The following is a 55,246-nucleotide window of genomic DNA, read 5'->3' on the forward strand; positions in this document are numbered from 1 at the left end:
AGCGCGTCGATGCGGCTGTCTCTCCTAGTGTCGTGGGTCGAAAACGGTTGCGAGAAAGTTCGGAGTATTGCTCTTCAAGATGCCTACCGTGGGTGACTAGGCGTCATCGACGAGAACGCAAGAGGGTGCGGTTCAAAATCACTGTTTGGCGCGTGTTTCGTTACGCGACTCTTCGCCAGTTGAGACGGTTTCACCGCCACTAAGAAGAGTCCGCAATCTAGCCCGAGCTCGGGAGTATCTTGCGCGGGCAGCTGCGGGCCGAATACCCAGTATGCTCGCGGCCTCTTGCAGAGAAAATCCTTCCCACGCGACGAGCAACACTAAGTCTCTGTCCCCAGGCCTAATGGCGCTCAACGCACTCCTCAACTGCTCGGCAGCCGGGTTTATCTGCTCAGTCGTGGCCGACCAGATGACTAGCTCTTCGCGAAGACGGGCAGTGAGCGACATACGCCGAAGTGCGGTGCGGCGGTGGTTTAGCAGCACTCCGTGTGCAACCCCAAATGCCCAAGCCGCACGTTCATCTTCGTGCGATGGAAGGTCCTTTCGCCGGCGCCACAAGACGAGCAATGTCTCACCAAGGCAATCGCCGGCGTCGTCCAATTGGCTGACACGCCGAGCAAAAAAATTCAGAAGCCGCGGGGCAATCTGCCGAACGAATGGATCGAAATGTAACTCCGTGGACCACGCCCGATCGGTGGTCATTTGAAAATCCGTCCATAGTCGTCACAGGTGCGACCGTAGTACCGAACCATCAAGGCCCTATCACCCGCGGCAGCCGCATCTGCCTGTTGCTGAAGGTAGTCGACGACGCCTCCGCCATCACTTGACGCGATTGCGGGCCAGCGCACAGCTTCTTGGATCTCCGTTGTCGCAAGTTGCAATTCGGCCACGTTCCCGGTCAAGTCCGAATACAGCCAGTACCTATACCAAAGGCAACGGGCACCAGTCTCGAAGAACTGCTGGACAGTGCTGGCTTGCATTTGAGGTTGCGAATCATCACCGCCGAGCCCATCGAGCTGATCAGAAACTGGGTTAATCACGTCGTTCGCTGTCGCACCAGGTGGCAGGTCGATGTAAGAGGGGAATAGCTCCTTAATCGCCTCGGGAGCATCATCAGCGTGAATTGCGATCCATTCGCTATCGTCGCTTACCTCTGACCCCGTGCCCCCGAAAACCCCTGTATGCGCAGTCCATTCTGAGACAGCAGCGGCGCCCAAGGGTACTCCGACCGTGGCCGCGACGATGCTAAGGCCGACTGCAACCTTCCATCGGGGTGACCGGGACTTGCGCGAGGGAAATGACTTCCTCTGGTGACTCACTTCATGCGACCTGGTGTCCGTTACGAGCTGATCAACAGCCTGCGCAACTGAGGCATCGGTAGCCGGGCCTTCCCGCAACCGCTCGAGAAGTCGATCTAGAGGGTCGTATTCGTCGTTGTGTGACTTCATTTGGTTTCCTTCCCCTTGCCCTGTTCATGTCCGCCAGTGAGGGGCATGTGACAGCGAGCGGAAGATCCTTTTCGACGCGTAGTTACTGAGACGGTAGCTGAGGATCACCAATGACAAAATGTGCCCTTCGTTGAATTACCCGATGCCTGGGGCGCTCTTAGGCTGGCCACGTTCAGGGGGGAACTACCGACCCCGACACTTCGACAAGGATCGAGAGGGAGGAACGATGGGAGCAAAGACATCGCAGCTCGAGTTGGAAGCCAGGGGCTTGCAATCGGAGCGCGAGGGCACATTCACGGATGAAGGGAGAAACCCCCGAAATGCCAGGTTGGGTGTGAGCATATTCGCACTGGTCATCGGGGTCTTCGCGATGGTCTTCTCCGCGCCTATCGCCGCGAGCGCGGCCGACTACAGCATCAGCGGGTCTCAGCCCGTCAATTCTCAGCTCCATCCGACCTACTACGGCACTTCTCGATATCACACCTCTGGGTATGGGTCGGTGCGACTCGATTCAGCAAGTCCAGGGACGTGTGGGGGGGCCATGATTTTTGGCGTGTATCAGAACGGAGGACCCGAATCAGGTTGGGCAAGCACGTCATACGTGAGCGGATCCTTCGTCTCGATCCCGTGGGGAGGGGGATACACGATCCCCACGGGCTACTACAACATGAAGGTCGCCAACAACGGTGCCGGTTGTGGATACTCCGACGTCAGCTGGACCGCCACACTTCGGCTTTGAGAAGGGAGCGAGATCATGGGAAAGTCTAATCTGCGTCTTACCGCTGTAGCAGGTGCCTCCGTAGGTGCTTGCCTTCTAGTCGCTGCATTCGCCAGTAACGCGGCGACCGCAAGCATCAAGGTAGGCGACTCTGATCAGGGTCTAGTCTCTGCCAAGATTGCGCCGAACCTCTTCGATTCCGCGGTGGAGGACTTCTCGGAACCGCTGCCGGACGGTGTGTCGTGGCCGAAGGAGCTCCCGGACTATTTGCTCGAAGATGGCGTCCGAATGAGCTCAGATGTTCCGAGCGGGGTGATTTCCGTCTACTGGCTGTGTGCATGGGACAACGCGTATCTGGAGGCCGCCGATCAAGGCGACCTCGACGCGGCTGCCGCCGCGCTCGAGAAAGTCGATCTTTTCTCTAAGCTGCCGTTCTACACACAGCAAACTGAAGATCCAGACGGAGAGTGGCTAAAGGCCGTAGAACTAGCGAAGGGTGGGAATTCGGCTGCGCTGAGAGACTTCTACACGGGTGGATGCGGCTACTTCGCCGCTGAAAACCCGTAGGCGCCGGGGAGTGGGGCGGCTGCTTTGATGGCCGCCGCCTCCTCCCTTGGGGGTGGTAGCGCTCTTACACTGTTGACGCGGCGATCCCTGTCTCGGCTAGAGCGCGCTGAAGGCCTCCCGGGTCGGAATGATGAAGCACTCACTTGTCAGCACAGCGATTTGCGCTACCGGCCTAAACCGTCCCTTCTCGCAGACAAGAGCTGATCGCCGCCAGGTAAATCAGCCTTCTTCGGCGCGGTTCTTCTTGAGGAGCTCGACCAGCTTGGGGATTGCCTGGTCCGACTCCATGGTTTGGAAGTCGACTGCTGAGACGATGTTGAGAAAGTCCAACCGATATTGAGCTTCTTGCGGAATCGGTTTGGAGCGATGCTGGCTTAGCGCAAGTGCGACGTCGGTCCGGGCGATGAGAGCGTCTGTGCTCCAGTGACGTTCGGCCATGTCCGGAGTGTAGAGCTGCAGAGTAAACGGCAAGCGGCAGCGTGCATGGCTCCCTGCGCAATCGTCGAGTTAGTCGAGCCGGCATGTTTCTGAGGTGGCTGACGAGGCCAAGTCCGACCAGGCGACCAGACTGAATTCGGCGGCATGCTTTCGAGCGGAGCTATCTTGATTCGAGAGCGAACTTGAACTGCTTCTTGGTCGCTCGTTCTGTCAGGATCGCGCGGTAATCGCTGACAGGTCGGCCCGCGAATGTCTGTAATTCGGCCGTAGCAACTGACTCGATCTGATTTCGAGGCACATCCGGGAGCTTCTCGACGAGCCGATCGACCACCCCGCGGGTGACCTCTTCGTCACTCTGTTCCTTCGCCATGAAGCGATTCTGGATGCACCGGGTGGCAAACAAGCAGACGGCACGCGCCACTTCGAGCATCCAGGTAGGTATCGCCTGCGGTATGTGCGTTCCGGTTAGAGAAGGGGCGCAGGAATTTGAGTGTGAACCGGATGCGCCTTAGAAGTCAGCAGTCGTTGGATCGCCGTTCGTAGAACTGTTCGCTGCCTTCAGAGCCGCCACCGCGACATCTATCGATTCCACGATCGAGGCGTTCGTGGCGCCGGCCTCAGCTTGGGAGCGAACCCTTTGCAGCCCCTCGGAGGCCACAGCACTGGTGGTCTTTGCCTTCTGTGTGGTCACGAGAAGCAGTGCTCGAGACTGAAGTGCAGCCAGGAAGGTGCCGCCGGCGGAGCCGACAATGAGAGACAGCCCGGCGAGTTTGATCACGTCGTAGGTTGTGCTGGTGATCGATTTGCCTGCGGCGTCGACCGTGATTTTCATGTCAGGTGGGAAGACCCACAGTGCGGCCACCGCGGCGACTGCACCGACAATCACGCTCGCGAAAACGCCCAGATCGATGTGTCGCTTCCCGAGAGCCGTTGGAAGTTCTATGGAGCCAGTGCGCCGGTTGACAGTCAGGAGCAGCTCGTAGACGAGTCCGCCGAATGCACCGAACATTGCCGCCAGGCCAAGCAGCAGAGCGTAGGTGCCGCCGTTATCTGTGAGATGGATCATGGATGCCCCCAACCAGATCTCTCCGACCAATCGGTCGAGTGACGAAAAGGTACCGTCCGTACGGGTCTCGGGGGAACCCCTCATAAGAGGGGGTGGGTCGACCTCGTAGACCCAGTTCCCCGGATTGACGCCTACTTCTGATCCTGTTGGCAGCGAGCATCGTGACGATCACACGGCAGGGATCGCCGGCGCGGCGCTTCAATCGACCAGCCGCACATTCCTCCGCGGCCTTCTGGAGAATTAACCCGCTCGTCACACTGACCGTCACTTGTCGAGCGTCGTTACCTCTACTCTGGTGAAACTCAAAGAAGACTTACGGCCAGTTCGCTGAAGTGGCCGTTTCACGCGGTGGGGGTCGTTGTGATCGATTGCTTGGCAGCTACAGGATTTGACGGTGCAATGGCGATTGCCGCACTCGCCGTGATGCTTCTTGGTGGCGGAGTGGCACTTGCGCTCATTCGAAAAGGACACAAGAGGTCAGCGGCGCTTGGCATCATTCCTCTGCTTCTTGGGGCACTACTCTTGTCGGGCACGCCCACGCCTTCGTATGCCGCCTCATCGCCCGTGAGCCCGTGCCCGACCACGAATTCTCCAACTGCGTCTACCCCGTCGGAAGCGACTTCATCGCCAACACCTCCGGTCAATCTCACGGACACCGATGGCGACGGCCTTCCAGACGACATTGAGGAACGATTCGGATCAGATCCGACGAAGCCGGATACTGATTCAGACGGCCTGACGGACGCCGAGGAACTTCAGGTTGGAACGGACCCCACCGTGCGGGATACGGATGGCGACGGAATTCTGGATCCAGCTGACGATGAAGACGGCGATGCAGTTTCCAACCGCACGGAACTCAGGGATGGAACGCTGCCGGCCACTCCCGACAGCGATAGTGACAAACTCTCCGACGGGGATGAGAAGGCTCGCGGCACCGACCCGCTCAGCACAGACACGGACGCGGATGGCCTTTCCGACGGTGACGAGGTAGCCGTCGGCGCAGACCCGCTGGTTGCCGATTCGGACGGCGACGGTGTGGCGGATGGGGATAGCAGCTTCACGCTGAAAGTGGTGCCGGAGGGGGTACCAGCTGAGCTCGAAGCGACCGGAACCGCAGCGGCCGTGCTGAGCGCGGTCGTCCGAGAGCCGGGCGATGCCGAGTTCGATGATGTTGCTGGTGTGGTTGGGACACCTGTCGAGGTGGTCGCGGATGCGCCTCTTGATTCAGGAACGTTGACGCTGCAATTCGACCCGAGCACAGTTCCGAGTGGAGCGAACCTTGCGGTGATGCACTTCGACGAGGTGACCGGGACCTATGACCAACCCGTCGATCAGGTGATCGATTCCGCTGCCGGAGTCGCGACCGCCACCGCAACAACGTTCTCCCCATTCATCATTGTGGATTTGAACCAGTTCAACGAGATCTGGAAGAACGAAATCGTCGTGCCGCGCGAGGGCGACGGCGGTTCCGTCCAGCCCATCGCGTCGATCTTGGCGATCGACTCGTCCGGGTCGATGAGCAGCAATGACCCGCAAAATTTGCGACTCGACGCGGCGAAAATCTTCGTCGATTCGCTGCTGACCGTCGACAAGGCTAGCGTCGTCGACTTCGACGACTACGCGCGGGTTCTTCAGTCACTCACGACGGACTTTGTTGCGGTGAAGGCGGCGATTGATCTTATTGACTCATCCGGGGGCACCGATATTGGTGCTGCCATGCAGTCTGGACTTGACGAGCTCGACGCGAACGCTGCTTCGGATGACGGGCGTGTGGTGGTTCTCCTCACAGATGGGGACGGCTACTACGACGAAGCACTGACCCAGCGTGCTACTGCCTCCAAAACGACCGTCTACACCGTGGGGCTCGGTTCGTCGACGAACACTGCTCTTCTCCAGGGCATCGCAGACGCGACAGGGGGCAAGTTCTTCCTTGTTGAGAACGCGGACGGCCTGAAAGATGCGTACGACCGCATCGGTGGTGATCTGGGAAAGCCGGACACAGACAAGGACGGTCTGAGCGATGAGGCCGAGACGAATGGCTGGCGCACTCAACGAGGCAATGTCTACAAGACGAGTCCGACGCTCGCCGATACAGACGGTGATGGCCTGTCTGATGGCGAAGAGGCCGGAGCGCTCATCTCTACGAAGATTGGCTACACCGGGATCTCCAGCGCGCTCGTCAGGGACACCGACGGAGACACTGTTCTCGACGCGGATGAGGTCTTCCTCGGAATCAATCCACTTGAGCGCGATTCTGATTTCGACAAGCTGGCGGACAACGTCGAATTGGAGTTCGGTTCCGATCCAACAAGTTCGAACCCAGATCAGGATCTCTATCTCGACAAAGCCGAGTACGACAAGAAGCTCGATCCGCTCAGCTATGACCTGACCACGGGCGAAGCGATCGCGGCAACCTTGGCCGGCTTTGTATACGGAGATTGGTATGGCGGCGCGAAGGGGATCAGTCGACTTACCGACCCTCAGGTCCAATCTCTGGAGTACATTGCGGGCCAGCTTGCGAGCGGAGTTCTCCTCTTCGGTGACGTGCGAGACATCGTGTCGAACGCTATTGATGGTCGGGGCGTTGACGCCCTGATCTCTGCGGTCGGACTTGTCCCGTTCGTCGGTGATGCCGCGAAACTGGGTCGACAGCTCGTGAAATTTACGAAGCTTGGCCCGCTTGCCGGAAAGTCCGCCTTTAGGTTCATTGAGAAGCTGCCGACGAATCAAGTACAGAAAAAGTCACTGAGCGCCGCTGTTTTTGGCAGCGGCGCGAAAGTATTCCCAAAGGCCCTTGAAGGTGGGCCGGCGAATACGACCGTCTACTTTGGCTACATCAACGGAGCGCGGGTATACGCAGGAATAACGAACAACTTCGCGCGGCGCACCTCTCAATGGAGCGCTACATACAAATTGGAGGAAGTAGTTCCAAACCTCGCTTTGACCCGCGGTGAAGCCCGCGCCATCGAGGAGGCTCTAATCGTCCAGGGTGGGGGTTCGTTCCGCAACGTTATTCATAGCATCTCGCCCAACCATGCCTACTACAAAGAGGCGCTCGATTGGGGTCAGGATTGGCTGAGAGTGCACGGAGTAAAAGCGAACTAATCGCCATGATGTGTACAGCGATCGCCGAAAATGATAAGATATCCTCATTATGACAGAGTCCGCACCAGCCTTGTTCAAACAGCTTGAACCCTCGCGAAAGAGGCCGAAAGCAGGAGACATCTTCGTGATGCAAACCGACAGAGGGTACATCGCGGGGCGGGTCATCCGGTCAGATGCGCGGTTCTCTCGCAATGCTCCTGGTGTGAACCTGATCTACGTTTTCAGTCATATTTTCGACTCCACTGATGACGTCCTGCGAGCTGACCTGAGTCAGGTGGAGCTGCTGCTCCCGCCAATTCTTACGAACAATCAAGGGTGGCTTCGGGGGTACTTTAAGACGCTGACAAACGTTCCTCTAAGGGCTGAGGAGGCAAGCGTACGTCACGCGTTCATGCACAGGAGCACTGGAACGTTCTGGGACGAAGACCTAAATGAGCTACCGTCCGCGGTAGGGCCCGTCGGAGACTATGCATTAGATAGCCATCTCACGATCGAAGACTCGGTTTCTAGAGCCTTAGAGGTAGGTTCCGCAAACTAGCGTCGTTGACAGAACCCCACGCGACGCACTACCGAGCGGATAAGGCTGTGAGAGTTGCGCGGGTTAGATATCTCCAGCTACCTGAGCGGATCAATTCCAGAGCAACCTCGGATCGTCAGCACGGCGAGAATTGGCCACTACCGAGCGTCGTCCGCAGTCCACGCGTCTGGGTCGGGATCGAGCGCCCGGAAAATGCCTTCGATCTGCGGGTCATTGATGCCTAGAGCTCTCAGGCTCTCGATTCGGTGTCGAGCGAATCCGGTATGCCACTGCGAGGGGTCGGTGCCGTATTCGGCGAGGAATGCGTCTATAGCCTCGCGACGGTAGTAAAGTCGGCCGCGTCGCTTCTCGGCCGCCGGCCCGACTCCGACAGCACGAAAGGCGTGGAGAAACCTGGGCTCTACGGGCAACCCTATTCTTCGGCCGATGTACGCGGCCGCTTCGCGGGAGTTCATGTCTTCGGGTGTAATCAGCCCCATTACGCGATAGTAGTCACCGATCGCGTTCTCCGAATCGCGGTTTTGAAATAGTGGAGACGCCCGGGAACCAACCGAGACTAAGCACCGCTAGCGAGATCAATCTGTAAGTCGGGCGACTCAATTTTGACCGAGAACGTGGAATGCGCCGGATCGCCTTCGAATTCGTCGAGTACAACGAATTCCGCGCTCCTCGACGTCGCGCACCCAGAGGTACCCGTTGGTCACGAGCGATCCTTGGATCTCCGAACAAACGGCGACGATCATCCGAATTGAATTAGCGGCGGAGCAGCCTCCAAGAACTCAAAGTTCTCAAGAGGAGCTCCGCCGCATCACATCTGTCAGCCTCGGCTATTCCACCACGACTCGAATGTCTGTCACCGCATCGTCGGATCTGAAGTACAGCAGGGCGTTCACTGCAGCACTGAAGTAGTCCTCGAACCGTAGCTCGGTTCTGTGCCAGCCCAGCCGATCGGCGAGACGTATCTCTGAGCGCAGCACCATCGGTCGCAGGATCAGATTCGACAGATCGGCGGGGACATCCCGCTCGGAGGCCCCTGCAGGCGCCCCGAGAATGATGACATCGCCAACCAGCTCATCGACTTCTCGAGCGATGGGATCGAGCAACCACCAAAGAGCGGTGGCTCTCCGGTTGAAAGGCAAGCCGCGCAGCTTGCCTTCCTCGTTCGCGAAGATGGTCAACTTGGCCTTCTCGAGCCGGATCGGTTCGATGAACCCTCCGACCGCGGCCTGATACTGCGAGAGGCCCTCGAACGTTTGCTCGAACGGTGGGTTGAGCTCGTCGCTCGGGATGACGATTGCTTTTGGCATAGTGCTTCACTCCTTCATGGGGGTTATCTCCAGCCGGGCGGCGGGAGATTGACCCTCACGAAGACGCACTGATGTTTGCGCGACGAGGCAGCCTCCGAGAACTCGCGGTTCTCAGGAAGCGCCTCGCCGCTGCATTGCTACTCGCCCTCCTTCTTTGCCGCGCGACCTGCAGCCGGAGTGGCGGTCTGCCGGCCGGCACCGGCCTTAGGCGCATCGAAGATGGCAGAGATCGCATTGCGCTTGGTGGTGGCCTCGCGCTCGATTTCTGCGCGCACCTGTTCGGCACGCTGCTGCACCTTCGGATCGGCTTTGCTGGCCGCGATCCATGCCTCGATCGAGAGGCGGATCTCTTCGGTGACCGTGCGGTCGTTGAGTTGGGCGAGGATGTCGAGTTGCGCCCGCACGTCCTCGCCCAGGCGGACGGCCAGAGTTTTCATCTGGCCGTAGCCGGCGGGGGAGTAGCTGTCTGGTGTTGCTTCGCTCATGGTGAGCATCCCTTCCTTGACGGATGCGGCCGGCGAACTCTGAATGAGTTCCCCTCTGGGAGCCGCAAGCCATCAAGGAAGGCGCAGATGTGAAAGCTAGCGAGACAACGTGCCGAGCGCTGGAGGGTGCTCAAGGCACGCTCTGATTGAAGCTCGATTAGGGTAACGCGTCAACCGTCTGCTCGCTCCGAAGCGATAGCGAGAAGAGGGCGCCCGCTTCGAAGTCCGTTCAGATCCGCACGCACGGGCCGCCGGTGCGCAACAGCTCGTCCGGACACCGACAGCTCGCGCCCCCCCGGTCGCCGTGAAGATCGCTGCTGAGCAATCGAAGATCGGTATCGTCAGTTATAAGTTGCTCAACACAGGGGATAGGGGAGTTGACGCATATAGCTTGGGGGAGAAACCAGGCGCCATCTTCGCTGCGTCATTCGCGCGGTCTGCAAGTGTCGGATCGGCGACCATGACTGGAATTCCGCTGTCAGTTATCTACCCGCGGAAAGTCTTCTGAGTCGGCTAACACAGACGTCGCAAGCCTCATCATCTCAACTACTGAGGGCGCCACGATCGCTAGCAAGTGTGAGCGGTTTACATCATCGATCTCAAACCCGCAGTTGGCGGCATCCACTAGAGGATGTAGCACGTCAATTTGGGCGCGACTCGCTGCGAAGACCACGATCGGGTAGTTAGCCCAAGGCGCGTATTCCTGGTGGTGGCTTCGACAGCTCGCGGAAGTGACAATGCCAACAGCGTTGAGGGCATAGACGAGGCCGGCGACCCCAAGTTCAAGTCCGTTCACTCCATACCAGTTGTTCTCAACGATGAATGTCGGAGCTTCATCACTCGGAACGTCGGGAACTTCGAACTCAATGTCGGCGGCAAGATCGTCGAACTCTCGTTCTGTCGTTGAATGCAGGTCAACGTGCCTGATTGCCGATGCTTCTGCATCGATGACAGCATGAGCCTCAGACAGGTCGGTGCGGATCAGTTCGGTGTTCTGGAAATCCCCCGGGGCGCCTTCCTCATCAAGTTCCTCGGCGGTAGGCGTCCAGAATGAGGCGCTCTGTGGAACAGCAGAATCGATAGAAACCGCATAAGTAGGGATCATTACAGCAGTATGACCTCGGCGGGTGACGTCAGCCGACGAGAAGCAGTTCTGATGCGGGTATTGGCATGCTAATTTCGTCGGGGGCAGGGCCGGTGGCTTCGGACACTTCTATGGACGGGATCAGTGCTGTTGCAATCTCACGCATCAATGCGGGAGGAACAGCATTGCCAATCATGGTCGACAGATTTGCGCGTTTGGTCACGACAGAGAAGTCGAAGTAGTCCGGGAAACCTTGAATCCGTGCCGCCTCGTGTGCTGTAAGGGCGCGTCTCTGGGTGGGGTGCATGTACCGCCCCTGGCCGATACTTCCGAACCCACTTGTTATGGTCTGGGCGGGCTCCGTCCACTTAAGTCGTCCGTACATAGATTTGTAGCTGTGATCGTTTTGGTGGCAGTCAGGACGCTCCGAATTGGGCAGGTCGTAGAGCTTCTTGTCGAGTAGGTACTGCATGCGCTTCTTGTTGGTTTCACTGGCGACGGGCTCTACGTCGTAACCCTTCCGGCTAGCGAGGTTCTCAAGATCTTTAATTGCCCATTCGAGGTTGTGCGTGCCGTCTGGGACCTTTGCGACGAGCGCATCGAGCACCGCTTTCGGATCTACCGCCGTAATGCGGGAAGCAAGGAGTACGTGCCGCTTCCGCTTCTGGGCTACGCCAAGCGCGTGGAAGCTGATCGTGGCGGCTTCGACTTTGTAGCCGATTAGTCGCAGATGATCGACGGTCGTCTGCACGACACCCGCCGTGTCATATCGAACACTCGGCACGTTCTCAATGAGCACGAACTTCGGATTGAGCACCTCTGCCGCCCGAGCCATCCTGGCGTACAACTCATTCTTCGGGTCGTTGCGCCGGGTCTTATTGTTGAGGTTACTGTGCCCTTGGCACGGTGGTCCACCGAGCAAGAAGTCTGTTGACCCAACGAGCCTAAGTGTCTCAGCTTCCGCGACCGTGACCTCCGCGCCCAGCTTTCCGTCGAAATAGGCCTCGACGGAATCGGTAACCACGTGTGCATCCTCGAAGTTCGCTCCGTAGACGTCAGTCGCGGCCTTCTCGAAGTCGAGAGCCAGCCGTACGTCGAGCCCTCGTCCCGCAGCCTTCGCTGCTTGGCCCACGCCGAGGGTGAGCCCTCCGCAACCCGCGAAAAGGTCTACAACCTGGACTTTTGAGGCGCCCGAGGCGAAATCGGGGCGGTCGGTTCGGCGCAGGGAGGCCACTTCGGAGGGGGTGTGAGTCAAGGGCGGCACCCCTCCAACTGTAGACGGATTCAGCCAAAAACTCGAGCCGGGGAACCGACAGGTGAGAACCCCGGCATGTTGGGGATTAGACAGCTCCGAGCGCTCACTCTGGTCGAAGATGGCCCAGCAACGCCTTTAGCTCAGTTTCCGTGAATGCAGGTGCGGCGGTATCAATCGTGACCCTCGAAAGCCGTGCCAGCGTCGGATCCCTGAGCACCTCGTTCATTGCCTCCACCTTCTGTTGGAGGGCGCGATCAATCCGTTCGTCAATAGTGTCCAGGGATGAGAGCACCGTGACCTTGGCGGTGGTGCCTGGTTGCATGCCAACTCTGTGGGTGCGGTCCATCGCCTGTAAGAAGAGGCCGGCGTTGAAGGTGCGGTCAACGTGCAGCTGGGCCTGACTGACCTTATGAAGGCTGATGCCTTCCCCCAGTGTCTGAGGGGTCGCAATGAGTACGGTGCAGGCCGAGTCCTCGCGGAAGCGGCGCAGTTCCCGCTCGCGGTCAGTGTGTGCGCCGGGATCTGATCGTGGTGTTGCTCCTGTGACCACCGCAGTTCCGTACGGCTTGAGGAGCCGCTCCAACTCACGCACATTCCCGATGAAGTTCGTCCACACAAGCAGCTTGGTTCCGGCATTTGCGTGGTCAACAGCGTGCCGAGCGGCCGCGAGCAATTTTGCGGGTCGCGAGGCCGACGCGAGGTCGTCGAGGAGCGACGCCACGGTCGAGTCGATCGGTAACTCCTCAGGCCAGCGCAGGGCGTTCTTCTCCGGTGAGGCGGACAACAACATCGGGTTGGATGCACAAGCAATAAGACGGAGGATCGCCTTCGCTGCCAACTCTGGATGCGATGCAAGCGCTGCCGGGTCGCTCAGCAGTCCCTCCGCGACGGCTTCGTAAACTCGCATGTGGGCATCGTCGAGGCGGACTGGCTCGAGAACGACCTCAGCGTCTTCCAGTTCCAGGTCGTCCTTTGTGATCCGTACCCAGCTCCGATCTGCGTGGGGAGTGTGAGGACTTGCGAGGCGTGATCCCTGACCAGGCCACGCCAGGTCCAGCACGGCAGAAAGGTCATCCGGGCCGTTCGGCATGGGAGTGCCTGTAAGCACCAGCCGCGCATCCGCGAGGCTTGCTAAGTCGAGTGCTCCTCGTCCGTGCAGACCGTTAGCGCCACGCTTGGCGCGATGGGCCTCGTCGAAAACGACGAGGAAGCGGTGACCGTGCGCCCACCCGTCGATGACCGCGCGCACTCCGCCCATCGCCGCACGCTCGTAGTTCAGCACGACCACCTCGGTGTTCCTGCGTGGAGCAACCGCAGCGAGCTCTATAGATGGGCTTGCTCCAAGCATGAAGCAATCTCGCGCTTCCTCCGACCATGCTTCGTAAGCGCTCTGAGGCGAAATGACCAGCATGCGGTCGACGCGTCCAGCGGCACGCAGGAGTGCATAGACGGCGTAGGTCATCGTGGTCTTGCCGCTGCCGGGGACCGAGAAGTTTCCACCACCGCCCGCCGCATGCAGCCGAGCGACTGCGGTGCGCTGGGCAGGGAGGAGGCGCCGGGCAAACCCGGCGCCGGTCAGTTCCGCATCCAGCGTATCCAGATCGAACACGGTCTCCTCCGCGAGAAGGCTGTCGACCGCCGCTTTGATCGAAGAGGCGCGGGCGACCGAGCGCTGCGCTTCGTGACTCCACGTCCAGGACCACCGACCTGCCGGCCAGGGACGCCCCAGGATCTCGTCAAGTTCGCAGCTCTGGTCGGTGTTAACCGTCAGCTCGCGCTCACCGCTCGTCACCGCCCCGGCGTGCATCTGCAGATCCTGCTCTAACGCCCTCCAGGCCGAGCGGGACATCCCCGCGGGGGCAACGACGATCAGGTCGTTGCCCCGGCGGTATACCTCTCCACCGTTGGGTGACGAGGTGGTGTAGTCGTCGGTCACCGGGCAGCCCGGCTCGCCGCACGGGCGTAGGCCTTACCGACCTGGAAGAAGTCGACCAGGGACTGGATAACCGGCAGGATCTCGTCGACAACCGTCTCGTTGATCCCGATCTCTTCGTACACGGGGTCACCCCAGAGGTCCGGGGCGTATCCCTCGTCTTCCGTTGTATCTTCGTCCGGCTGCGTCAGTCCGAGGAGAGTTCCGGGGAGAATCGTGCGGAGCACCTCTGCATCCTGGCTGTTCTTGGCGATAGCGTCGACGAGAACCTGAACGAGGCGTGCGAACTCGGTCTGGGGGTTGTCAGGCGCAGTGCGGTCGTCACCGAGCCAGCGCTTGCGGAGATAGAAGTCGGTCAGGTCGACCTTCTCCTCGCGGTCGATCGGAATCGTCGGCTGCGCTGTGGTGATTAGCGCCGCGACGGCGTCCTGCAGCTCATCGATGCCCGCCTCGAACTGGGCCATCTTGCGGAGAAGAAGGCTGGGATCGGTGGCGCTGACCTGGGTCACCTGACCACCTGCGCCGAGTCCAGTGCGCGAAAGAGCCTCACGATTGGCGATGAGACCGGGGTTGGTCATCAGGGCCACACCGCCCAAAGCGGCGATTGCGCGCTGGGCGGGTCCGGACTGCTCCGGATCGTCTGCTGACGCGTTCGTAGCCCGCTCGGCGCGCGCCTGGTCAGCAAGCTCATCCAGGGGGGTGCTCAGGAGCGAAGGCCAGGTCACGGCACCAGGGTGCTCGCTGGTCTTCCAGAACCACGGGTGGCGGAAGGTCCCGAACAGCGCAGCCTGGAGAGTGCCCTCCCAGCCGGAGCCGTGCAGCCCGAGTGCTGCGATAGCCTGCGCCGCCGCCACCTTCGCGCGGTCGTCGGAGTGCACCCGCGTGCTGTTGAGCCGCAGGTGGTGGTTGACGATCTCAAGTGAGTCCGCCTTCGTCGCGGACTTCACGGTCGCGGGCAACGCCCCCTGAGCCGTGATGGTAGCCAACAGTTTTGTCACCGTCGAGAGGAGGTTGCCCGGGAGGCCATCGCTTGTCATAGCCGGACCGTTCCACTCCGCCAAGGTCTCGCCTAACCATTCCGAGCGCTCCTCGGTGCGGACGCGGTCATCCGTCTCAAGCTCATCGATCGCACCGATCGCGATCAGCCCAAGCACATCAGCGCCCTTCCACTGCTCCTTCGACTTTCCAGGCATGTGGTAGCCACGGATCAGCTCCTGGATGGTGTCCGAGACGGGGTTACGCAGGCCGGCCGTCACCACGGGGTCCGGGTTGACAGAAATGATGAGGTTGATCTCCATCGTGCGCAGCAACTGGAAGGCTACGGCCGCGGGCGTAGTAGCGGCGATCGTCTTGACCCATCCTTCGACGTCATTGCCCGGGAAGTAGGCGTTTGCAGCGGTCGACGGAAACTTGAGCGCCTCGGGCAGCACACGCAGGTCTTCAGGCGTCATATCGCGGAGGCGTGACGGGTCAGCGCGGAGCCAACGGTCGGTTGCGATGTTCCCAACGGTACGATTCGCGATGACGTCCATCGCGAGCAGCGCCGAGAAGAGTCGCTGGGCTCCTTCGGCCGCCTGCGCCACCCATGCCGAGTCGTCGCCAGAAACGAGATGGGTCAGGACGACGTCGGGCGGGTCCAATACACCGAACTGAACGATACTGTCGATCCGGTCCTTCTTGACGCCCTCAGCACTGGTGTAGTTGGCGAGCCCGAGCAAGCGGCGCTGCGCCGACACAATCTCGACCACAGTCTCGGCGCTATCGACCCGCATTACAGGCAACGCGAGTCCCGGGTGGTCTTCAGCCGCGGTGACGAGCCGAGCCGCACCGCCGCGCAGTTCGCCGCCCATGCGACGCAGCGCACGCCCGTTGAGCAGCCAAGGGAAGAGGAGCGGGGTGTTGACGACCAGGCGAACCTGTCGCAGGGTGCCATGCTCGGTGCGCTTTATCTGAATCGCACCAAGCGCAGCCATGTTCCGGTCGTCGTCAGCGTTGAGCGCCTCGACCTGCCGTAGGATGCCGAGGTCAACATCTTCAGGAGCGATGCCGTGCTCGACCGAGAATACGTCACGGAACCGGGCGCCGAAGCGGCTCAGCGGAGCACCGTCAGCTTCGTTGGGACGGTTAGCCTCCGGGCGAAACGCGACGGGCAGGAGTTTGCGTCCTTCAAGCCGCGAGGCCTGGGGCGCGAGATCCGCGTCGCCGAGAGGGCGAAGTGTTCCTGCCCCCGTCTTGGGGTTGGACTTGCTGTTACGTGCCACGGTCGGACCTCCAGGTCCATTCGGGCCCATGCTGGTCGACTGTCGGAAGACACGCTTAACGCGAAAACTTCCTCCATCCGAACCGGAACCAGATGTCTCGGGCACTTTTACGGCCTCATGTCGCCGCTCAAGAACCCGCTGTGACTTGGTACGGCACGAGCAGGGATTGATATGTAGCGCTGAGCCTAGCAGAGGCCACGGACGTAACGAAGGCTGGTGTTGCACCGATCTCGTCGGCGTAGCGTCAAGCCATGGACAAGAGCGAGTCATGGGCCACGTCTCCAGGTGTCGCGAAGTCGATGCGCGGGAATCGTCGTCGGGATACCTCACTTGAGCTACTCGTCCGAAGGGCGCTGCATGCTAAAGGGTTCCGCTATCGAGTCGACTACGCGCCGCTAAAGGAGCTTCGGTCTCGCGCAGATATTGTCTTTACTCGCGCAGGGGTGGCGGTATACCTCGACGGATGCTTCTGGCACGGCTGCCCAATCCACGGCACCACACCTGTCGCGAACGCTGACTACTGGATCCCAAAGTTAGAGCGAAACAAGGAGCGGGATGCCTACGCAACAAGGATCCTCGCTGAGGGTGGATGGACCGTGCTTCGGTTCTGGGAGCATGAGGATCCAGCGGAAGTTGTGAAACACATTGCTACAGTGCTTCAAGCGATTCCGTCGGGGGCCCAGCATCGCGCAGAATCTTAAGGCTTGTCAGCACGCCGTGACCCGGACCTGAATTCGCTCAAATCTAAGGAGTCGAAAATGTCGGGTCACCGGAGGTTGACGCGAGACAGATTCCTCCGAGCGCGGCCACGATTAGACCGGTCCAAGCAACACTTCTGAAATCGGTTGCGGTTTGATCGTCTCACCCTGTCGTCACACAATGGTCAAGAGCTGGTCTGCGTCGGTTGGTGCTTCGAGCACCCACTCCGGCGCTAGCGCGCGGAGATCTTGCTCAGATGCAAAGCCCCATAGGGCGGCAACTTCATGTACGCCAGCCCCGCGAGCGGCCTCGATATCCTTGGGCTGGTCTCCAATGTAGAAGGCACGGTCGGCGGCTACGTTCCACTTGGTAAGAAGCCTCGTGATCGCCGACGACTTGTCTTTCCCACCTTCGCTGTACGTGATGAACTCCGAAAAGAGCTCGCGAACTGCCTGCGGAATCATCCGATCCGCGCGCGAACTACTTTGGCTTGTGATCGCACCGACACGCCAGCCTTCGTCCAGCAGCCTAACGATCACGGATACGACCTCATCGAATACCGTCGTTTCACCTAAGTGCTTGAGCCAGGCGGCTTGGTACTCGTTTCTGTACACGGCGTAGTAGTTCGTTACACCAAGTGCTCGGAGCTTCTCCGGCGGGCTCCCAAACGCCTGCACCTCGTTGAGCTCAACCGGTCGACCTAGATGTCTAGTCGCTACCTCTGCGATCGCGGAACGCTCTGTAGTCATCGTTGAGACCACGACCCCGTCTAGGTCGAACAGCGCGGCCTTTGGCTCTGCACTTGGGCTATGCACGAGCTCGTCCATATTGAAGAATGTGCCCTGAACCTGCTTCTCGCCCCATAGTTCCCCCATCTTTCGTTCAACCGCGTCTGTGACTTGGTCAAAGTGTTCCACCACAACAGCACCCCGCTTTACGAGCTTGTGGGCCCATTCCGCATTATCAGTCTTCAGGTTTCGGCTAAGAATGAAGACAGGACGATCGTGCTTGAAGGAGAAATCGGCCTGGATGATTGACCCGCAACCTTCCTTACCTTCGATAATCACCGTACCGAGGGCTAGGGTGCACATTGCTTCATTTCGGGCGGGGAAGGTCCAACGCTGCGGGCTGACCCCTAAGGCAAACTGTGAGATAACCGCGCCGTGCATTGGGATAGCGCCGTATAGTTCGCGATTCTCCGCAGGGTATGCAAAGTCCAGACCATGACCGACCACAGCGTAGGTGCGCCCGGGAGGATCCATAAGAGCAGCGCGGTGTGATGCGCCGTCGATGCCCTTAGCTAGGCCGCTCACAACGTCAATGTTGTTGTCTACGCAAAGCCGAGCGAATCTGCCGGCAGCGTCGATGCCCTGATCCGTGGGGTCGACTCGGCCCACTAACGCAAGTGCTCGCGTTGTCAGCTGATCTATATCTCCCTTAAAGAACAGGACAGGAGGCCTAGCAGCCCATCGGCCAAGGTTCGAAGGATATGAATCGTCATTCCAAAGCTTAAAGTCGCCCCCGAGGGCTCGTGTTTGCTCGATCTGCCGCAAATAGACAGCCTGATCGAGAAAGCGCAGGTGCTCCACGACCTTGTCGGAGGTCTTCGCGTCTGCGATCAAGTACTCGATCGCGTCTTGCGGGTCGGGCCATCGAGAAAGAACGTCCAGAACGCGCTTTGGACCGAAACTGGGCGCGTCGAGCAGGCCTAAGACACGTGCGGCAGCAAGATCACGCGCAAACGGCGCAGTCACGGAATTCCCATCCTCTCGCCTCCGCCTCACCAAAAATCTGTTCGGCGTTACCATACGTGTTACTTCTCTGTAGTTGTCGACCGAGAACGACCCCTACCACTCGTGCCGCACCAGCCGCCTTGAGGGCTGCGGCTGCGCTTCCCATTGAAGCTCCCGAGGTCCACAAGTCATCCAACAGCAATATGTTCCGTCCCTGAACATTCGCGCGGACGCGGTATGCATCTGGCTCGATCAAAGTGTTATTAGCACCTGGACGAGGCCGTGGTACTTCGTGGACTCTACCAACGACCCCGGACATCCACGGGTACTCGTCTTCGAACCCCACGATGGCGGACACGAGCTGCTCAATGTGATCGAACGTCCGCACTTGGTTATCTGAGGGCACCCACGTGAAGATCGGGTCTGGGCCAACTTCCCTCTCAATGCAGTTGCCGTGACGCTCAAACCCTTCTGCGAGCAACGAAGCCAACGGACCTAAGGTCCATCCTTGATTCGCAAAGTCTTTGTAAGTCTTCACTAAGCCTTCAAGTCCGTTGTCGAGAGAATATGAGAACGGAATGAGTGCGTTCAGATGGTCCTTGATTTGCGAACAGTTGTAGCACCGCACATACCCCCCCGTGGCGCCGCCGCAAAAAGCACATGACCCGGCGACAGTCGGAGCGAAGTCGTGGAGAATATCCTCTCGCTGAAGCCAGTTGATCCACGCATCAGTGTCAGTAGGAAGGGGGCCTTGCGGGCGGGGATAGCGGCGGTACAGAGGTGGCATCGGGCCCTCAACTTGAGATGGGTATGAATTGCTTGAGTATCTCGCACGATCGACACTTGTTGGAAGCCCCCCAAAATGGCTGGCCGTTAGCTCAATGCTCGGGTAATGGAGAGGAAGCCTGATCCTGCTCTGCCGCCAGCTACGATGCGTCTCGTCGTGTCTGAAGGTGGCTCGAACCCTCCACCCGCGGAAGAAGCGTCCGAAGCCCGCCATGCAAAGACCCGAAGAGCCCGAAGCCTGGGATGAACGGCGACGTCATGAGTCCGTGTCAAACGCAGTCCAGACCCCCGATCTGAAAGCATTGGCCCAATTCCTTGCGATGTCTGCTCGCAGAGAGGCTGATAGTTGGGATGATCAGAAGGCCGCCTAATGCGAGCCGTTAGGCCCGAGGTAAGTTCTTCCGCATTCGCATCGTTACTCCGGCTCGTGTCAGCGTCCGAAGTGTCGTGGACTGTGTAAGCCCCAGCCGGTCTGCGACTTTCTGCACGGACAAACCGGATTCGTAAAGCCGGCGTGCTTCGTCCCGGACCTCGTCTTCCACGCCGTGTCGACGCACCCGCCCGCCCGCGGTGCGAACGAGACGCAGCACGGTGGAGCTGCCAATATTGAACTCATTGGCAAGCGTCTGAGCAGGTGCGCCGGCCTCGTACTTCGCCACCAACTCACTGACACGTTCTGCACCGAGGCGACGAGCGGCGTCATGGATCTTTGGCGTTGTGACAGGGCGAACATTTTCTGAGCTGCTAACCAGACAAAACAGGGCGTTGAGCTCTTCGAGCGTTTTCTCGCCGGCCTCTGGCGAAGCAAACCGATTCAACGCTGCAGCCAGGTGCTCGAGCGAAGTGTTCGAGTAGTCCGTAACCTGGCCAGCAAGCGAAGGCCCGGTTCTCCGGGCTTTTTTTGTGCCGACGAATGGGTCGAGATGGATGACTCTCGATAGATTCACGGTTTATTTGGGAGCCAGTGCTGACGTTGCGCTTCGCATGTCGCTCACGATTCGATCGCTGTCGATGTAGATGCTGCGCGTGATCTGATCGCTAGAGTGGCCGAGCACCTCAGTGGCCAAGGCCACTCCGCTCCTTAGCTATCTCGGTCCCGGCGGTCTTTCTCAACGCATGTGAGGTACCCCACGCCAGGTCGGTGCCATCGAGTCTGGCCCGCAGCGTGCGCATCAGGTTTTGCTGCAGGCTTGGTCGACCTGTTTTGGTCTCCCAGAGAAGACCGCTCGAAGTCGTTGCCACGCGCCTGAGCAGAATGTCGGATATCCAATCTGCCACGTCGAAGGTCCTCGATCGTCCGCTCTTCGTCTTCTCTTGACGGACGGTACCCACTCCCGGTTTGGTGATGATCGTGCCCGAGACGCATACCCGGAGGGCGCCGTCTCGACGAGTCGGAAGGTCAGGTGCTCGGAGGGCCAGTGTCTCCGAAATTCGTGTTCCGATTCCCAACATGGCGCCTCGACCACGATGGGGACGACGCCCAGCTATTACACGCGCACCCCCGGTGGAGAGGTGCTCTCTCACAGAAGCGGCGCTGTGCGCCAGTACGTCGTCACTGACGCTCTCGGGTCGGTCATCGGATGCGTTATACCTGCGGGTACCGGGTCGGGTCTGGCGGCAGCGAGTTGTATAAGCTCGGCGCGCGATACTACGACCCGGCGATCGGGCGATTCACTCAAATGGATCCCAGCGGGCAGGAAAGCAACCCTTACGGTTATGCAGGCTGTAGCCCAATCAATTCATTGACCCGACTGGGCTAGATGCGTTTTGCGTAATTGGAGTGCTAGCCGGGGCCTCGCGGCAGCAGCCTATGTCGTGGCGGAGATAGTCGATATTGGTGCGTCGCTTGCCGCCTTAACCTTTACTGGGGGAGCATCAGTTACAGCAGGAGCTGCACTGGCTCTCGGGCTCAGCGTCGAGGCTGCCGCGGCCATTGGCCTCGCTGGATACTCACTCAGCGAGGATTTCGATGAATAGCTACATCGTAGGGAGTTAGCAGTGTGGCCTGTCCCTGACAACTCCGGCCTAGTGGCTGCGCGTTCAGTTGAACTTCCCCTCGCCGTCGACCAGGTCATCGCCGTAGTTTCGCGCGCAACAAAAGCGCAACATCGATTCATTCTTCAATCAATTGACGAAGAAGGGGCGGTGTTTCTTCGGCGCACGAACCTAGCATTTAGGGCGGAGAGAATTACTTTGACCTTTATGGCTCGAGCGCACGGCGTCACAGCGATCGAGGGCTCCGCCCGATCACTCGATTCGTTGCCGGGTACTGATTTCGGAAGAGGCGCCAAGAACCTCAATGTTCTTCTCACCGGCATAAGGGAGGCGGCGGATGAAGTCACCGATGCCTAGCCGAGCATCGAGTGGCCGGTTAGTTCGGGATTCGCTACTACTCGTCCTCTCGCTAGGCCTCATCGCGGTAGGAGTAGCTGGGCTCTCCGCGAACCAGGTGGCCGGTACCGCCGCGATAGTCGCGGGAGCAGTCACAACTCCCGTGTGGATCATGCTGCTCGTTCTGCATGCTCGCAGTAGAAGTCCCAGCTAAACGAAACCGGATTGCATCATCGGTCGGCGATCGCCTACGTGGTGGACGGAATCGTCATAGCCTTCTCTCACAACGATGAGCCGATGGCTCGCGAAAGTGATGGCTCCGTCCTCCCCCCTCCCCCGGTGAGCCGTCGATGGGCGTCTACCGCTAGTGCATGTTCGTGTTGGGTCGAGACGTTATAAGAGGACAAAGAAGGGTTCAGGATGTCGCCCTCCGTCGCTTCGGTCAGCGTCGCCGCTCGTCGTCGGTGCCAAACCCGGTGCGGGCCTGGCGTTCGGCCAGGGTCTCGAGTTCGTGGAAGAACGTGATCGTCCACCCGGCCGGCCCCTCGATCCGGGCGTTGATGGTTCGGAAGGGTGTCGGTGTGGGGGGAGCGATCACGCGCGCCCCGGCATCCTGAGCTGCACCGACCGCTCGGGGGGTGTCGACCACCTCGAGCGCCAGTCGGAGCGACGGCGCGGTACTAGGGGGAGCGTTCTCGATCGTGTCGATGGCCCGGATGTGAGTGGGCGTCGCCAGTTCGATCGTGGCGATGCCGGCGTGCAGGATCGCGACTCGGTCGTCGCCCTCGGTGGCGAACGCCGGCTGCTCGGGCATGCCCAGGACGTCTCTGTAGAAGCGCACGGCCTCATCGAAGTCGTCGGTCTCGATGATCAGGCGGAGCTGGGTGGGTGGTGGCAGTGTCGTCATGGTTCTCAGGCTGCCTCCTCACATGCGTGTCAGGTGCAACCCCGAACTCGAATCGGAGGCGCCGAAGAGCCTCCAGTTCGGCCTCGATCGAGCGCTTCTCGCTCTCGAGGCGCTCCGCTGCCGCGTCGAAGGCTGACGCGAGCTGCGACTCGTCGCCCTGGCCCGCCGTCAGAGCCGGGAGGAGCTCGCGGATCACCGAACTGCAGAATCCCGCTCCGAAGAGATCCCGGATGCGCGCGACCACCCGCACGTCGTCAGGCGAGTACACGCGCTGACCGTTGGCCGTCCGTGGCGGAGACAGGAGCCCCTGCTCCTCGTAGTAGCGCAGAGAACGCACGCTGACTCCGCTCTCCGATGCCAGCTCACCGATTCGCACGCGTCCAGTCTCGCGCGTTCCGATGGCGCGCGCGGTACGTCACTCATGCCGCCACACGATCAGTTCGCGATCTCGGTTCCCGGACTTACAGACGACCTGCCCACCGAAGCCGACCTCCGGAACGCGACCATGACCATCTCGGGCAAGCGCGGAGCGCGCGGCAGTTCCCGTCGGGTCTCGGGAGCCTGGTGTTCCGGATGTCGGGGTGCTGCCGCGCGCTTCGCGCTTGCCATAGGTGACCGTGGCTGGTTTAAGTGGATGTCGGCCGGTTGTGATAGCGCCGTGATGGTGCGGATTCATCGGTTGATCAGCATATTTGATTGATTCTCGGATGCCGGCACGGTACAATTGAGGCACGCTCATGAACCATTCTGTTGCCTTCACTCCCGCTTCGTCCGATCCCTCCGCTGGTGGGACTCGGGAGTCGATGCTGCGGGGCATCGGGGTGGATGCGGACGAGGTCGCGGTGATTCAACGGGAGCAGGCAAGGTTAGAGGCGGGGGCTGTGGTGCGGTTGGCGGCGGCGGCGCGGAAGGCGAACTGGGTCGCCGGGTTGCCGGGCGGGTCGTTGCAGCACGCACGCCGATCACTGGTCGCCGAGATCGCGACCACCTTGCGGATTCCGGAACGGACTGCGGCGCAGCGCATTGATGACGCGGAGATGCTGTGCGATTTCCTCCCGCTCACCCTTGAGGCCCTCGAGCGGGGTGAGATCACGTACCGGCACGTCCAGGCGGTTGTGCGGCAGGCCCGCACTCTTCCGGAAGAGGTCCGCGCCGAGTTCGAGAGCATGGCGTTGGTGAACGCGGAGTCACAGACACCCACCCAGCTCTCCACGCACGCCCGGAATGTGCGGGAGCGGATGCACCCGGACTCGATCGATACCCGTCACCGGGAAGCCCCCGATGAACGAGCCGTGTGGGTGGAGAAGGAACTCGACGGCATGGCCACCCTCGTGTGCCACCTCCCGGCGGTGTCAGCTCTCGCGATCGATGACACGTTGGATCAGCTCGCTCGCGGGTTACGGGCTCCCGACGAGTCCCGCACCCACGCGCAACTCCGCGCGGACAGCCTTACCGACTTGCTCCTGGACCGGGATGGCGACACCGCCACCCGCGCGAAGGGGGTCACAGCGAACATCGCCGTCACCGTTCCCGTGATGACTCTCCTGGGCCACTCCACCGAAGCAGGGGAGTTGGCCAGCTACGGGCCGATCGACACCGACACGGCACTCCAGCTGACGGCGGGCGCGCCCTCGTTCCTGCGCATCCTGACCGACCCGGCCACCGGCACCCGGTTCACCGTGGGCCGGGAACGGTACAAAGTCCCCACTGACCTGCGGGCCGCGGTGATCATGGATGATCAGACCTGCCGGTTCCCCGGCTGCACAAGAGACGCAGCCCGATGCGATCTGGACCACACCGTCGATTGGGCTCACGGTGGCCACACCAGTTTGGACAACCTAGCGGCGTTGTGTCGGCGACATCACCCTCTGAAACATCAAACCGACTGGGAAGTGACCGCGGGCGAGGGCCGTGCGTTGCATTGGACGTCGCCCTCGGGTGCCCGACACACCACCCGAACACCCGAACACCCACCCGCGCGTATCCCGAGACCCACCCGGCTACTCCCGGAACGCCCGCCGTTCTAGACGGGTGTCGCCGTGCGGATCCGCACCTCGCGTTCCATGCGTTTCTCATGACGTTCGCGGCCCTTCACGGCTTCGGTGTCGCGGTTCTTCGGGGGCGCGTTCGTCACGAGCTCGTCGAGCAGGCTGCGCGTCGCCGAGGCGATCTCGTCGATGGCCCGGTCGAAGGCCGCCGCGTTCGCTCGCGACGGATGCGTCGAGCCGCTCACCTTGCGAACGAACTGGAGGGCCGCCTCGCGCACCTCGTCGTCGGTGGTGGGCGGATCGAAGTTGTGGAGCACCCTGATGTTCCTGCACATGCGGGTGAGGGTACTCCCCGGATGCCCGTGGGTCGATCCCTCCGAGGATGCTCTCTACCCGTCGTAGGTGTCAGCACTCGCGAACGCGGCATCCTGTGGCAGCAGGCTCACCAGCGCTTCAGGGCACGTGGTGAAGATGGTGCGCTCCACCGCCGGAGTCGGCGAGCCGAGGTCGGCGGCGATTTCGTAGCAGGTGTACACCTGACTCGGCCCTGAGTAGTCGTGACCCGAATCGGTCGGGGTGTCGGGGCGAGGCCCCGAGGAGACGAACACCGAGAACTCGGCCTCGGCGCCGCTCGTCGACACGTCGTAGATCAGGATCGCACCTTCGCCCACATCGGGGCGCGTCGACAGCGAGCCGTCCCAGCGGTCGACACCGGCTTCGGCGAGATACGTCTCAGGCACCTGCGTCGATGACTCGTAGAAGTTCGCCGGGTCTTCGAAGCCGGCGATCTGTCTCCACAGCACGCCGTCGATACCGCTGTCCTGGCCGTGATACTCGATCGGGCCGCAACCAGACAGTGCCACTCCGGCCATGATCAGGGCGGCGCTGCCGGCCGCCCGGGTCACGCGACGTGCTGTCACGCCTACAGCCTCTCATTGCAGGAGCCGTCAGGAGCGTCGCGGGTCAGCGGCGCCGGGCGGGGTCGGTGAGGCGATGCATCAGGGTGGCGGCGCGACGCCGGCTCATCACGCGACCGATGTTCGCGCCGAGGCGGTTGGCCGAACCGTCGATCACGCTCGGCCCCGGGTTGCGCCGCTCGAGGTGGGCGAGGGCGGTGGCGACCACATCGTCGGGTGCCCGCATCCGGGCTCCCGCGGTGGCGTCGTCGGTTCCGACGACGGCGTTGAACTCGGTGCTCGTCGCGCCGGGCGAGAGTGCGAAGACCGTGACGCCGGATGAGCGGGTCTCGGCCCAGAGCGACTCGGTGAAGCTCAGCACGAACGCTTTCGCCGCCCCGTAGACCGCCATTCTCGGGGTGGGCGTATAGGCGGCCATGCTGGCGACGTTGATCAGGAAGCCCTCACCTGCCCTGACCATCGGGGGCAGGAAGGCCGAGCTGATCTGCACGGGTGCGCTGATGTCGACGGCGATCTCCTGATCGAGGCGCCCGAGGTCTTCGTCGACGAAGTCGCCGAACGTGCCGAAGCCGGCGTTGTTGATGATGCCCGTCACGCGGAGCCCCGCATCGGCGACCGCGGCCGACAGCTCCGCGCCCACGGAGGCCGACGACAGATCGAGGACGATCGTCGTGACGGCCACACCGTGTGCTTTCCGCAGCTCGGTGGCGAGGGTATCGAGGCGATCCCGACGCCTGGCGACGAGCACGAGGCCGGCTCCTCGGGCGGACAGCGCGCGGGCGAAGCTCTCGCCGATGCCGGACGACGCCCCGGTGATGAGGATGGTCTGTTTCGGGTAGTCCAGTGCGGGCATGAGTTGCTCCGATATCCGTGGAACGCGGGTCGCGCTCTGCGCCCTCGACAGAATGTATGCCTAGGTGGCACTGAGTGTCAACTGGACACTTGGGATAGACTCCCCGCATGAGCACCGAATCGACCTTGTGGCAGCGATCCCGCCAAGCGGCCTACGCCGAGATCACGAGGGTGGCGATGAGGCTGTTCCTGGACCAGGGATTCGACCAGACGACGATCGATCAGATCGCATCGACGGCCGGAATCTCGCGTCGATCCTTCTTCCGCTACTTCGGCACGAAGGAGGACATCGTCCTGGGCGATCTGGCGAGCCAGGGCGAGCTCATGCGCGACGCGCTCGAGCAGGTGCCCTCGACGGTCGGGCCCTGGGAGGCTCTCCGACAGGCGCTGCACACGATCGAGGCGCTCGACATCGAGCCCGGTGTCACGCTGAAGATCGCGACGATGATGTACCAGACGCCATCGCTCCGGGCGCGCAGCATCGAGAAGCACCTGCAGTGGCAGTCGCTGCTGGTGCCCGACATCCGGCGGCGCCTCGGACTCGCCGCCGACGACGCGTCAGACCCGGCACCCGGCGCGATCGTCGCCAGTGCCATCGCCTGCCTGGATGTCGCGGGGGAACTCTGGGTCGGCGGTCGCGGCCACGGCGACCTGGCCGCCTTCTACGATCGCGCAGTCGCGGCGGTACGCACGGGTTCGTAAGGCTCCGGCACCGACCCGGTGGTCGATCGGCGGCGGCGAGACCGAGCCGCGGCGCGAAGCGACCTAGGCGGCGACGCGCGCGTGGGCGTCGGCCAGCAACGCGACCGAGCGGAGGCGGTCGGCGGTGGCGAGTGAGGCGTGAGCCACGATCACCTCGTCGACATCTGCGTCGCGGGCGAACCCGTCGACGTAGTCGGCCACCTCGGCGCCCGTGCCGATGCCCGTGTAGGTCGCCATGCTCGCCACCTGCGCTCCGACCGCGGAGTGCAGCAGGAAGTCGAGCTCCTCGTCGCCCAGGGTGCGGTCGACGGTGAGCTGGCCGCTCTGGCGCAGCATCATCATCAGACGGGCGCGGCTGAATCGGGCGAACTGCTCCTGCGCATCCGCGCTGTCGTCGGCCGCGATGGCGTTGACGCCCGCGATCACGTAAGGCTGGTCGAGTTGCTCGGAGGGGGTGAACTCGCGCCGGTAGAGCGCCACCGCATCGTGCAGCGCCGCCGGCGCGAAGTGCGACGCGAACGCGTACGGCAGGCCCAGGGCCGCGGCGAGCCGGGCGCCGAACAGCGATGAACCGAGGATGTAGAGCGGCACGCGGCTGCCGGCTCCGGGGGTGGCGCTCACCCCGGGGATCTGCGACTGTCCGGCGAGGAACGCCTGGAGTTCGAGCACGTCTTCCGGGAACCGTTCCGAGGCGGCCGGATCGCGGCGCAGTGCGCGGAAGGTGGCCTGGTCGCTGCCCGGCGCGCGGCCGAGACCCAGGTCGATGCGGCCCGGGTGCAGCGCCTCGAGCGTGCCGAACTGCTCTGCGATGGTGAGCGGCGAGTGGTTCGGCAGCATGACGCCGCCGGCGCCCAGGCGGATGGTCGACGTCTGGCTCGCCACGTGGGCGATCAGCACCGAGGTCGCGCTCGACGCGATCGAGGGCATGTTGTGGTGCTCGGCGTACCAGACCCGGCGGTAGCCGCTCGCCTCCGCCTGCTGGGCGAGCGCCACGGAGGCGGCGAAGCTCTCGCGAGCGGTCTCCCCGGGAGCGATGGGAGCTAGATCGAGGATGGAGAGCGGAACGGTCATCTCTCTGTCAACGCCGACAGGCGTCGTTCTGTTCCGCGATCAGGGAGACAGGGCCGCGATCACGGAGACAGGGCGCCGTGCGCTACCGGTGGCGCGCTGCCGCGATGCCGACCGCGCAGAGCAGCACCACCAACGCGATGAACACGATGGCGGCGGCGTAGAGCTCACCGGTCTCGTCGAGGTACATGGCGCATCCTCTCGCTCGTGCCGGGGCGTGCCGACTGTGGCCGAATGGCCGAGCCGCGCTGCACCGTCGCATCGATTCTGCGCGACGGAGATGGATTCGAGGTGAACGCCGCAGACGGCCGGATGCGCGCGACACCCGCAATCAGTCACCCGTAGAATTGCGGCGACGACGCCCGATCTGCGAGAAAGCGCTCTGCGATGGTGATCAGCTCGAATCCTCCGGCCGGGGCGGATGCGCTGGCGCGGTTGGCCGAGAGCGCGCTCGCCGAGCTGCAGGCCGGCGCCGCGCCGCGATTCGTGCTCGACCTCGAGCGGGCACTGGCCGCGCTCGGCAACGGAGCGCGGCCGGAGCACGCGACGTCGATGGTGGCGCTCGCCGCTGTGCAGAGTGCGCGGGGCGACCTCGGCCCTGCCGCCGCCGGATTCGAGCGGGTGCTGGCGTCGGACGGTCTGACGCCGGCCCTTCGTGCTGAGGCATCAGCCGGTCTGGCCTTCGTGCTGGTGCGGCTCGGGGAGTGGGGCCGCGCCGATACGCTCGCCGGTGAGGCGCGTGAGCTCGCCGCGCGGTGCGGGCCTGATGCCCTGTACCGCACCGCTCTGGCGGTGTCGGCGGTCGTGCCGGCGTCGCGCGGCGAGCTGCCCCTCGCCATGGCGCGCATCGCCGAGGTCGAGCAGGCCGACGAGGGTTCCGTGCTCCGCGGGGCGACGGGTGGCGGGGCGTCGGATGGCGGGGCGACGGATCGCGGGGCGACGGGTGGCGGGGCCGACCTGCTGCGGCGGGCAGCCGTGCTGCGGGCGCGGGTGTGCCTGGCCATCGGCCTGAACGACTGGGCCCTCCTGCAGCGGGTGCTGCACGAGGGAGAGCACAAGCGGGTGCCCGTGCACCTCAACCGCAGCGAGTGGTTCGGTCTGCGGGTACTGGCGGCCTGGCATCTGGGGCAGCGCGAGCGCTCAGACCGGCTCCTGCGCGACTGGGCCGAGGGCGGGCCGATCGACGGCGACCCCTACTACTTCGCGTTCTCCAGCGTGCTGCACGACCGCGACGGCCGCGTCGACGACGAACTCCGCTGCATCCGGCGGGCGCTCGAGCTGCTCGGCCCGGGGGAGGACCCTCTCGGCCGCACCTGGATCAGGATGGTCGCCGGCACGGCCTTCTCGCGGCACGGCGGCGACTACGGTCCGGTCGAGGGTCTCGCGGTGTACAAGGAGGCTCGCGCCGAGCTCGCGGCCCTCGGCGCCAGCATCTTCGTGGTGCGCTGCGACTCGCTGATCGACCGGGCGGCGGCCGGTACCACGGCGTCGCTCGAGCACGACCCGCTGCGGGCGCTCAGCGAGCAGCAGCGCCGGGTGGCGGCCCTGGTGGTGCAGGGCTTCACGAGCCCTGAGATCGCGCCACGGCTCGGGGTGTCGCGCAAGACGGTCGACTTCCACGTGGCCAACATCCTCGCCCGGCTGGGAGCGTCGAACCGACGGGAGATCGGCCGCATCCTGAACGCCGCGGCGCCGGACGGCAGGTGATCGACGCCCGGTGCGTCAGCCCGCGGGCAGCGCCTGCAGCACAGCCGACACGGTCGTCTCCGCCTCGTCGGCCGTGAGGAACAGCGGCGACACGAAGGCGCCCCAGTAGCCCGCCTCGGTGAACAGCTCCACGTCGCCCGTGGCCGTACCGCCGCCGTTCTCGTAGTAGGCGGTGATGCTCTGGCCGAACGCGTCGGTGGCAGTTCCGCCCGCGGCGACCTCGGCTTCGGCCGAGGCGAGGTCGGCGGGCGAGGGCTGGGCCACCGCCACGACGAGCGAGGTGCCGTCGGTGGCCGTCCACTCGCAGGCGACGCCGCCCAGTGCGACGATCTTCGCCGGGAACGTGCCGCTCGTGGGGGTGAACGAGGGTGAGGGCTCCAAGCCCGCGTGGATCGACGGCAGCACCGCCGCAGGCAGCAGCTCGTCGCAGTCGATGCCGATCGCCGACGGGCTCGGTGAGGGGGCCGCCGCAGTCTCGACGGGAGCATCGGCCGGGGCCGGATCGGCGGTCTCCCTGGCCGAGGTCGCCTCCGGAACCGAGGTCTCGGTGGCCGACCCGCCGGAGCAGCCGGCGAGCAGCAGCACGCTCGAGAGGGCGAAGGCCGAGGCGGCCGCGCCGGCCGTCACGGCGGTGCGGGGCAGGCGGTTGCGGGTGGGGGGAGTCATGAGCAGGTCCTTTCGACGACGACCCGCTCATGCTCCCAGCGCCTCCGCGCGAGGCGCACTGGGAGCGCCTCCCAGTGAGAGCGGCCGCCTACCCGCCCGTTGCCGCGGTCTCCAGCTCGACCTGCACGGTCACGTACGAGTGCGGCGGCACCCGCACCACGAGGCCGTGCCCCGCGACCGGCGACCCGGCCGGCGCGGTGGTGACCGCGTGGTCGCGCACGACCACCGCATCCGGGTTCTCGGCCGTGTTGTGCGCCGTCGCCTCGGCGGCGGTGAGGATGCGCGCGGTAGCGCCTCGCACACTCGCCCCGCGCAGGTCGAGGGTCACCTCGAGCGGTTCGTCGAGGTCGAGGTTCGTCAGCGACACCAGCGCCGAGCGGCCGGAGGGGTGCAGCGACGCCGAGGCCGACACGGTCTCGAGTCGCCCGCCGCCCACCTCGCGCACCGCATCCGGAGCGGTGAGATGCACGGCCAGGGCCGAGGCGTCGTGGTGCCCCACGTTCATGCGGAACACGTGGTAGCTCGGGGTGAGCACGAGCGCCGGCGACTCGGGATCGGTGAGCACCATCGCCTGCAGCACGTTCACCGTCTGTGCGATGTTCGCCATCCGCAAGCGCGCGGCGTGGGTGTGGAAGACGTCGAAGTGCACGCTCGCCACGAGCGCGTCGCGAAGCGTGTTCTGCTGGTGCAGGAACCCGGGGTTCGTGCCGGGCTCGACGTTCCACCAGGTGCCCCATTCGTCGAGCACGAGACCGATCGTCCGGGCCGGGTCGTAGGCGTCCATCACGGCCGAGTGGTTGCGGATGACCGTGTCGACGTGGCGGGCCTTCACCATCGTCGCGTACCAGTCGTCGGCGTCGAACCGGGTGGCGTCGCCTTTGTCGTGCCACGGCCCCGGCACCGTGTAGTAGTGCAGCGAGATCGCCTGGAAGACGGCCTCGGGCAGGTCGGGGCCGCCCCCGAGCCGGCTCACGGCCTTCATCAGGGTCTCCGTCCAGCGGTAGTCCTCGTCGCCCGCTCCGGCGGCGATGCGCTGCAGGGAGTTGCCGCCCTGGTCGCGCAGAAAGGTGGCGTACTGGCGGGCGAGCTCGGTGTAGCCCTCGGCGGTCAGGTGCCCGCCGCAGCCCCAGGCCTCGTTGCCGATTCCCCAGAACGGCACCCGCCAGGGCTCGTCGCGGCCGTTGGCCCGGCGGAGTGCCGCCATCGGCGAGTCGCCGTCGCGGGTGAGGTACTCCACCCACTCGCTCATCTCGCGCACCGAGCCGGAGCCCACGTTGCCGTTCACGTACGGGTCGGCGCCGAGCAGGTCGCACAGGTGCAGGAACTCGTGGGTGCCGAAGGAGTTGTCCTCCACCACGTCGCCCCAGTTGCTGTTCACCATTCTCGGCCGGTGCTCGCGGGGCCCGATGCCGTCGCGCCAGTGGTACTCGTCGGCGAAGCAGCCGCCCGGCCAGCGCAGGTTCGGGATGCGCAGCTCCCGCAGGGCCTCGACCACGTCGAGCCGGATGCCCCGGTCGTTCGGCAGCCCGGATGCCTCGCCCACCCAGAACCCGCCGTAGATGCAGCGGCCGAGGTGCTCGGCGAAGTGCCCGTAGAGGTGCCGGCTGATGGTTGGTCCGGGCAGATCGAGATCGATCACGGCCCGGGCGGCCACCGTCACGAGTCCACCCCCACCGGAAGCGGCCGGCGCTCGACGGCACTCACGACCAGGCGCTCGTCGGCCGTGCTCACCCGGTACACCCCGCCCACCACCGAGAGCAGGGCCTCGGTGTCGCGCTCGGCGCACGAGGGGCCCACCCAGAGCTCCACCTCGCCCGGCTCCACGATGCGGGTGTAGTCGACCCCCGAGAAGGCCAGGCGTGCGGTGGGCACCCGGAACCGCACCACCGCCTGCTCTCCCGGTTCGAGGTCGACCCGTTGGTAGCCCACCAACTGCGCAACGGGTCGTGTGATGCTCGCCACCCGGTCGTGGGCGTAGAGCTGAACGAGGTCGGTGCCGGCCCGCGCTCCGGTGTTCCGGATGCGCACCGAGACCGCGAAGGAATCCCCGGCCGTCACGGCCGCGGCGTCGCCGGAGCCCGTGACATCGGTGTCAGCGCTGAGGCCGCCGTCGGCGCAGCCGCCCTCGATCACGAGGTCGCTCCGCTCGAAGTCGGTGTAGGTCAGGCCGTGCCCGAACGGCAGCACGGGCGTGCTGTCGGCGCTGGTCACCTCGGAGTCGCCGCCGAGGATCGGGTGCAGGTACGAGAACGGCTGGGCGCCCGCCGATCGCGGCAGCGACACGGGCAGGTGCCCGCTCGGAGCGACCGACCCGGCGACGACGGCGGCCAGAGCGGTCCCGCCCTCCTCACCGGGGAAGAACGCCTGCAGCACGGCGGCAGGCCGGGCAGCTCCGGAGACCGCCCAGTCGAGCGCGTAGGGCCGGCCCGACACCACCACCAGCACCACCGGGGTCCCGGTGGCGATGACGGCCTCGGCGAGCAGACGCTGCACCCCCGGCAGTTCCAGGCTCTCCACGTCGTTGCCCTCGCCCACCGTGCCGCGGCCGAACAGCCCGGCGAGGTCGCCCACCACCACCACGGCGACGTCGGCTCCGGATGCGAGCGAGACCGCCGCCTCGAAGCCCGAGCGGTCGTCGCCCTGAACCGCGCAGCCGGCCTCGTAGCCCACCGTCGTCTGGGGCAGCTCGCGGCGGAGCGCGTCGAGCACGGTGGGCAGCTCGATGCCGATGGGGGTGCCGGGGTGGTGCGCCAGCACGTGGTTCACGAAGGAATAGCAGCCCATCAGCGCCTCGGCCGAGTCGGCGTTCGGGCCGATCACCGCGATCGAGCCGGGAGCGGGGCGGTCGCCGCCCCCGAGGGGCAGCAGCCCGTCGTTCGTGAGCAGCACCACCGACTCCTCCGCCAGCCGGCGGGCCACCGCCCGGTGGGAGGGGGAGTCGAGGTCGACGGTGGCGGGAGGCTCGTCGAAGCGGGCGTCCAGCAGGCCAAGCTGTTCCTTCTGGCTGAGCACCCGCAGCACGGAGCGGTCGATCAGCGTCTCGTCGACGAGTCCGGCGCGCACGCGCTCGGCGAGGGGGGCGAGGTAGGCGTCGCCGGTGGGCAGCTCCACGTCGATGCCGGCGGCCAGCGCTAGGCCGGCGGCCTCGCCGAGGTCGGCGGCCACCGCGTGCATCAGCTGCAGGAAGGCCACGGCGAAGTAGTCGGAGACCACGACCCCGTCGAATCCCCATTCCCCGCGCAGGATGCCCTCCAAGTAGGCGGGGTCGGCGGCCACGGGCGAGCCGTCGATCTCGGAGTACGAGTTCATCACCGAGCGCACGCCGCCGTCGAGAACCGCCATCTCGAACGGCGGCAGCAGCGCATCCTGCAGCTCGCGTCGGCCGACATGCACGGGAGCGTGGTTGCGCCCCGCCTGCGAGGCCGAGTAGCCCACGAAGTGCTTGAGCGTGGCGTGCACCCCGGCCGACTGCAGGCCGCGCACGTATCCGGTGCCGATCGTGCCCACCACGTACGGGTCCTCCGAGATGCACTCGTCCACCCGGCCCCAGCGCGGGTCGCGCACCACGTCGAGCACGGGTGCGAGCCCCTGGTGGATGCCGAGCTGCCGCATCGAGTCGCCGATCAGCCGGCCCATCTCCTCCACCAGTTCGGGGTCGAAGGCCGCCCCCCAGGCGAGCGGGGTGGGGAACGTGGCCGCCCGCCACGCCGCGAGTCCGGTGAGGCACTCCTCGTGCACCAGCGCCGGGATGCCGAGGCGCGTCTCGGTGCGGAGCCGGCGCTGCTCGGACCACAGCCAGGCGGCGCGTTCGGCCGGCTCCACCGGGCGCGTGCCGTACACCCGGGTGAGGTGCCCGAGGCCGTGCTCCGTGGCCTCGGCGTATCCGGTGGAGGTGCTCATCTCGCCTGCCATCGGGGCGACGACCTCGCCGCCCTGGTCGACCCAGTATCCGACGAGCTGCGCGAGCTTCTCCTCCAGCGTCATCCGGGCGAGCAGCCGGGAGACGCGGTCGGAGACCGGAGGAAGGGGTGGGTTCACAGAAGTCTCTCTTTCTCAGGAGCGCACGACGGATGCGCCGGGCGCGCGGGCTCAGCCCTTGACGGCGCCGGTCAGACCGCCGACGATGCGGCGTTCGAACAGGCTGAAGAACACCAGCGCGGGGATCATCGACAGCGAGGTGAAGGCCAGCACCTTCGCCGTGTCGACGGAGTACTGCGACGAGAACGCCTGCACCCCGAGCGGCAGGGTGAAGGTGCCCTCGTTGTTGAGGATGAACAGGGGCAGCAGGTAGCTGTTCCAGCTCGCGATGAAGGCCAGGATGCCCACGGTGACCACCCCGGGCATGGCGAGTCTCACGACCATGCGCCAGAAGAAGCCCAGTCGCGAGCATCCGTCGATGAAGGCGGCCTCTTCGATCTCGCGCGGGATGGCCCGGAGGAACGGCACCAGGATGATGACGGTCGTGGGCAGGGCGAAGGCGATCTGCGGCAGGATGACGCCCGCGAGCGAGTTCATCAGCCCGAGGTTCTTCACCACGATGTAGAGCGGGGTGATGGCCACGGTCATCGGGAACATCAGGCCCGCCGCGAACAGCGAGTAGAGCACGGCCCGGCCGCGGAACTGGTAGCGCGCCAGCACGTAACTCGCCATCAGCCCGAGCACCACCACGCCGAGGGTGGTGACGCCGGCGGCCAGCACCGAGTTGAGCACCTGCTGCCAGAACACCCCGCCCGTGAGCACGTCGAGGTAGTTGCCGATCACCCAGGGTGAGGGCAGACCGGAGGGATCGGTGCTGATCTGGGAGTTGGTGCGGAAGCCTCCGACGATGATGTAGGCCACCGGGGCGAGCATCATCGTGATGACGACGATGGCCACGAAGTACACGAACGCGTTGCCGCGAAGGGAGTTCCTCATCCGCGCGATCCTTTCCGGGCCCGGCGCTCGTCGCCGGTGAGAGCGCCCTCGGTGTCGCGCCGCAGCACGAACCGCTGGTACACCAGGGCGACGGCGAGCGAGATCACGAACAGCACCACGGCGACGGCGTTGCCGTAGCCGTAGTTGCCCGCGTTGCGGCCGTTGGCCACCATGTAGGTGGCCATGGTGGAGGTGCCGGCCGTCGAGGCGACGTACTGGCCCCAGATGATGTACACGAGGTCGAACAGCTGCAGCGACCCGATGATCGACAGGAACGCCCAGATGCGAACGGTCGGGCCGAGCAGCGGCAACGTGATGCGCCGCTGGATCTGCCAGAACGAGGCGCCGTCGATGGCCGCCGCCTCGGTGAGCTCCTCGGGGATGCCCTGGAGCCCGGCGAGGAAGAGGATGACGGCGAAACCCACGTACTTCCAGGTGATGATCACCATCAGCGTCCAGATGGCGATCTGCGGGTCGGCCAGCCAGTCCTGCGCGATGCCGCCGAGGCCGAGGTTCGCCAGCAGCCCGTTCACCGCACCGTTGTTCTGCAGCATCAGGCTCCAGCCCGTGCCCACCACCACCTCGGAGATGACGTAGGGCACGAAGATGAGAACCCGGATGAGCGACTGCCCGCGCAGCTTGCGATTGAGCAGCAGCGCCAGCAGCAGGGCGATCGGCCCCTGCAGCACCAGTGACAGCACGGCGATCAGTCCGTTGTGGGCGAGTGCGTCGTGGAACGCCGGGTCTTCGAGGATCGTCACGTAGTTGCGAAGACCCACGAAATCGGTCGGCACGCCGAAGCCCTGCCAGCTGAAGAAGCCGTAGTAGGCGGCCACGACCACCGGGAAGATGACGAAGGCGAGGAAGACCAGGAGGGCCGGCCCGGCGAGCAGGACGATCTCGAGCCGGGCCGGCCAGCCTGTGCGGGAGCGCATAGGTGCGGTGCCCGCCTTCTTAGGACTTCTTGGCGGCGTCGTTGACCGTCTGCACGAGCTGCTCGGGGCTGCCCTTGCCGGCCAGCAGGTCGACGACCCCCACGTTCAGCGCGTTCCCCACGTTCAGTCCGTAGACGGTGTCGAGCCACTGCGACACGTACGGAGCCGCGTTGTACGACGTCAGGATCTGCTGCAGGTAGGGCTCGGTGACGGCCTTCTGGGCCTCGGTGTTCACGGGAGGCGCGTTGAAGGCGGTGTAGTACGCCTCCTGCACCTCGGCCGTGGCGATGTAGTTCAAGAAGTCGACGCACTGCGGGGGAGCGTCGGCCGCGCAGGAGTAGCCGTCGACACCGCCCAGGATGGCGCCGGTCTCACCCTCGCCGCCCGAGATCTCGGGGAAGGGGAACCAGGCCAGGTCGGCCAGCGGCTTCTGGTCGGGGGTGAGCGAGGCGATCACGCCCGGGTCCCAGGCGCCCATCAGCTCCATGGCGGCCTGGTGGTTGGCGATCAGGCCGGCCGAGCTGCCGGCGCCCTGCTGGGCGGAGGTGGTGAGGAAGCCCTCGTTGAACGGCTCGGTGGCGGCGAACGACTCGAGGTCTTCGGCGGCCTTCAGCCAGCAGGGGTCGTCGAAGCTCTTCGACTCGGCGGCGGTGCTGAGCGCATCGGTGCTGCACTCGCGCAGGGCGAAGAAGTAGTACCAGTGGGCTGCGGGCCAGGCGTCCTTGCCGCCGAGGGCGATGGCCTGGGTGCCGGAGGCCTTGAGCTTGTCGACCGCGCCCTCGAGCTCGTCGATGGTGCTGGGCGCCTCGGTGATGCCGGCCGCCGTGAAGAGGTCCTGGCTGTAGAAGATGCCGCCGGGAAGCACGGCGACGGGCATGGCGTAGACCTTGTCGTCGAGCGTCTCGGCCTTGAAGGTGCCCTCGGAGATCTGGGAGCGGGCCTCGTCGGAGATCGTGTCGGTGATGTCCATCACCTGGCCGGCCGCGACCATGGCGGCCATCTTGCCGCCGCCGCGCTGCAGGAAGATGTCGGGGCCGTCGCCCGAGTTCATCGCCGTCTGGAGCTTGCCGTCGAGGTCTTCGTTCTGCACGGTCTGCACGTCGATGGTGACGCCCGGGTTCGCCTCCTCGAACGCGGCGGCCGTGGTCTTCCAGAACTCCTCACCAGGACCGGTGGTGGAGTTCTGCCAGAGGCTCATCGTGACGTCGCCGCTGCCGGTATCGCCCGACCCGTCGGCCGAGCACCCGGAGAGCGCGAGCGCGCCGAGCATCAGGGCTGCGGAGCCGGCGAGGATCTTCCTTGCCATCATGAAATTCAACCTGTCTCTTCGTTGAGCGGCACCGTCGATCGTCGAGGGTGCACGGGGGTTCGGTCCCGGGCCCGCTGCGGCTCCGGTGCCAGTCAGCAAAGCAAAGCCGTCGGCCGTGGTCAAACGTTTTCGAAAACAGTTTCCATGATGGCTATGCTGACTCCATGTCGCGCAGAGCCACCATCCAGGACGTCGCCCGGGCGGCCGGCGTCTCGGTGTCGACCGTCTCGAAAGCGGTGAACGGCCGCTACGGGATCTCGACCGAGACCACCCGCCGCGTGCTCGAGGTAGTCGAGCGGATGGGCTACGAGTCGAGCCTCATGGCCAGCAGCATGCGGTCGCGCCGCACCGGCGTGATCGGGGTGCTGGTGGCCGACTTCGAGCCGTTCAGCGCCGAGATCCTGAAGGGTGTGGCCACGGCGCTGCATGATTCCCGGTACGACCTGATGGCCTACAGCGGCACCCGGCAACGCGACAGCGCCGGCTGGGAGCGGCGTTCGCTCAGCCGGCTCAGCGGCACGCTCATCGACGGCGCCATCCTGGTCACGCCGACGGTGGTGGGAGTGACGGCCGACGTGCCCATCGTGGCCGTCGACCCCCACACCGGGCGGGCCGACCTGCCCACCGTGGAGTCGGACAGCTTCGGCGGGGCGCTGCTCGCCATGCGCTACCTGATCGAGCTCGGCCACCGGCGCATCGCCTTCGTGGCCGGGCGGCCCGACCTCCGTTCGTCGAACCTCCGCGACGCCGGCTACCGCCGCGCGCTGGAGGAGGCGGGCATCCCGGTGGAGCGCTCGCTCATCCGGGTGGGGCTCTACGAGCAGGATGCGGCCCGGGAGACGGCCACCGAACTGCTGTCGTCACGCAACCGGCCCACCGCGGTCTTCGCCGCGAACGACCTCTCGGCCATCGCCACCATCGAGACGGCGGCCGAGCTCGGCCTCGACGTGCCGGGCGACCTGTCGGTGGTGGGTTTCGACGACGTGCCGGAGGCGGCCCGCCTGAACCCGCCGCTCACCACCGTGCGCCAGCCCATGCAGCGCATCGGCGCCGCAGCGGCGGAGTTGCTGATCGGGCTGATGAACGGGGAGACGCCCGAGCGCACCCACATCACGCTGCCCACGCGGCTGGTGCGCCGGGCCACCACGGCCCCGCCCCCGCAGCGCTGACGCGGCACGGCTCAGCCGGCGCCCCGAGCCGCCGCACCACCGCGACCCGGTCACACGGCCGGGGTGCGCATCCGGTTCTCGGGGGAGCGGACCACGAGGGCGACCGACCAGGCGCCCTCGAACTCGTCCCAGTCGCCGGTGACGGTCGTGTTCCAGTTCTCGAGGAGTCGGGCGGCCAGGGTGAGCACCTGGGGTCGGCGACGGCCCTGGACGGGTGTGGACCCGTCGATGTGGAGCGGGGTGGTGGCCAGTACGTCACCGGTGAAGCGCAGGACGTCGAGCCGCCAGCGCGGGCCCTCGCGGCGCACCACCGCCACATCGGCGAGGACCGGGTCGAACATCAGGCGGCGTCGGGGGCGTCGTCGAAGCGAGCGGTGTGCTCGGGGTCGAGGAAGGAGAAGTGGCGCTTCACGTAGCCGACCAGGTCGGGGTGCACGAGCTGCTCGGGGCGCACGAAGGGGAGCACGTTGTCGGCGGTGGTGCTGATGGACTCGAGCATGATGGTCTCCTCGGAAAGCTAGATGAGCAACTAGTTAGAGACTCTAGCAATAAGAAAACCATGACAATACGGCTTGACAGGGGCCGTACCCGGTACTAGGCCCGTGCGGCGGGCGAGGGTCAGAAGTCGTCGATGTGCAGGTGGTTGCAGGTGTCGGGGAAGTCGGTGAAGTTGACGAACGACGGCTCGTTGCCGGCGGAGTAGCGGCACTGCGACTGGCCAACCCGCGATCCGTTGGGCATGATCGGGTCGAGTACGGCGATCAGCGAGAGCGAGGCGTCGTTCGCACCGGTGGTGGGAACCCCGCCCACCGAGGTGAAGTCCACCGCGTGGCCGCCGCCCTGCTTGTAGTGTGCCGACGCGGTGCCCGCCCCCTCGATCTGGCCCGTGCACCGGCGGCTGATGTCACTCACGCCGGCGCTGCCGAACGCGCGGACGGCCGCCACCATCGCCTGCAGGATGGTGACGTCGATGCCGCAGTTCTCCACGCTCTGGCCCTGGGCGATCCAGGCGATCTCGAAGATGTGGTCGGGGCTGGATCCGTGGAACTGGCCCGCGGCCACGTACCCCATCAGCTCCTGGGCGAGGGCCTGGGCGTCGCTGGAGACGGGACCCACCACGGCGCCGCCCTGATGCGCGGCGGCTGCGGCGGCGGCAGCGGCGGCAGCGGCGGCGGCCGCAGCAGCCGCGACCCCGGCCTGGTACTGCTGCTCGGTGGTTGCCACGTCGCTCTGCAGGCTCGCCAGCTGCGCCTGCAGCTCGGCCTGGTGCGCGTTCTGCTCCTGGAGGGCGGCCACCATCGCCTGCTGGGCGGTCGCGGCATCCTGAAGGGCCTGCTCGGCGGTCTGCTCGAGCCCGGCGAGCTGCTGCTTGGCCACGTCGGCCTGAGCGCTGAGGGTGGTGGCGGTGTTGGCGTCCTGCTGCGCCGCCGCGTACACCTCGTTCACGGCCTGCGTGAGCTGGCTGGCCGAGCTGAGCTGGGCGAGCAGGTCGTCGGCTCCGGCCGACGAGCTGGTGAGCAGCATCGAGGTGAGGTCGGTGCCCCCGGTGTGCACGAACTGGGCGGCCATCAGGGCGGCCCGGGTCTTCGACTCCTCGGCCTTCGTGGCGGCGGAGGCCGCACTGGTCGCGAGGGTGTCGGCCTTCAGCTGCCCCGCGGTGAGGGCGGCCTCGGCCGCGTCGTGCTCGTCGGTGCGCTGGCTCACGAGGGCGGCGGCGGCCTGCGCCTTCTCCTGCAGGTCGGCGATGATGCCCTGGATGCGGGCGACCTCGTCCTGCTTCGAGCTCTCCGAGGCCCGGGCCGCGAGCACGTCGTCCCAGCTGGGGTAGTCGGCTGCGAAGGCGCGCGGCGCACCAGTGATGGTGCCGGCCACCGTGATGGCGACGGTGACGGCCAGCACCAGGGCGAGCGGCAGGCCCGTCGTGCGGCGGGCAGCCGCGGTGCGGCGGGCGGGCAGGTGGGCCGGGCGGGGGCGGCGGAACGATCGGGTCATGAGTCCTCGGGCATCAGGCGGTGCCGCTCACGTTCTCCGGAGAGGGGGCGGGGCGGCGGCTCGACGGCCATTCAACCGCTCCCGGCCCCGCCCGCCGCGCATCACCCCGCGGCGGTTCGCGAATCGTTCATCTCCGGCAACCTTCCCGGTGCCAAGACGTCTGCCTCGGAGGTGCCGCGAGGCGGCGGGCTGCTAGGGTCGCGGCGTGGGCAGGGCGACGGATGCGCGGGGCGGCGGTTCCGCGAGCCCCGGCCGGTTCGGGCCCGGTGCCACGGTCGAGGTCGATCCGCGGCGGGTGGGATCGGTGAAGCTCACCCACAACCCGCGCACCGACGGTGCGGCCGACCCGGGCGAGATCGTCTGGACCTGGGTTCCCTACCAGGAGCACGACGGCCGCGGCAAAGACCGCCCGGTGCTGGTGGTGGCCACCGAACCCTCCGGCAGCGTGCTCGGCGTCGCCCTCACCTCGAAGCCGCACGACGACCAGGGGGACGTGGCCATCGGCAGCGGGCCCTGGGATTCCGCCGGCCGGCCGAGCTGGGTGCGCCTGGAACGCGTGTTCCGGCTGCAGCAGAGCGGCGTGCGCCGCGCGGGCGTCGGCCTGGACGCCCGCCGCTTCGCCGCGGTGGCGGCCGCCCTCTCGGCCCGCTTCGGCTGGACCGTGGAGACGCGGTCGCGCACGGAGCCGGGTCGTGCCGGACTCGGCGGCCTCCTCCGCCGGCTCTTCACGCGCCGACACTGACCCCGAGCCGCCCTCGGATCTGCAGCGGTCGGCTCACGTCTGCAGCGCTCGGCTCACGTCTGCTGCGGGGCGTCGAGGGGGTGATGGGCCAGCCGGTCGGCCACCCCCGACGCCACCACGCGAGCGGCCTGGCTCGAGGGCTTGCGGAGAGCCTGGTCGCGGATGCACTCCGTGAACTCCTCCGCCAGGGTGAGCCGCGGGTGCGCCGCCAGTACCTCGGCCCGGAGGGCGGGGCTCCACGCCCCGGGGTTGCTGCCCGAGATGTCGAGGCCCGTCGCGATCTCGAGCAGGTAGCCCTCCGGGTCGACGTCGGGGTCGACCGAGGGGGCCATGTGCCGCTCGATGATCTCGGCCGCGCGGTTCCGCCGCGCATCCGGCCACCCCGCCCCCGCCGCGAAGACCCACGCCACCAGGCCGCCGGCCACTTCGAACGGCAGGGTGTGGCTGTCGAACGCCGGCTCGAGGCCGAGGTCGTGCAGCATCGCCGACACGAACAGCAGCTCGTCGTCGACCTCGAGCCCCTGCGTGCGGGCCGCGGCGGCCGCCCACAGGTACGAGCGGATGCCGTGGTTCACCAGGGCGGGCGACTGAAAACGACGCGTCACCTCCACCGCGGAACGGGCGGCCGCGGTGTCGGGCAGGGGGAGGTCGGCGAGATGCATGAAGCCAGTGTGGCGGCCCGGATGCGGCCTGCGGGGCTGTCGGTGCGCATCCGTCAGTTTCGCGACGAAGCCTGACCGGATGTCGACGCCGGTCGACGACGCCGATCAGGGCGGGCCGGATGCGTCAAACGGGGTGAACATGCCGTCACCCCCGTGCCAACAGGCGGTCGCCGCGGAGTGAACGTCGGGCGACGTCAATCCCCGTCTCTGAACGGCAGATGAAATCGGCGTCGGTGCTCCCGGACACGCCGAGGGCCTTCGTTACCGTCGTGAACTGCCGACCCCGGGCAGCCTCCAAGCTCCCGTGCAGGCCGTTCACAGCACCCACCCGATAGGACCCCAATCGCATGAAGAGCGATCAGCTCAGCCGCGCCCTCGCGCGCCTCTCGCCTCGTACGGCCCTCGTCGCCGGCGGCATCGCAGCCGTCGTCGGACTCGGCTCGCTCGGCGGTGGCATCGCCTACGCCGCCGGCGGACTCAACCCACCGCCCGTCTCCCCGGCCCTCGTGCACGTGGCCTCGGCCGTGCCCGACCGCATCATCCTGACGCCCACCGAGACGCCCGCGGTCACGCAGAACATCTCGTGGCGCACCTCGGTCGACGTCACCGCGCCGCAGGTGCAGCTGGCCGCCATGACCAAGGGCCCGGTCACCGCCTCGACCACCGTCGCCGCGGCCTCGACCACCGAGTTCGCCACCGACCTCGGCTACCGCATCAAGTACCACACGGCCACGCTCACCGGCCTGACCGAGAAGACCGCCTACCTCTACCGCGTGGGCGACGGCGAGACCTGGAGCGAATGGCTCGAGTTCGAGACCGCGGCCACGGCGGCCGAACCGTTCTCGTTCATCGTGCAGGGCGACGCGCAGAACGACGTCAAGTCGTACGCCTCCCGCGCCTTCCGCGCCGCCACCGAGGCCCGGCCGTACGCCAAGGCCGTCGTGCACCTCGGCGACCTGATCGACACGGATGTCGCCGACGCCGAATGGGGCGAGTGGTTCGGTGCGGCCGGCTTCTCGAACGCCTACATGAACATCATCGCGGCGCCCGGGAACCACGAGTACTACCCGGGTCCCGAGCTCACCCGCTACTGGGGGGCCCAGTTCGAGTACCCCGAGAACGGCCCGGCCGACACCCCCGCCATCCAGAAGGCGTTCGACGAGAACGTCTACTACACCGACATCCAGGGGGTGCGCTTCGTCACCCTGAACGCCAACATGTCGGCCGGCGCCGAGCTCGACGCGCAGACCGCGTGGCTCGATCGGGTGCTCGCCGAGAACCCCGGCCAGTGGAGCGTGATCGCGTTCCATCAGCCCGTGTTCTCGGTGACCTCGGGGCGCGACAACGCCTCGATCCGCAACGCCTGGCTGCCGATCTTCGAGAAGCACAACGTCGACCTGGTGCTGCAGGGCCACGACCACGCCTACGGCCGCGGCAACCTCTTCGCCAACGAGAAGAACCTGCCCGCGGGAGCCGACCCGGCCACCAGCCAGACCGGCCCGGTGTACCTCGTCTCGGTGGCCGGACCGAAGATGTACGTTCCCGACCCGCTCGAGTCGAACAACTGGGTGAAGAACGACGCGCATCTGCGCAGCATGAACCGCGACACGCAGATGTACCAGACGGTCGACGTGGTCGACGGGAAGATGCACGTCGAGAGCCACACCGTGACCGGCGAACTGTTCGATTCGTTCACGATCGACAAGACGGTCGCCGGCCAGAAGCTCGTCACCGACGAGACGGTGGCCTGGGCCTCGGGGCCCGGCTCGACGCGCGCCGACATCGGCGCCCCCGAGCGGCCCGCCGCGGTGGTGCCGGGGGTGGACCCCAGCACGCCTACGCCGGAGCCGACTGCTACGCCGGAGCCGACTGCTACGCCGGAGCCGACTGCTACGCCGGAGCCGACTGCTACGCCGGAGCCGACTGCTACGCCGGAGCCGACTGCTACGCCGGAGCCGACTGCTACGCCTGAGCCGACCGCGACTCCCGAGCCGACCGCCACTCCTGAGCCGACTCCGACTCCCGAGCCGACCGCCACTCCTGAGCCCAGTGTGACTCCTGAGCCCACTGCGACTCCGCAGCCCACCGGCAGCCCGGCCCCTACTGCGAGCCCGGCCCCCACTGCGAGCCCGGTGCCCACCGGTACGCCTGTGCAGCCGCGGCCCGCCGCGAAGCCCACCCCGCTCGAGCTCTCCGCCACCGGAGTGCCCGCGGGCGGCGCGCTCACCCTCAAGGGCGGCGGCTTCTGGCCGAACGAAGACCTCGAGATCACGCTGCACTCCGACCCGATCGAGCTCGGCTTCCTGCACGCCGACGCGAACGGGGCCTACCTGCACACCGTGCACATCCCCGCCGGAGTGGCGCCGGGCACGCACACCGTGGTGGTGCGCGGCCTCGAGTCGGGCGCGACGGTCGAAGCGGCCCTCACCGTGCTCGCCCCCGGCTCCCAGCCCACCGGGGTCAAGGACCTGGCCAGCACAGGAGCCACCGGAGTCGGGACCGTCGTCGCCGTGGCCGGAGGAGCCGTGCTCCTCGGCGCCCTCGCGCTGATCGTGCTCACCCTGCGCCGTCGTCGCAGCATCGGCGGTGCCGCATGAGCATCCCGAATCACCGCGACCCGAAGAACCCGAACATCCTCCCGAAAGGCCGTCAGCGAATGACGAAAACGTCCGGGCGGAGGCGCCGTTCCCGCGCCCTCGCCGGCCTGGCCACCCTCGCGGTCGCCGGCGCCCTGTTCACCCCACTGGCGGGAGCGGCCGACGACGCCTCGGCCGCCACCGTCACCCCCCTCGCGCAACACGGACCGGGCATCGTGCCCGACCGCATCGTGCTCACCCCCTCCGGCGACCTCGCCACCACCCAGGCCGTCACCTGGCGCACGTCGAAGGGCGTGAGCACGGCGAAGGCCGAGATCCGGGTGGCGACGCCCACGCCGTACCCCACGGGCATCACCACGGTGGCGGCGAGCGAGAACACCGACGTCGCCACCGACGGCTGGGAGGAGACCTTCCACACGGTGGAGTTCACCGGCCTCACGCCCCGCACGCAGTACCAGTACCGCGTGGGCGACGGCACCAACTTCAGCGAGTGGCAGCACTTCACCACCGCGTCGGCCGCGGCCGACGACTTCTCGTTCATCTACCTCGGCGACGTGCAGAACGGCATCAAGTCCGACGCGAGCCGCGTCATCCGCAACGCCTTCCGAGACCGCCCCGACGCCAGCATCGTGCTGCAGGCCGGTGACCTGATCGACGACGCGAACGACGACTCCCAGTGGGGCGAGGTGTTCGATGCGGCCGGGTACCAGTTCGGCACCCAGAACTTCCTCGCCGCGGCCGGAAACCATGAGTACGAGGGCGAGCAGCTCTCGAGCCAGTGGCAGGCCCAGTTCGAGTACCCCGACAACGGCCCGAAGGGCGCCGCGAACATCGAGGCGCTGCTGAAGGGCACCGTCTACTACAGCGACTACCAGGGCGTGCGCTTCGTCTCGCTGAACAGCAACATCACGGATGCCGCGGCGCTCGCCGTGCAGACCGCCTGGCTCGAAGAGACCCTCACCTCGAACCCGAACAAGTGGACCGTCGTGTACTTCCACCACCCGGTGTTCTCGCTCGACGAGGGCCGCAACAACCGGGCGATCCGCGAGGCCTGGCTGCCGATCTTCGAGAAGCACAACGTCGATCTCGTGCTGCAGGGCCACGACCACAACTACGGCCGCGGCAACACCGTGGCCGCTGAGGAGGGCAACCCCAGCACCTGGAACAACGAGCTGAACTACGACGGACCGGTGTACGCCGTGTCGGTCGTGGGCTCGAAGATGTACTCCAACGCGGGCCCGCGCCTCTGGACCGAGAACGGGGCGCACCTGAAGAAGCTGCAGGGCGACGTGGAGCTCTACCAGCTCATCGACGTGTCGGGCGACACCATGCGCTACGAGTCCCGCACGGCCGACGGCCAGTACTTCGACGGTCTCACCATCGTGAAGAACGCCGCCGGCAAGGCCGTGACCGACGACGAGAAGCCGCAGGTCATCAACCCGTCGAACCCCGGCGGCCCGTGCCTGGGCTGCACACCGAACCCCGACCCGACCGATCCCACCGACCCCACCGAGCCGACCGACCCTGAGACCTCCGTCGACTACGAGGTCGTCTCCTCGCTCGACTCGGTGAACAAGTCCAACGCGAAGCTGCCGGCGGGTTCGGCCTACTCGGAGTCGAAGAAGAAGTTGTACCTGGGAGACCAGAACAGCACGTCGATCTTCGAGATGAACCCCGACACGGATGAGGTGACGCGCACGATCACGCTGCCGGAGAACATCCGGGATCTGGGGATCGACGACGAGAAGCAGCTGCTCTACGTGGGTCAGCAGAACCGCAACTGGGTGGTGGTGTCGATCGCGGATGCGGACTTCGGGAAGGTCGTGCGCGGCCCGTACTCGTTCATCGAGTCGAACCGCTCCATCGATGTCGACCCCGTGAACGACCTCGTGTACGGCGCCGTGCCGTCGCGCGGCATCGAGGTGCTGCAGGCCTCGACCGGAGTCTCGCTCGGCGTGATCGGCGGAACCGACGGCGCCTACTACGTCGCCGCCGACCCCACCAAGGGCTACGTCTCGGCCGCCTACTTCGAGGAGGTGCCCGACGCGGTGCAGGTCGCCACCTTCGACGCGAAGAACGGCTTCGGCCAGGTGTGGGAGAAGTCCACCCGCGTGAACGCGCGGCAGGTCGACATCGACTCCACCAACGGGCTCGTCTACCTCGGCTACACCGGCACGGCCACGGGATCGGGCGGCTTCACGGTGCTCGACCTCGCCACCGGCGCCCAGCTCGGCGACTTCGCCGACCCGGCCTACGGCAAGGACGGCTACGGAATCTCGGTCGACGAGGCGAACCAGCGGGTGTTCGTGTCGAACCGCGACTTCCGGCTCAACCCGCCCGGCTCCGAGCTGGATGCGGTGTCGGTGACCGTCAGCCAGCGCCGCGGCGTGGGCGGCCCGACGGATCCGACCGACCCGACCGATCCCACCGACCCGACCGACCCCGAGCCCCCGATGGGCCTCGCCTACACGCCCACCGCTCTGGCCGCCATCCCGTCGGCCGCGGCGAGCGCCGATCTCGACGTGAAGCCCGTGGGCTCGGCGGTCGACCCGGCCACCGGCCACGTCTTCGTGGGCAACGAGCAGCGGCCCGCCCGCGTGCTCGAGATCGACCCGGTGACGGATGCGGTGATCGCGACCCACGCGATCGCCGGCGCCGAGGGTGAGGGCGTTCGCGACGTCGCCCTCGACCCGGCGAACCGGGAGCTGTACGTGGCGTACGGAAACGCCTGGGTGGTGCTCGACCTCGCCACCGACGCCGTGAAGCGGGGCCCGTTCACCTTCGCGGCGAACGTGCGCGGACTCGACGTCGACCTCACCACGAACCGCGTCTACGGGGCCACCCGGCAGACGGGCTTCCAGGTGATGGACGCGCAGACCGGTGCCGCACTGCAGACCGTCGACACCCCGGGGGCGGCCTGGACCACCCACGGCATCGCCGTCGACCCGGTGGCGAAGCGCCTCTACGCCACCAACGACAACTCCTCGGGCACCGAGGGCGTGCGGGTCTACGACGCCACCACCTACGAGCTGCTGCAGACGCTCGCGGTGGCCAAGCCCGACTACCGGTCGGTGGCGGTCGACCCCGTGGCGGGCCGGGTGTACCTCGGCCACTCCAGTGACGCCTTCGACGCCAGCGGGGTACGGGTGCTGCAGGCCGCCGATCTCACCGAGATCGCGAACTACCCGGGCAGCGCCTACGGCAACAAGGTCTACGGGGTCTCGGTCGACCCGTCCCGAGGCGTGGTCTACGTCTCGGCCCGCGACCGCTTCCCCACGGGCCTGATCTCCCTGCAACGCGCCCAGTAACTCGCAAACCGGCCATTGCGTCGCGAAAAGTCGTGCTCACCGGCGAGTGAGCACGACTTTTTGCGACCCAAGGGGCGTTGAATTGCTGCATGAGAACTGTGACGGGCGTGGTGCGGCTGGCTGTGGGCGTGGGGCTCGCGCTCACCATCGGCATCCAGATCGCCGACCGGGTGGCGAACGACGCCTTCGACCCGTGGGAGTACTTCAGCTATTTCACCATCGAGACGAGCCTGTTCAACATCGTGGTGCTCCTCGTGGGCGGGATGCTGGCTCTGCGCAGCCGGGTCGATCCGCAGCTGTTCACCACGGTGCGCATGGCCACCCTGAGCTACGCCATCGTGACGGGGGCCGTGTACAACCTGCTGTTGCGCGGCATCCCCTCCACCGACAGCTTCCAGGCGCTGAGCTGGCCGAACGAGGTGGTGCACGTGTGGGTGCCCATCTTCCTGGTGCTCGACTGGCTGCTCGCCCCCGGCCGGCCGGCGCTGCCGTGGCGGGCGCTCTGGGTGGTTCCGGCCTATCCCGTGGCCTGGGCCGTGTACACGTTCATCCGCGCCGGAGCCAGCGGGGGAGAGATCTACCCCTACCCGTTCCTCGACCCGGCCACGGCCGGCTGGGGCAGCGTCTTCGCCTACGTCGTGGCGCTCACCCTGGTGCTCGTGGGGCTCGGGGCGCTCGCGGTCACCTACTCGCGCCGCGTCGGGCCGAACCGGATGCGCGAAACCGGACGACGCAATCCGGAACAAAAGCGGGCAGCGATGCGTTGACGCACAATGGATTACGGATGAAGGAGACCCCATGAGCCGCACCGAGAGTGTGCCGACGATCGCTGAGCCGGTGCACGAGCTCATGTCGCCCGAGCAGAACGTGACCCGCATCATGAAGACGGGCACCGTCTGGTTCGGCGTGGCGGTGGGCGCTTCGGCGTTGGTGCTGGGCATGCTGCTGTCGTCGGGCTGGCGCCCCGACATCCTGGAGCCGGGCGAGGGTGTCATGTTCTGGCTGGGTTCGTTCTTTGTGGCGCTCAGCATCGGCCTGATCGGCTGGTCGGGCTGCCCCATCCTCGAGGTCGACGTGCCGACGGCCGACCGCAACAAGTCGCGCACCATGCAGCTGGGAACACTGCTGTTCATCGTGGGCGGCGCGCTCGCGATGTTCGCGGTGCTGCTCGGGCCGGCGCTCTAGTCGGTATCCGCCGCCGAGCGGCTCGCCGCGAGCGGCTCGCGGGCTAGCCCTTCAGGTCGCTCGCGAGCACGAGCGGCACCTCGACGGTGGTGGCTCCGAGCGTGAACGCGGCGGAACCCACGACCTCGCCCGCCACACCCGAGCTGCGCTCCGACAGGGTGACCGAGGCCGTGACGGGCGTGCCGGCGAAGACGGTCGCTGTCCGCGCATCCCTCGCCACCGCTTGCACGACCTCGCCCGACGACGCGGTGTAGCCGCCGAACGACTGGCCGGCCTGCGCGAGCACCAGCTCGGAGAGCCCGGCTCGAGCGCTGGCGAGCAGTGCGCGGGTCGAGGCGAATCGCGCGTCGAGCGACGGGGTGCCGAGCACCACCGCCACGAGCGTGGCCGATGACGACCCCACCGGCACCACAGCCGACGTGAGCAGCGTGAAGCCGGCGTAGCTGGTGGAGCCGGTCTTGAGCCCGTCGACACCGTCTTCGCCGAGCAGGATGTTCTGGTTGGCGATGGTGCCGAGGTCGGCCTGCTGCTGGCTGGACTGCCCGGTGATGGCCAGCAGGGCGGGGTTCGCGTGAGCGAGGGATGCGACGCGAAGCAGGTCGGTGGGGGTCGAGGCGCTGCCCGGGTTCAGCCCGCTGGCATCGGCCAGCGTGGTGGCGGTGAGGCTGTGCGCGTCGAGCCAGGTCCGCGCCGCCGCGAGGAAGGCCTCCTGAGACCCGAAGGCCCAGCGCGCCGCCGTCTCGGCGTAGTTGTTGGCGCTGGTGAGCAGGGTGATGGCGAGGGCGTCGTGCAGGCTCACCTGCTGGCCCACGCGCATCGGCTCGGTGAACTGGCCCTGGGCCTCGACCTCGGCGGTGACGTCGAGATCGGACTGGGTGAGGGTGATGGTTGGGCCCTGGTCGGCCGTGCCGTCGTCGGCGGCCGGGGCGAGCGGATGCGCGTCGAGCACCACGAGCGAGGTGATGACCTTCGTGATGCTCGCGATGGGCACCGGGGTGGTGGTCGCGGGCTCGGACTGGCCGAGCAGCTCGACGCTGCCGTCGGCCGCCGCGATGCCGACGGCGCCGACACCCTGACCGGTCTCGGGCAGCGCGAGGGCGGCCGGGGCGGTCGGCGGGAACACGGGGGCGTTCGTGGTGACGGCCGCCGGCGCGGCTGAGGCGATGGGTGCGGTGCCGGGCGCCCCGCTCGCCGACCCGGGACCCGCATCGGGGGCGGTGCAGCCCGTGAGAACGATGGCCACGACCAGGGCGAGCGTCGCCGCCGGGGCGGCGGGTCCGGTGGTTCGGGGTCGTCCGGCGGTTCTGCGCATCACCGCCTCAGCCTAGGCGTGGCTCCGTCTGCTTCGCGGCAGTGTTCACTCGTGCTCGGGGAGCACGGGCGACGACCAGCCCTCGTCGCGGTCGAGCTGCCTGGCCCGGCTCACCGAGCCCGCTCCGAACCGGTCGCGCACGGCATCGAGCACCGTGTCGAGGCGCGCGTCGTCGTTCCAGTCGATCGGCAGTTCGGGCTGAAGGCTGTCGGCGCGCGCCAGCTGTGCGAGCGAGATGCCGATCAGGGTGATGCCGCGCTCGGCGATCTCGGGCTGCGCAGCGGCGAGCAGCTGCCGGGCCACGGCGAGGAGCACCGCGGTGCGATCGGAGGCGGAGCCCACGGTGTGCGAGCGGGTGGCCTTCGTGAAGTCGCCGAACCGCAACCGCAGCACCACGGTGCGGCACACCCGGCCGCCGTCGCGGAGCCGCCGTCCGAGCCGATCGACGATCTGGGTGAGGAAGAGATCGAGCTCCTCCGGCGACCGCGGGCGGGTGCCGAGCGCCCGCTGGGACCCGATCGACGACCGCCGGCGCGCGGTGTCGACCGGGCGCGGATCCTGCAGGCGGGCCAGCGCGTGCAGGTGCGCGCCGGCCGAGCGGCCCAGGAGGTTCTCGGCGGTCGAGGCCTCGAGCTCGGCCAGCTGCCCCACGGTGGTCACGCCGAGCCTGTGCAGCTTGGCAGCGGTCACGGCACCGACGCCCCACAGCCGTTCCACCGGCAGCGGGAAGAGGAACGCCTGCTCCTCGTCGGGTTCCACCACGAGCAGGCCGTCGGGCTTGCTCACGGCGCTGGCCACCTTGGCGAGGAACTTGGTGCGCGCCACGCCCACCGAGATCGCGAGCCCCACCTCCACCCGGATGCGCTCCCGGAGCCGCACCGCGACCTGCTCCGGCGTGCCCGCGATGCGCCGCAGACCGCCCACTTCCAGGAACGCCTCGTCGATCGAGAGTCCTTCCACGAGCGGCGTCGTGTCGCGGAAGATGGCGAAGACGGCGCGGCTGGCCGCGGAGTAGGCCTCCATCCGCGGCGGCACTACGATGGCATCGGGGCAGAGCTCGCGGGCCTGCCGCCCTCCCATGGCGGTGCGCACCCCGCGCGCCTTCGCCTCGTAGCTGGCCGCCAGCACCACGCCGCCGCCCACGATCACCGGCCGGCCGCGCAGCGACGGGGCGTCGCGCTGCTCCACCGAGGCGTAGAACGCGTCGAGGTCGGCGTGCAGCACCGTGGCCTGGCCCCGCATCCCGTCTCCTGCCTCGCGCGGTGCGGTTCGCGCGTCGCGCCCGTCATCCGTTCGTTCTGGGATGCTCGCACGCACCGGAGACATCGGCCCGGGCAGGCAGGGTCAGGCGCCGAGGGTCGGGCCGGGCGGGTCGGGCGGGTCGGGCCGGTCACTGCTCGCGGGCCGCCCTCGCGCGGGCCTTGATGGCCACGATCACCTCGGTCTTGGCGTCGGCGTAGTCGTTGGTGTCGGTCCAGTCCCGCTCGAACAGCTCACGCTTGGTGCGTTCGTACAGGGCCCGGTCGTCGGCGTCGCGCCGCAGGTGGTCACGGAGCAGCAGGTACTCGGCGACGGCGGGGTCGTCGTGCTGGTAGATGTGCACGTGCACGTCACGCTCCGGGGTGCGCACGAGGCGGTGCCCGGGCTCCCGAACCCGCAGCCGGTAGCCGGCGGCCAGCATCGGGTCGAGGTAGTCCTCCTCGGCGGTGATGTCGTCGACCGACACCACGATGTCGATGATCGGCTTCGCCGCCAGACCGGGAACCGAGGTCGACCCGATGTGCTCGATGCCGAACCCGTGGCCCGCCTCCGCGTTGGTCGCGAGGGCTTCCCGGATGCGCGCCCGGTGCTCGAGATACCGCTCGGGCCAGCGGTCGTCGTAGTCGCGGAGGTCGGTGTGGAGCCGTTCGGGGCCGCCGATCAACTCGAGGGAGGAGACATCCGGTCGTCGTGGTGGGGTTCGGTTCACCGGCTCATTCTGGCAAGGCGTGCTGGGAGATCTCGGGCCGTGTGCGTGTCAACCTAGCGTTGACATGCACACCTCGGCTGCCTAGCATCGAGGCATGATCGAATCGACCTCCCCGTCCCCAGGATCGCTCACCGCGCTGGCCTCGGCGCTCGATGGCGACGGCTCGTCGCCGGTCGCCCCCGGCGACGAGATCGAGCTGATCGCGCGGGCCGACGAGCTGTCTCGGCTGTCGCAGGCCCGCCTGTACGAGCTGGTGGCGGTGGCGCGCGACCGCGGCATCCCGTGGCCCGCCATCGGCGCCGCTCTGGGGGTGAGTCGACAGGCCGCTTTCAAGCGGTTCGGTGCGGCGGGCCAGGACAAGCCCGGCGCCGAGGGGGTCACCATCGACCTGATCGACCGCACCGTCGCGGTGTTCCAGGCCCTCGACGCCGACGACTACGACGCCGTGAAGGCGCACATGACCTACGCCTGCGCGCGCGCCCTCAGCAAGCGGCGGGTGATGCAGATGTGGAGCACGGTCGTCGCGTCGTCGGGCCGCCTGGAGGGCTGCGACGACTCGACCGTGCAGACGCCCGACGGCCGGAGCGCGCTCGGCAAGCTCGCCAACCGGCATCTGCTCACGGGTGCGGTGGTGCAGACCACGCTGCGGCACGAGGCGGGGGAGTGGCTGGCGCGCGTGGCCTACAACGGGTCGGGCCGGATCACCGGGCTGCTCGTGGCGCCTCCCGGAGCCCGCGACCTCGCGTTCTGACGGGGCGCGTCGGTCGAGCTGCTCCGGCCTGGCCCGACGCTCTCGCGCGTCTCGGCCCGGCCTGGCCCGACGTGCCGGCCCGGCCCGGCTCGGCCGTGTTCAGCGCATCAGGTCGAGCACGGCCACGCCGGCACCGAGCGCCCACTCGTTCGTCAGCGACGCCAGCTCCGGCACATCCTGGAGCACCACGCCGCCCGAGGTGAGAACCACCACCACGTCGCCGCGCACCACCTGCACGCCCGTCGCGTCGAGCTGAGCGGCCGGGTCGTAACCGCCGCCCACCTTCAGCGCCCAGGCGCCCGCGGCCGTCACCCGCGGGTCGTCGACGTTCCAGCCGAGTGGCTGCATGCTCTCCTCGGTATACGTCGGATCGTGCGAGACCCCGAGCGAGATCGCGCCGTACGACGCGAGGTCGGTGCTGCCGTCGGCCGTGGCGGTGGTGTACCAGCCGCAGCCGAGCGCCGGGCCGTCGGAGCCGTTCGCCACGCCGTTCTCGGTGTCGGCGATCTCGACGAGCCCCGCGACAACCGGCCCGAGGGCCGCCTTCACCTCGTCGCAGCTCGGGAATCCGTCGGCCGAGGCGCTCGAGGTGGCGTCGGGTGTCGGGATGGCCTCGTCCGGCGAAGTGGTCGCGTCGGTCTGGCTCGCCGCCGGCCCTGCTCCCGCATCCCCGGAGCCGGCGTCATCCGCTGCATCGACGGCGCCGCTGCAGCCGGTGAGGAGGGCGCTCGTGAGCGCCAGCACCGTGGCTGTCAGCACGAGGGTGCGCGGGGCTGTCGTTGGGCGTGGGGCCATGGGGCGGTCCTCTCCTCGTTGTCGAATCCGGTGACGAGGTTACCGATGACGCGGCGCAGGATTCAACCGGCAGTGCCTTCCCGCCGTCCTCATTCAGCCCTGACGGGCCTTGAAGCGCGGGTTCAGTTTGTTGATCACGAAAACGCGGCCGCGCCGGCGCACCACCTGCGACCCCGGCATCGACTTCATCGACTTCAGTGAGTTGCGGACCTTCATGACGACCTCCGGTTGTTATTGAGAACGATTCTCAAATACAGTAACTCACCATGAGTGACCGAATCGACCTCTCCTCCCAGCGCGGGCTGGCCATCACCCTCGTGAGCGGCAGCGACGTCGCCGACACGGCGCGGGTGTGCGAGGTGCTGAGCGGCAGCACGGCCGAGAGTGGATGCCGCGAGTTCGACGTGCCCGACGTCGACGAGGCGGGGCTGGCCCTCGAGCTCGCCTCGCGCTTCGCCGACGAAGCCGCCCGTTCGCCGGCCGGTCTCCGGGTGGTGGCGCTCGAACCCGCCATCGATGTGATGGAGGTGGGGCTCGTGCTCGAGCACATCCTCGAGTCCAGCCGGCTCGTGGCTCCCGTCTGCATCCAGGACGTGGTGGCCGTCTCGTCGACGGCGGAGATCGTGGGCTGCCTCATCGGGGCGGCGGACCCCGTGTCCGCGGTCGCCGCGGAGGCCGGCGACATCGAGGTGCCGGGCCGCCTGGCAGCTCGGCTGGAATTCGCGAGCCTGATCGTGCTGAAGGATGCGGGGGCCGCCCCGCCGGAGTCGCGACTCGTGCGGATGCTCCTGGCGCACCTCGCGCCGGCGGCCAGGGTGCTGACCCTGGCCGAACTCAGTGAACTCGCCGAGAGCTCCCCACTGCGTCGGCTGCACCGGCTGCCCGTGCGGGGTCGGGCTCACCGGCTCGGTGCGTCGATGGGCTGGCAACTGCACCTCGCCGAGGGGGCACCGGCGGCCGGCGACCTCGGGCCGATCGGCGTGCACGTCTTCCGCGACCCGCGTCCGTTCCATCCCGGACGCCTGTTGGCGGCGATCGAGAACGA

At 66.3% G+C, this 55,246-nt stretch carries 54 protein-coding genes (2 of these 54 running past the window's edge); 19 read left to right on the forward strand and 35 right to left on the reverse strand.

Translation table 11 applies throughout. From position 1 onward, the window contains the following. On the forward strand, window positions 1–28 hold the final stretch of the coding sequence (locus tag ACEXOR_RS13760; protein ID WP_374850252.1) for a response regulator transcription factor. It extends 1,025 nt beyond the left edge of the window; only the last 28 of its 1,053 coding nucleotides appear in the window; the start codon falls outside the window, past its left edge; its stop codon occupies window positions 26–28. A gap of 110 nt (window positions 29–138) precedes the next feature. Here the strand turns inward: ACEXOR_RS13760 and ACEXOR_RS13765 are convergent, their stop codons facing one another. Both ACEXOR_RS13765 and ACEXOR_RS13770 read right to left on the reverse strand, forming a co-directional pair. Further along, window positions 139–702: an RNA polymerase sigma factor gene (locus ACEXOR_RS13765; protein WP_374850253.1), complete on the reverse strand. Its 564-nt coding sequence runs from the start codon at window positions 700–702 to the stop codon at window positions 139–141. Next, window positions 699–1,448 carry a hypothetical protein gene (locus ACEXOR_RS13770; RefSeq protein ID WP_374850254.1) on the reverse strand — a complete coding sequence of 250 codons (750 nt, stop codon included), beginning with the start codon at window positions 1,446–1,448 and terminating at the stop codon, window positions 699–701. The genes ACEXOR_RS13765 and ACEXOR_RS13770 overlap by 4 nt, the downstream gene beginning before the upstream one ends. A 601-nt stretch (window positions 1,449–2,049) precedes the next feature. On the opposite strand from ACEXOR_RS13770, the gene ACEXOR_RS13775 reads away from it, so the two are divergent. Then, entirely contained in the window at window positions 2,050–2,187 is a 138-nt protein-coding gene (locus ACEXOR_RS13775) for a hypothetical protein (protein WP_374850255.1), read from the forward strand. 183 nt (window positions 2,188–2,370) lie between these two features. Then, window positions 2,371–2,733, forward strand: a complete 363-nt coding sequence (locus ACEXOR_RS13780) for a hypothetical protein (protein ID WP_374850256.1) — start codon at window positions 2,371–2,373, stop codon at window positions 2,731–2,733. Between the two features lie 219 nt (window positions 2,734–2,952). Here the strand turns inward: ACEXOR_RS13780 and ACEXOR_RS13785 are convergent, their stop codons facing one another. From ACEXOR_RS13785 to ACEXOR_RS13795, 3 genes are all read right to left on the reverse strand, one after another. Then, window positions 2,953–3,171: a hypothetical protein gene (locus ACEXOR_RS13785; RefSeq protein ID WP_374850258.1), complete on the reverse strand. Its 219-nt coding sequence runs from the start codon at window positions 3,169–3,171 to the stop codon at window positions 2,953–2,955. Window positions 3,172–3,331: 160 nt separating this feature from the next. Continuing rightward, window positions 3,332–3,541: a three-helix bundle dimerization domain-containing protein gene (locus ACEXOR_RS13790; protein ID WP_374850259.1), complete on the reverse strand. Its 210-nt coding sequence runs from the start codon at window positions 3,539–3,541 to the stop codon at window positions 3,332–3,334. A 138-nt stretch (window positions 3,542–3,679) separates the two neighbouring features. Continuing rightward, window positions 3,680–4,237 (reverse strand): hypothetical protein, encoded by a 558-nt coding sequence (locus ACEXOR_RS13795; RefSeq protein ID WP_374850260.1) that lies wholly within the window; start codon window positions 4,235–4,237, stop codon window positions 3,680–3,682. A gap of 399 nt (window positions 4,238–4,636) precedes the next feature. On the opposite strand from ACEXOR_RS13795, the gene ACEXOR_RS13800 reads away from it, so the two are divergent. Together ACEXOR_RS13800 and ACEXOR_RS13805 are read left to right on the forward strand one after the other, a co-directional pair. Continuing rightward, window positions 4,637–7,342 carry a VWA domain-containing protein gene (locus ACEXOR_RS13800; protein WP_374850261.1) on the forward strand — a complete coding sequence of 902 codons (2,706 nt, stop codon included), beginning with the start codon at window positions 4,637–4,639 and terminating at the stop codon, window positions 7,340–7,342. Window positions 7,343–7,391: 49 nt separating this feature from the next. Then, window positions 7,392–7,880 (forward strand): Imm26 family immunity protein, encoded by a 489-nt coding sequence (locus ACEXOR_RS13805; protein WP_374850262.1) that lies wholly within the window; start codon window positions 7,392–7,394, stop codon window positions 7,878–7,880. Between the two features lie 137 nt (window positions 7,881–8,017). Here the strand turns inward: ACEXOR_RS13805 and ACEXOR_RS13810 are convergent, their stop codons facing one another. The 7 genes from ACEXOR_RS13810 to ACEXOR_RS13840 all read right to left on the reverse strand — a co-directional run bounded on the left by ACEXOR_RS13810 (window position 8,018) and on the right by ACEXOR_RS13840 (window position 16,205). Next, window positions 8,018–8,335 carry a hypothetical protein gene (locus ACEXOR_RS13810; RefSeq protein WP_374850263.1) on the reverse strand — a complete coding sequence of 106 codons (318 nt, stop codon included), beginning with the start codon at window positions 8,333–8,335 and terminating at the stop codon, window positions 8,018–8,020. Window positions 8,336–8,707: 372 nt separating this feature from the next. Continuing rightward, entirely contained in the window at window positions 8,708–9,187 is a 480-nt protein-coding gene (locus tag ACEXOR_RS13815; protein ID WP_374850264.1) for a DUF3846 domain-containing protein, read from the reverse strand. Window positions 9,188–9,324: 137 nt separating this feature from the next. After that, the gene (locus tag ACEXOR_RS13820; protein ID WP_374850265.1) at window positions 9,325–9,672 is read right to left on the reverse strand and encodes a YlcI/YnfO family protein; all 348 of its coding nucleotides are present in this window, start codon (window positions 9,670–9,672) and stop codon (window positions 9,325–9,327) included. A 478-nt stretch (window positions 9,673–10,150) separates the two neighbouring features. Continuing rightward, a complete protein-coding gene (locus tag ACEXOR_RS13825) occupies window positions 10,151–10,777 on the reverse strand; it encodes a hypothetical protein (RefSeq protein WP_374850266.1) in 627 nt (208 codons plus the stop codon). A gap of 28 nt (window positions 10,778–10,805) precedes the next feature. Beyond that, window positions 10,806–12,011, reverse strand: coding sequence for a DNA cytosine methyltransferase (locus tag ACEXOR_RS13830; RefSeq protein WP_374850267.1), 1,206 nt, complete (start codon window positions 12,009–12,011; stop codon window positions 10,806–10,808). 103 nt (window positions 12,012–12,114) lie between these two features. Further along, window positions 12,115–13,947, reverse strand: a complete 1,833-nt coding sequence (locus ACEXOR_RS13835) for an SNF2-related protein (protein WP_374850268.1) — start codon at window positions 13,945–13,947, stop codon at window positions 12,115–12,117. Next, window positions 13,944–16,205 (reverse strand): hypothetical protein, encoded by a 2,262-nt coding sequence (locus tag ACEXOR_RS13840; RefSeq protein WP_374850269.1) that lies wholly within the window; start codon window positions 16,203–16,205, stop codon window positions 13,944–13,946. The genes ACEXOR_RS13835 and ACEXOR_RS13840 overlap by 4 nt, the downstream gene beginning before the upstream one ends. A gap of 251 nt (window positions 16,206–16,456) precedes the next feature. Here ACEXOR_RS13840 and ACEXOR_RS13845 point away from each other — a divergent pair, with 251 nt between their 5' ends. After that, on the forward strand, window positions 16,457–16,906 hold the full coding sequence (locus ACEXOR_RS13845; RefSeq protein WP_374850270.1) for a very short patch repair endonuclease: 450 nt from the start codon (window positions 16,457–16,459) through the stop codon (window positions 16,904–16,906). A gap of 171 nt (window positions 16,907–17,077) precedes the next feature. Here ACEXOR_RS13845 and ACEXOR_RS13850 read toward each other — a convergent pair whose 3' ends face one another. Both ACEXOR_RS13850 and ACEXOR_RS13855 read right to left on the reverse strand, forming a co-directional pair. Further along, the gene (locus ACEXOR_RS13850; protein ID WP_374850271.1) at window positions 17,078–18,658 is read right to left on the reverse strand and encodes an HAD-IA family hydrolase; all 1,581 of its coding nucleotides are present in this window, start codon (window positions 18,656–18,658) and stop codon (window positions 17,078–17,080) included. Window positions 18,659–19,803: 1,145 nt separating this feature from the next. Continuing rightward, window positions 19,804–20,370, reverse strand: coding sequence for a hypothetical protein (locus tag ACEXOR_RS13855; protein WP_374850272.1), 567 nt, complete (start codon window positions 20,368–20,370; stop codon window positions 19,804–19,806). 633 nt (window positions 20,371–21,003) lie between these two features. Between ACEXOR_RS13855 and ACEXOR_RS13860 the strand changes: the two genes are divergently transcribed. Together ACEXOR_RS13860 and ACEXOR_RS13865 are read left to right on the forward strand one after the other, a co-directional pair. Then, on the forward strand, window positions 21,004–21,183 hold the full coding sequence (locus ACEXOR_RS13860) for an RHS repeat-associated core domain-containing protein (RefSeq protein WP_374850273.1): 180 nt from the start codon (window positions 21,004–21,006) through the stop codon (window positions 21,181–21,183). A gap of 268 nt (window positions 21,184–21,451) precedes the next feature. After that, a complete protein-coding gene (locus ACEXOR_RS13865; protein ID WP_374850274.1) occupies window positions 21,452–21,775 on the forward strand; it encodes a hypothetical protein in 324 nt (107 codons plus the stop codon). Between the two features lie 421 nt (window positions 21,776–22,196). Here ACEXOR_RS13865 and ACEXOR_RS13870 read toward each other — a convergent pair whose 3' ends face one another. Together ACEXOR_RS13870 and ACEXOR_RS13875 are read right to left on the reverse strand one after the other, a co-directional pair. After that, window positions 22,197–22,661: a VOC family protein gene (locus ACEXOR_RS13870; RefSeq protein WP_374850275.1), complete on the reverse strand. Its 465-nt coding sequence runs from the start codon at window positions 22,659–22,661 to the stop codon at window positions 22,197–22,199. Further along, window positions 22,600–23,037: a MerR family transcriptional regulator gene (locus ACEXOR_RS13875; RefSeq protein WP_374850276.1), complete on the reverse strand. Its 438-nt coding sequence runs from the start codon at window positions 23,035–23,037 to the stop codon at window positions 22,600–22,602. Before ACEXOR_RS13875 ends, ACEXOR_RS13870 begins: the two co-directional genes overlap by 62 nt. A 361-nt stretch (window positions 23,038–23,398) precedes the next feature. Between ACEXOR_RS13875 and ACEXOR_RS13880 the strand changes: the two genes are divergently transcribed. After that, entirely contained in the window at window positions 23,399–24,688 is a 1,290-nt protein-coding gene (locus tag ACEXOR_RS13880; RefSeq protein WP_374850277.1) for an HNH endonuclease signature motif containing protein, read from the forward strand. On the opposite strand, the gene ACEXOR_RS13885 is transcribed toward ACEXOR_RS13880, so the two are convergent. Genes ACEXOR_RS13885 through ACEXOR_RS13895 form a run of 3 tightly spaced genes read right to left on the reverse strand, consistent with a single transcriptional unit; the run spans window position 24,685 to window position 26,419 of the window. Continuing rightward, the gene (locus ACEXOR_RS13885; RefSeq protein ID WP_374850278.1) at window positions 24,685–24,984 is read right to left on the reverse strand and encodes a DUF2277 domain-containing protein; all 300 of its coding nucleotides are present in this window, start codon (window positions 24,982–24,984) and stop codon (window positions 24,685–24,687) included. The genes ACEXOR_RS13880 and ACEXOR_RS13885 overlap by 4 nt on opposite strands. Window positions 24,985–25,038: 54 nt before the next feature. Then, window positions 25,039–25,569, reverse strand: coding sequence for a hypothetical protein (locus tag ACEXOR_RS13890; protein WP_374850279.1), 531 nt, complete (start codon window positions 25,567–25,569; stop codon window positions 25,039–25,041). Between the two features lie 43 nt (window positions 25,570–25,612). After that, window positions 25,613–26,419, reverse strand: a complete 807-nt coding sequence (locus ACEXOR_RS13895) for an SDR family NAD(P)-dependent oxidoreductase (RefSeq protein WP_374850280.1) — start codon at window positions 26,417–26,419, stop codon at window positions 25,613–25,615. Between the two features lie 107 nt (window positions 26,420–26,526). On the opposite strand from ACEXOR_RS13895, the gene ACEXOR_RS13900 reads away from it, so the two are divergent. Next, on the forward strand, window positions 26,527–27,120 hold the full coding sequence (locus ACEXOR_RS13900; protein ID WP_374850282.1) for a TetR family transcriptional regulator: 594 nt from the start codon (window positions 26,527–26,529) through the stop codon (window positions 27,118–27,120). A 63-nt stretch (window positions 27,121–27,183) separates the two neighbouring features. Here ACEXOR_RS13900 and ACEXOR_RS13905 read toward each other — a convergent pair whose 3' ends face one another. Then, on the reverse strand, window positions 27,184–28,191 hold the full coding sequence (locus ACEXOR_RS13905) for an LLM class flavin-dependent oxidoreductase (RefSeq protein WP_374850283.1): 1,008 nt from the start codon (window positions 28,189–28,191) through the stop codon (window positions 27,184–27,186). 384 nt (window positions 28,192–28,575) lie between these two features. Between ACEXOR_RS13905 and ACEXOR_RS13910 the strand changes: the two genes are divergently transcribed. Beyond that, window positions 28,576–29,895: a LuxR C-terminal-related transcriptional regulator gene (locus ACEXOR_RS13910; protein ID WP_374850284.1), complete on the forward strand. Its 1,320-nt coding sequence runs from the start codon at window positions 28,576–28,578 to the stop codon at window positions 29,893–29,895. A 15-nt stretch (window positions 29,896–29,910) separates the two neighbouring features. Here ACEXOR_RS13910 and ACEXOR_RS13915 read toward each other — a convergent pair whose 3' ends face one another. The 6 genes from ACEXOR_RS13915 to ACEXOR_RS13940 all read right to left on the reverse strand — a co-directional run bounded on the left by ACEXOR_RS13915 (window position 29,911) and on the right by ACEXOR_RS13940 (window position 37,719). Further along, complete coding sequence (locus tag ACEXOR_RS13915; RefSeq protein WP_374850285.1) at window positions 29,911–30,561, reverse strand: hypothetical protein; 651 nt, start codon at window positions 30,559–30,561, stop codon at window positions 29,911–29,913. Window positions 30,562–30,649: 88 nt separating this feature from the next. Further along, window positions 30,650–32,221 (reverse strand): alpha-N-arabinofuranosidase, encoded by a 1,572-nt coding sequence (locus tag ACEXOR_RS13920; protein WP_374850286.1) that lies wholly within the window; start codon window positions 32,219–32,221, stop codon window positions 30,650–30,652. Then, the gene (locus ACEXOR_RS13925) at window positions 32,218–34,545 is read right to left on the reverse strand and encodes a beta-xylosidase/alpha-l-arabinosidase (protein WP_374850357.1); all 2,328 of its coding nucleotides are present in this window, start codon (window positions 34,543–34,545) and stop codon (window positions 32,218–32,220) included. Before ACEXOR_RS13925 ends, ACEXOR_RS13920 begins: the two co-directional genes overlap by 4 nt. 105 nt (window positions 34,546–34,650) lie before the next feature. Next, the gene (locus ACEXOR_RS13930; protein ID WP_374850287.1) at window positions 34,651–35,475 is read right to left on the reverse strand and encodes a carbohydrate ABC transporter permease; all 825 of its coding nucleotides are present in this window, start codon (window positions 35,473–35,475) and stop codon (window positions 34,651–34,653) included. After that, window positions 35,472–36,410, reverse strand: coding sequence for a carbohydrate ABC transporter permease (locus tag ACEXOR_RS13935; protein WP_374850288.1), 939 nt, complete (start codon window positions 36,408–36,410; stop codon window positions 35,472–35,474). Before ACEXOR_RS13935 ends, ACEXOR_RS13930 begins: the two co-directional genes overlap by 4 nt. Window positions 36,411–36,429: 19 nt before the next feature. Then, window positions 36,430–37,719, reverse strand: coding sequence for an ABC transporter substrate-binding protein (locus ACEXOR_RS13940; protein ID WP_374850289.1), 1,290 nt, complete (start codon window positions 37,717–37,719; stop codon window positions 36,430–36,432). Between the two features lie 164 nt (window positions 37,720–37,883). Here ACEXOR_RS13940 and ACEXOR_RS13945 point away from each other — a divergent pair, with 164 nt between their 5' ends. Then, complete coding sequence (locus ACEXOR_RS13945; RefSeq protein ID WP_374850290.1) at window positions 37,884–38,888, forward strand: LacI family DNA-binding transcriptional regulator; 1,005 nt, start codon at window positions 37,884–37,886, stop codon at window positions 38,886–38,888. A 50-nt stretch (window positions 38,889–38,938) separates the two neighbouring features. On the opposite strand, the gene ACEXOR_RS13950 is transcribed toward ACEXOR_RS13945, so the two are convergent. The 3 genes from ACEXOR_RS13950 to ACEXOR_RS13960 form a co-directional block, all read right to left on the reverse strand. Beyond that, window positions 38,939–39,229 (reverse strand): hypothetical protein, encoded by a 291-nt coding sequence (locus ACEXOR_RS13950; RefSeq protein WP_374850292.1) that lies wholly within the window; start codon window positions 39,227–39,229, stop codon window positions 38,939–38,941. Next, on the reverse strand, window positions 39,229–39,387 hold the full coding sequence (locus ACEXOR_RS13955) for a hypothetical protein (protein WP_374850293.1): 159 nt from the start codon (window positions 39,385–39,387) through the stop codon (window positions 39,229–39,231). The genes ACEXOR_RS13950 and ACEXOR_RS13955 overlap by 1 nt, the downstream gene beginning before the upstream one ends. 119 nt (window positions 39,388–39,506) lie before the next feature. Next, entirely contained in the window at window positions 39,507–40,880 is a 1,374-nt protein-coding gene (locus ACEXOR_RS13960) for a coiled-coil domain-containing protein (RefSeq protein WP_374850294.1), read from the reverse strand. 205 nt (window positions 40,881–41,085) lie between these two features. Between ACEXOR_RS13960 and ACEXOR_RS13965 the strand changes: the two genes are divergently transcribed. Next, on the forward strand, window positions 41,086–41,622 hold the full coding sequence (locus ACEXOR_RS13965) for a type II toxin-antitoxin system PemK/MazF family toxin (RefSeq protein ID WP_374850296.1): 537 nt from the start codon (window positions 41,086–41,088) through the stop codon (window positions 41,620–41,622). A 53-nt stretch (window positions 41,623–41,675) separates the two neighbouring features. On the opposite strand, the gene ACEXOR_RS13970 is transcribed toward ACEXOR_RS13965, so the two are convergent. After that, on the reverse strand, window positions 41,676–42,284 hold the full coding sequence (locus tag ACEXOR_RS13970; RefSeq protein WP_374850297.1) for an HD domain-containing protein: 609 nt from the start codon (window positions 42,282–42,284) through the stop codon (window positions 41,676–41,678). A gap of 347 nt (window positions 42,285–42,631) precedes the next feature. Here ACEXOR_RS13970 and ACEXOR_RS13975 point away from each other — a divergent pair, with 347 nt between their 5' ends. From ACEXOR_RS13975 to ACEXOR_RS13990, 4 genes are all read left to right on the forward strand, one after another. Continuing rightward, entirely contained in the window at window positions 42,632–44,881 is a 2,250-nt protein-coding gene (locus ACEXOR_RS13975; RefSeq protein ID WP_374850299.1) for a purple acid phosphatase family protein, read from the forward strand. A 59-nt stretch (window positions 44,882–44,940) separates the two neighbouring features. Continuing rightward, window positions 44,941–48,189 (forward strand): metallophosphoesterase, encoded by a 3,249-nt coding sequence (locus ACEXOR_RS13980; protein WP_374850301.1) that lies wholly within the window; start codon window positions 44,941–44,943, stop codon window positions 48,187–48,189. A gap of 89 nt (window positions 48,190–48,278) precedes the next feature. Beyond that, window positions 48,279–48,956, forward strand: coding sequence for a Pr6Pr family membrane protein (locus tag ACEXOR_RS13985; RefSeq protein WP_374850303.1), 678 nt, complete (start codon window positions 48,279–48,281; stop codon window positions 48,954–48,956). A 31-nt stretch (window positions 48,957–48,987) separates the two neighbouring features. After that, a complete protein-coding gene (locus ACEXOR_RS13990; RefSeq protein ID WP_374850304.1) occupies window positions 48,988–49,374 on the forward strand; it encodes a hypothetical protein in 387 nt (128 codons plus the stop codon). 43 nt (window positions 49,375–49,417) lie between these two features. On the opposite strand, the gene ACEXOR_RS13995 is transcribed toward ACEXOR_RS13990, so the two are convergent. The 3 genes from ACEXOR_RS13995 to ACEXOR_RS14005 form a co-directional block, all read right to left on the reverse strand. Continuing rightward, window positions 49,418–50,686 carry a D-alanyl-D-alanine carboxypeptidase family protein gene (locus tag ACEXOR_RS13995; RefSeq protein WP_374850359.1) on the reverse strand — a complete coding sequence of 423 codons (1,269 nt, stop codon included), beginning with the start codon at window positions 50,684–50,686 and terminating at the stop codon, window positions 49,418–49,420. 45 nt (window positions 50,687–50,731) lie between these two features. Further along, window positions 50,732–51,928, reverse strand: a complete 1,197-nt coding sequence (gene dinB / locus ACEXOR_RS14000; RefSeq protein WP_374850360.1) for a DNA polymerase IV — start codon at window positions 51,926–51,928, stop codon at window positions 50,732–50,734. Between the two features lie 148 nt (window positions 51,929–52,076). Beyond that, entirely contained in the window at window positions 52,077–52,655 is a 579-nt protein-coding gene (locus ACEXOR_RS14005; RefSeq protein ID WP_374850305.1) for a GrpB family protein, read from the reverse strand. Between the two features lie 94 nt (window positions 52,656–52,749). On the opposite strand from ACEXOR_RS14005, the gene ACEXOR_RS14010 reads away from it, so the two are divergent. Next, window positions 52,750–53,406, forward strand: coding sequence for a hypothetical protein (locus ACEXOR_RS14010; RefSeq protein WP_374850306.1), 657 nt, complete (start codon window positions 52,750–52,752; stop codon window positions 53,404–53,406). 99 nt (window positions 53,407–53,505) lie between these two features. Here ACEXOR_RS14010 and ACEXOR_RS14015 read toward each other — a convergent pair whose 3' ends face one another. Further along, window positions 53,506–54,201, reverse strand: coding sequence for a hypothetical protein (locus ACEXOR_RS14015; protein WP_374850307.1), 696 nt, complete (start codon window positions 54,199–54,201; stop codon window positions 53,506–53,508). A gap of 93 nt (window positions 54,202–54,294) precedes the next feature. Continuing rightward, window positions 54,295–54,417: a type B 50S ribosomal protein L36 gene (gene ykgO / locus ACEXOR_RS14020; protein ID WP_123446985.1), complete on the reverse strand. Its 123-nt coding sequence runs from the start codon at window positions 54,415–54,417 to the stop codon at window positions 54,295–54,297. Window positions 54,418–54,467: 50 nt separating this feature from the next. Between ykgO and ACEXOR_RS14025 the strand changes: the two genes are divergently transcribed. Then, window positions 54,468–55,246: the 5' portion of a GTP-binding protein gene (locus ACEXOR_RS14025; RefSeq protein ID WP_374850308.1), read on the forward strand. 316 nt of this gene lie beyond the right edge of the window; the window shows 779 of its 1,095 coding nt (coding positions 1–779); the start codon lies at window positions 54,468–54,470; its stop codon lies beyond the right edge, outside the window.

It is taken from the genome of Herbiconiux liangxiaofengii (genome assembly GCF_041927335.1).
GTDB classification, from domain to species: Bacteria; Actinomycetota; Actinomycetes; order Actinomycetales; family Microbacteriaceae; genus Herbiconiux; species Herbiconiux liangxiaofengii.

Coding starts and splice junctions, on each gene's coding strand:
- ACEXOR_RS14010 (WP_374850306.1), top strand. CDS start 52,750: ATGATCGAATCGACCTCCCCGTCCCCAGGATCGCTCACCGCGCTGGCC.
- ACEXOR_RS13930 (WP_374850287.1), bottom strand. CDS start 35,475: ATGAGGAACTCCCTTCGCGGCAACGCGTTCGTGTACTTCGTGGCCATC.
- ACEXOR_RS13900 (WP_374850282.1), top strand. CDS start 26,527: ATGAGCACCGAATCGACCTTGTGGCAGCGATCCCGCCAAGCGGCCTAC.
- ACEXOR_RS13800 (WP_374850261.1), top strand. CDS start 4,637: ATGGCGATTGCCGCACTCGCCGTGATGCTTCTTGGTGGCGGAGTGGCA.
- ACEXOR_RS13790 (WP_374850259.1), bottom strand. CDS start 3,541: ATGGCGAAGGAACAGAGTGACGAAGAGGTCACCCGCGGGGTGGTCGAT.
- ACEXOR_RS13770 (WP_374850254.1), bottom strand. CDS start 1,448: ATGAAGTCACACAACGACGAATACGACCCTCTAGATCGACTTCTCGAG.
- ACEXOR_RS13995 (WP_374850359.1), bottom strand. CDS start 50,686: ATGCGCAGAACCGCCGGACGACCCCGAACCACCGGACCCGCCGCCCCG.
- ACEXOR_RS13960 (WP_374850294.1), bottom strand. CDS start 40,880: ATGACCCGATCGTTCCGCCGCCCCCGCCCGGCCCACCTGCCCGCCCGC.
- ACEXOR_RS13825 (WP_374850266.1), bottom strand. CDS start 10,777: ATGATCCCTACTTATGCGGTTTCTATCGATTCTGCTGTTCCACAGAGC.
- ACEXOR_RS13945 (WP_374850290.1), top strand. CDS start 37,884: ATGTCGCGCAGAGCCACCATCCAGGACGTCGCCCGGGCGGCCGGCGTC.
- ACEXOR_RS13985 (WP_374850303.1), top strand. CDS start 48,279: ATGAGAACTGTGACGGGCGTGGTGCGGCTGGCTGTGGGCGTGGGGCTC.
- ACEXOR_RS13970 (WP_374850297.1), bottom strand. CDS start 42,284: ATGCATCTCGCCGACCTCCCCCTGCCCGACACCGCGGCCGCCCGTTCC.
- ACEXOR_RS14015 (WP_374850307.1), bottom strand. CDS start 54,201: ATGGCCCCACGCCCAACGACAGCCCCGCGCACCCTCGTGCTGACAGCC.
- ACEXOR_RS13915 (WP_374850285.1), bottom strand. CDS start 30,561: ATGACTCCCCCCACCCGCAACCGCCTGCCCCGCACCGCCGTGACGGCC.
- ACEXOR_RS13910 (WP_374850284.1), top strand. CDS start 28,576: ATGGTGATCAGCTCGAATCCTCCGGCCGGGGCGGATGCGCTGGCGCGG.
- ACEXOR_RS13975 (WP_374850299.1), top strand. CDS start 42,632: ATGAAGAGCGATCAGCTCAGCCGCGCCCTCGCGCGCCTCTCGCCTCGT.
- ACEXOR_RS13805 (WP_374850262.1), top strand. CDS start 7,392: ATGACAGAGTCCGCACCAGCCTTGTTCAAACAGCTTGAACCCTCGCGA.
- ACEXOR_RS13815 (WP_374850264.1), bottom strand. CDS start 9,187: ATGCCAAAAGCAATCGTCATCCCGAGCGACGAGCTCAACCCACCGTTC.
- ACEXOR_RS13870 (WP_374850275.1), bottom strand. CDS start 22,661: ATGACGACACTGCCACCACCCACCCAGCTCCGCCTGATCATCGAGACC.
- ACEXOR_RS13955 (WP_374850293.1), bottom strand. CDS start 39,387: ATGCTCGAGTCCATCAGCACCACCGCCGACAACGTGCTCCCCTTCGTG.
- dinB (WP_374850360.1), bottom strand. CDS start 51,928: ATGCGGGGCCAGGCCACGGTGCTGCACGCCGACCTCGACGCGTTCTAC.
- ACEXOR_RS13950 (WP_374850292.1), bottom strand. CDS start 39,229: ATGTTCGACCCGGTCCTCGCCGATGTGGCGGTGGTGCGCCGCGAGGGC.
- ACEXOR_RS13990 (WP_374850304.1), top strand. CDS start 48,988: ATGAGCCGCACCGAGAGTGTGCCGACGATCGCTGAGCCGGTGCACGAG.
- ACEXOR_RS13940 (WP_374850289.1), bottom strand. CDS start 37,719: ATGATGGCAAGGAAGATCCTCGCCGGCTCCGCAGCCCTGATGCTCGGC.
- ACEXOR_RS13880 (WP_374850277.1), top strand. CDS start 23,399: ATGAACCATTCTGTTGCCTTCACTCCCGCTTCGTCCGATCCCTCCGCT.
- ACEXOR_RS13905 (WP_374850283.1), bottom strand. CDS start 28,191: ATGACCGTTCCGCTCTCCATCCTCGATCTAGCTCCCATCGCTCCCGGG.
- ACEXOR_RS13860 (WP_374850273.1), top strand. CDS start 21,004: ATGCGTTATACCTGCGGGTACCGGGTCGGGTCTGGCGGCAGCGAGTTG.
- ACEXOR_RS13820 (WP_374850265.1), bottom strand. CDS start 9,672: ATGAGCGAAGCAACACCAGACAGCTACTCCCCCGCCGGCTACGGCCAG.
- ACEXOR_RS13925 (WP_374850357.1), bottom strand. CDS start 34,545: ATGACGCTGGAGGAGAAGCTCGCGCAGCTCGTCGGATACTGGGTCGAC.
- ACEXOR_RS13810 (WP_374850263.1), bottom strand. CDS start 8,335: ATGAACTCCCGCGAAGCGGCCGCGTACATCGGCCGAAGAATAGGGTTG.
- ACEXOR_RS13765 (WP_374850253.1), bottom strand. CDS start 702: ATGACCACCGATCGGGCGTGGTCCACGGAGTTACATTTCGATCCATTC.
- ACEXOR_RS13980 (WP_374850301.1), top strand. CDS start 44,941: ATGACGAAAACGTCCGGGCGGAGGCGCCGTTCCCGCGCCCTCGCCGGC.
- ACEXOR_RS13895 (WP_374850280.1), bottom strand. CDS start 26,419: ATGCCCGCACTGGACTACCCGAAACAGACCATCCTCATCACCGGGGCG.
- ACEXOR_RS13785 (WP_374850258.1), bottom strand. CDS start 3,171: ATGGCCGAACGTCACTGGAGCACAGACGCTCTCATCGCCCGGACCGAC.
- ACEXOR_RS13845 (WP_374850270.1), top strand. CDS start 16,457: ATGGACAAGAGCGAGTCATGGGCCACGTCTCCAGGTGTCGCGAAGTCG.
- ACEXOR_RS13935 (WP_374850288.1), bottom strand. CDS start 36,410: ATGCGCTCCCGCACAGGCTGGCCGGCCCGGCTCGAGATCGTCCTGCTC.
- ACEXOR_RS13795 (WP_374850260.1), bottom strand. CDS start 4,237: ATGATCCATCTCACAGATAACGGCGGCACCTACGCTCTGCTGCTTGGC.
- ACEXOR_RS13885 (WP_374850278.1), bottom strand. CDS start 24,984: ATGTGCAGGAACATCAGGGTGCTCCACAACTTCGATCCGCCCACCACC.
- ykgO (WP_123446985.1), bottom strand. CDS start 54,417: ATGAAGGTCCGCAACTCACTGAAGTCGATGAAGTCGATGCCGGGGTCG.